The 57,671-nt window shown below is 64.7% G+C and carries 46 protein-coding genes and 1 riboswitch; of the genes, 19 read left to right on the forward strand and 27 right to left on the reverse strand.

Annotated elements, in window-relative coordinates; translation table 11 throughout:
• The first annotated feature begins 332 nt into the window (after window positions 1-332).
• On the forward strand, window positions 333-2,564 hold the full coding sequence (locus tag Pla111_RS07460) for an alpha-amylase/4-alpha-glucanotransferase domain-containing protein (protein ID WP_146572941.1): 2,232 nt from the start codon (window positions 333-335) through the stop codon (window positions 2,562-2,564).
• Window positions 2,565-2,643: 79 nt separating this feature from the next.
• On the opposite strand, the gene bioD is transcribed toward Pla111_RS07460, so the two are convergent.
• Both bioD and Pla111_RS07470 read right to left on the reverse strand, forming a co-directional pair.
• On the reverse strand, window positions 2,644-3,375 hold the full coding sequence (gene bioD / locus Pla111_RS07465; RefSeq protein WP_146572943.1) for a dethiobiotin synthase: 732 nt from the start codon (window positions 3,373-3,375) through the stop codon (window positions 2,644-2,646).
• A 52-nt stretch (window positions 3,376-3,427) separates the two neighbouring features.
• Window positions 3,428-4,315 carry a shikimate dehydrogenase family protein gene (locus tag Pla111_RS07470; RefSeq protein ID WP_146572945.1) on the reverse strand — a complete coding sequence of 296 codons (888 nt, stop codon included), beginning with the start codon at window positions 4,313-4,315 and terminating at the stop codon, window positions 3,428-3,430.
• A 138-nt stretch (window positions 4,316-4,453) separates the two neighbouring features.
• Here Pla111_RS07470 and Pla111_RS07475 point away from each other — a divergent pair, with 138 nt between their 5' ends.
• Window positions 4,454-5,293, forward strand: a complete 840-nt coding sequence (locus Pla111_RS07475) for a hypothetical protein (RefSeq protein WP_146572947.1) — start codon at window positions 4,454-4,456, stop codon at window positions 5,291-5,293.
• 22 nt (window positions 5,294-5,315) lie between these two features.
• Here Pla111_RS07475 and Pla111_RS07480 read toward each other — a convergent pair whose 3' ends face one another.
• The 7 genes from Pla111_RS07480 to Pla111_RS17445 all read right to left on the reverse strand — a co-directional run bounded on the left by Pla111_RS07480 (window position 5,316) and on the right by Pla111_RS17445 (window position 10,795).
• On the reverse strand, window positions 5,316-6,107 hold the full coding sequence (locus Pla111_RS07480) for a class I SAM-dependent methyltransferase (RefSeq protein WP_231930814.1): 792 nt from the start codon (window positions 6,105-6,107) through the stop codon (window positions 5,316-5,318).
• Complete coding sequence (locus tag Pla111_RS07485) at window positions 6,104-6,328, reverse strand: DUF5522 domain-containing protein (protein ID WP_146572949.1); 225 nt, start codon at window positions 6,326-6,328, stop codon at window positions 6,104-6,106. Before Pla111_RS07485 ends, Pla111_RS07480 begins: the two co-directional genes overlap by 4 nt.
• Entirely contained in the window at window positions 6,325-7,149 is an 825-nt protein-coding gene (locus Pla111_RS07490; RefSeq protein WP_146572951.1) for a hypothetical protein, read from the reverse strand. The genes Pla111_RS07485 and Pla111_RS07490 overlap by 4 nt, the downstream gene beginning before the upstream one ends.
• Window positions 7,150-7,160: 11 nt before the next feature.
• The gene (locus Pla111_RS07495) at window positions 7,161-8,036 is read right to left on the reverse strand and encodes a hypothetical protein (protein ID WP_146572953.1); all 876 of its coding nucleotides are present in this window, start codon (window positions 8,034-8,036) and stop codon (window positions 7,161-7,163) included.
• The gene (locus Pla111_RS07500) at window positions 8,033-8,866 is read right to left on the reverse strand and encodes a DUF1559 domain-containing protein (protein ID WP_197524916.1); all 834 of its coding nucleotides are present in this window, start codon (window positions 8,864-8,866) and stop codon (window positions 8,033-8,035) included. The genes Pla111_RS07495 and Pla111_RS07500 overlap by 4 nt, the downstream gene beginning before the upstream one ends.
• A 144-nt stretch (window positions 8,867-9,010) precedes the next feature.
• Window positions 9,011-9,259, reverse strand: a riboswitch (cobalamin riboswitch).
• 27 nt (window positions 9,260-9,286) lie between these two features.
• Window positions 9,287-10,507 (reverse strand): permease, encoded by a 1,221-nt coding sequence (locus tag Pla111_RS07505; protein WP_197524852.1) that lies wholly within the window; start codon window positions 10,505-10,507, stop codon window positions 9,287-9,289.
• An 84-nt stretch (window positions 10,508-10,591) separates the two neighbouring features.
• Window positions 10,592-10,795: a hypothetical protein gene (locus Pla111_RS17445; RefSeq protein ID WP_231930816.1), complete on the reverse strand. Its 204-nt coding sequence runs from the start codon at window positions 10,793-10,795 to the stop codon at window positions 10,592-10,594.
• Window positions 10,796-10,967: 172 nt separating this feature from the next.
• On the opposite strand from Pla111_RS17445, the gene Pla111_RS07515 reads away from it, so the two are divergent.
• The gene (locus Pla111_RS07515) at window positions 10,968-12,131 is read left to right on the forward strand and encodes a hypothetical protein (protein WP_146572961.1); all 1,164 of its coding nucleotides are present in this window, start codon (window positions 10,968-10,970) and stop codon (window positions 12,129-12,131) included.
• On the opposite strand, the gene Pla111_RS07520 is transcribed toward Pla111_RS07515, so the two are convergent.
• From Pla111_RS07520 to Pla111_RS07530, 3 genes are all read right to left on the reverse strand, one after another.
• Window positions 12,115-12,948, reverse strand: coding sequence for a prohibitin family protein (locus tag Pla111_RS07520; protein WP_146572963.1), 834 nt, complete (start codon window positions 12,946-12,948; stop codon window positions 12,115-12,117). The genes Pla111_RS07515 and Pla111_RS07520 overlap by 17 nt on opposite strands.
• A 160-nt stretch (window positions 12,949-13,108) precedes the next feature.
• Window positions 13,109-14,320, reverse strand: coding sequence for a glycosyltransferase (locus Pla111_RS07525; RefSeq protein ID WP_197524854.1), 1,212 nt, complete (start codon window positions 14,318-14,320; stop codon window positions 13,109-13,111).
• Between the two features lie 56 nt (window positions 14,321-14,376).
• A complete protein-coding gene (locus Pla111_RS07530; protein ID WP_146572967.1) occupies window positions 14,377-14,934 on the reverse strand; it encodes a hypothetical protein in 558 nt (185 codons plus the stop codon).
• A gap of 1,864 nt (window positions 14,935-16,798) precedes the next feature.
• Here Pla111_RS07530 and Pla111_RS07535 point away from each other — a divergent pair.
• The 3 genes from Pla111_RS07535 to Pla111_RS07545 all read left to right on the forward strand — a co-directional run bounded on the left by Pla111_RS07535 (window position 16,799) and on the right by Pla111_RS07545 (window position 21,835).
• Window positions 16,799-18,388, forward strand: a complete 1,590-nt coding sequence (locus Pla111_RS07535) for a sigma-70 family RNA polymerase sigma factor (protein WP_146572969.1) — start codon at window positions 16,799-16,801, stop codon at window positions 18,386-18,388.
• Window positions 18,389-18,753: 365 nt separating this feature from the next.
• Window positions 18,754-20,355: a YcjF family protein gene (locus Pla111_RS07540; RefSeq protein ID WP_146572971.1), complete on the forward strand. Its 1,602-nt coding sequence runs from the start codon at window positions 18,754-18,756 to the stop codon at window positions 20,353-20,355.
• A 142-nt stretch (window positions 20,356-20,497) separates the two neighbouring features.
• Window positions 20,498-21,835 carry a YcjF family protein gene (locus Pla111_RS07545; protein ID WP_146572973.1) on the forward strand — a complete coding sequence of 446 codons (1,338 nt, stop codon included), beginning with the start codon at window positions 20,498-20,500 and terminating at the stop codon, window positions 21,833-21,835.
• Between the two features lie 53 nt (window positions 21,836-21,888).
• On the opposite strand, the gene Pla111_RS07550 is transcribed toward Pla111_RS07545, so the two are convergent.
• The gene (locus Pla111_RS07550; protein ID WP_146572975.1) at window positions 21,889-22,380 is read right to left on the reverse strand and encodes a hypothetical protein; all 492 of its coding nucleotides are present in this window, start codon (window positions 22,378-22,380) and stop codon (window positions 21,889-21,891) included.
• Between the two features lie 135 nt (window positions 22,381-22,515).
• Here Pla111_RS07550 and Pla111_RS07555 point away from each other — a divergent pair, with 135 nt between their 5' ends.
• Window positions 22,516-23,328 (forward strand): class I SAM-dependent methyltransferase, encoded by an 813-nt coding sequence (locus tag Pla111_RS07555; protein ID WP_146572977.1) that lies wholly within the window; start codon window positions 22,516-22,518, stop codon window positions 23,326-23,328.
• Window positions 23,329-23,376: 48 nt separating this feature from the next.
• Entirely contained in the window at window positions 23,377-24,690 is a 1,314-nt protein-coding gene (locus Pla111_RS07560) for a hypothetical protein (RefSeq protein WP_146572979.1), read from the forward strand.
• Between the two features lie 21 nt (window positions 24,691-24,711).
• Here Pla111_RS07560 and Pla111_RS07565 read toward each other — a convergent pair whose 3' ends face one another.
• On the reverse strand, window positions 24,712-25,614 hold the full coding sequence (locus Pla111_RS07565; protein WP_146572981.1) for an endonuclease/exonuclease/phosphatase family protein: 903 nt from the start codon (window positions 25,612-25,614) through the stop codon (window positions 24,712-24,714).
• 261 nt (window positions 25,615-25,875) lie between these two features.
• Between Pla111_RS07565 and Pla111_RS07570 the strand changes: the two genes are divergently transcribed.
• Window positions 25,876-27,345, forward strand: coding sequence for an OprO/OprP family phosphate-selective porin (locus Pla111_RS07570; RefSeq protein ID WP_146572983.1), 1,470 nt, complete (start codon window positions 25,876-25,878; stop codon window positions 27,343-27,345).
• Window positions 27,346-27,371: 26 nt separating this feature from the next.
• Here the strand turns inward: Pla111_RS07570 and Pla111_RS07575 are convergent, their stop codons facing one another.
• The 4 genes from Pla111_RS07575 to Pla111_RS07590 form a co-directional block, all read right to left on the reverse strand.
• The gene (locus Pla111_RS07575; protein WP_146572985.1) at window positions 27,372-29,654 is read right to left on the reverse strand and encodes a glutamine amidotransferase; all 2,283 of its coding nucleotides are present in this window, start codon (window positions 29,652-29,654) and stop codon (window positions 27,372-27,374) included.
• A complete protein-coding gene (locus Pla111_RS07580; RefSeq protein ID WP_146572987.1) occupies window positions 29,651-31,846 on the reverse strand; it encodes a BatA domain-containing protein in 2,196 nt (731 codons plus the stop codon). Before Pla111_RS07580 ends, Pla111_RS07575 begins: the two co-directional genes overlap by 4 nt.
• Before the next feature lie 73 nt (window positions 31,847-31,919).
• Complete coding sequence (locus tag Pla111_RS07585) at window positions 31,920-32,831, reverse strand: DUF58 domain-containing protein (RefSeq protein WP_146572989.1); 912 nt, start codon at window positions 32,829-32,831, stop codon at window positions 31,920-31,922.
• A 59-nt stretch (window positions 32,832-32,890) separates the two neighbouring features.
• Complete coding sequence (locus Pla111_RS07590) at window positions 32,891-33,844, reverse strand: AAA family ATPase (protein ID WP_315851484.1); 954 nt, start codon at window positions 33,842-33,844, stop codon at window positions 32,891-32,893.
• A 210-nt stretch (window positions 33,845-34,054) separates the two neighbouring features.
• Between Pla111_RS07590 and Pla111_RS07595 the strand changes: the two genes are divergently transcribed.
• From Pla111_RS07595 to Pla111_RS07605, 3 genes are all read left to right on the forward strand, one after another.
• Window positions 34,055-36,388 carry a DUF4159 domain-containing protein gene (locus Pla111_RS07595; RefSeq protein ID WP_146572991.1) on the forward strand — a complete coding sequence of 778 codons (2,334 nt, stop codon included), beginning with the start codon at window positions 34,055-34,057 and terminating at the stop codon, window positions 36,386-36,388.
• 258 nt (window positions 36,389-36,646) lie between these two features.
• Complete coding sequence (locus Pla111_RS07600; RefSeq protein WP_146572993.1) at window positions 36,647-39,889, forward strand: organic solvent tolerance protein OstA; 3,243 nt, start codon at window positions 36,647-36,649, stop codon at window positions 39,887-39,889.
• Window positions 39,890-39,958: 69 nt separating this feature from the next.
• A complete protein-coding gene (locus tag Pla111_RS07605) occupies window positions 39,959-40,327 on the forward strand; it encodes a diacylglycerol kinase (RefSeq protein WP_146572995.1) in 369 nt (122 codons plus the stop codon).
• Between the two features lie 34 nt (window positions 40,328-40,361).
• Here Pla111_RS07605 and Pla111_RS07610 read toward each other — a convergent pair whose 3' ends face one another.
• The 3 genes from Pla111_RS07610 to Pla111_RS07620 form a co-directional block, all read right to left on the reverse strand.
• Entirely contained in the window at window positions 40,362-41,516 is a 1,155-nt protein-coding gene (locus Pla111_RS07610) for a DNA topoisomerase IV subunit A (RefSeq protein WP_146572997.1), read from the reverse strand.
• 69 nt (window positions 41,517-41,585) lie between these two features.
• The gene (locus Pla111_RS07615; RefSeq protein ID WP_197524855.1) at window positions 41,586-42,422 is read right to left on the reverse strand and encodes a DUF6498-containing protein; all 837 of its coding nucleotides are present in this window, start codon (window positions 42,420-42,422) and stop codon (window positions 41,586-41,588) included.
• Window positions 42,423-42,436: 14 nt separating this feature from the next.
• The gene (locus Pla111_RS07620) at window positions 42,437-44,437 is read right to left on the reverse strand and encodes a DNA topoisomerase VI subunit B (protein ID WP_231930818.1); all 2,001 of its coding nucleotides are present in this window, start codon (window positions 44,435-44,437) and stop codon (window positions 42,437-42,439) included.
• A 429-nt stretch (window positions 44,438-44,866) separates the two neighbouring features.
• Here Pla111_RS07620 and Pla111_RS07625 point away from each other — a divergent pair, with 429 nt between their 5' ends.
• Window positions 44,867-45,322: a hypothetical protein gene (locus Pla111_RS07625; RefSeq protein ID WP_146573003.1), complete on the forward strand. Its 456-nt coding sequence runs from the start codon at window positions 44,867-44,869 to the stop codon at window positions 45,320-45,322.
• A 159-nt stretch (window positions 45,323-45,481) separates the two neighbouring features.
• Window positions 45,482-45,844: a hypothetical protein gene (locus Pla111_RS07630; RefSeq protein ID WP_146573005.1), complete on the forward strand. Its 363-nt coding sequence runs from the start codon at window positions 45,482-45,484 to the stop codon at window positions 45,842-45,844.
• A 55-nt stretch (window positions 45,845-45,899) separates the two neighbouring features.
• Here Pla111_RS07630 and Pla111_RS07635 read toward each other — a convergent pair whose 3' ends face one another.
• The 5 genes from Pla111_RS07635 to Pla111_RS07655 all read right to left on the reverse strand — a co-directional run bounded on the left by Pla111_RS07635 (window position 45,900) and on the right by Pla111_RS07655 (window position 50,139).
• The gene (locus tag Pla111_RS07635; protein WP_146573007.1) at window positions 45,900-47,360 is read right to left on the reverse strand and encodes a hypothetical protein; all 1,461 of its coding nucleotides are present in this window, start codon (window positions 47,358-47,360) and stop codon (window positions 45,900-45,902) included.
• The gene (locus Pla111_RS07640; RefSeq protein ID WP_146573009.1) at window positions 47,357-47,842 is read right to left on the reverse strand and encodes a biopolymer transporter ExbD; all 486 of its coding nucleotides are present in this window, start codon (window positions 47,840-47,842) and stop codon (window positions 47,357-47,359) included. Before Pla111_RS07640 ends, Pla111_RS07635 begins: the two co-directional genes overlap by 4 nt.
• Before the next feature lie 14 nt (window positions 47,843-47,856).
• Window positions 47,857-48,282: an ExbD/TolR family protein gene (locus Pla111_RS07645; RefSeq protein ID WP_146573011.1), complete on the reverse strand. Its 426-nt coding sequence runs from the start codon at window positions 48,280-48,282 to the stop codon at window positions 47,857-47,859.
• A 5-nt stretch (window positions 48,283-48,287) separates the two neighbouring features.
• A complete protein-coding gene (locus Pla111_RS07650) occupies window positions 48,288-49,097 on the reverse strand; it encodes a MotA/TolQ/ExbB proton channel family protein (RefSeq protein WP_146573013.1) in 810 nt (269 codons plus the stop codon).
• Between the two features lie 115 nt (window positions 49,098-49,212).
• Window positions 49,213-50,139, reverse strand: coding sequence for a hypothetical protein (locus Pla111_RS07655; RefSeq protein WP_146573015.1), 927 nt, complete (start codon window positions 50,137-50,139; stop codon window positions 49,213-49,215).
• A 166-nt stretch (window positions 50,140-50,305) separates the two neighbouring features.
• Here Pla111_RS07655 and def point away from each other — a divergent pair, with 166 nt between their 5' ends.
• The 5 genes from def to glnE all read left to right on the forward strand — a co-directional run bounded on the left by def (window position 50,306) and on the right by glnE (window position 57,283).
• Window positions 50,306-50,896 (forward strand): peptide deformylase, encoded by a 591-nt coding sequence (gene def / locus Pla111_RS07660; protein WP_146573862.1) that lies wholly within the window; start codon window positions 50,306-50,308, stop codon window positions 50,894-50,896.
• Between the two features lie 55 nt (window positions 50,897-50,951).
• Window positions 50,952-51,884 carry a methionyl-tRNA formyltransferase gene (fmt, locus tag Pla111_RS07665; RefSeq protein ID WP_146573017.1) on the forward strand — a complete coding sequence of 311 codons (933 nt, stop codon included), beginning with the start codon at window positions 50,952-50,954 and terminating at the stop codon, window positions 51,882-51,884.
• A gap of 344 nt (window positions 51,885-52,228) precedes the next feature.
• Window positions 52,229-52,420, forward strand: coding sequence for a hypothetical protein (locus tag Pla111_RS07670; RefSeq protein WP_146573019.1), 192 nt, complete (start codon window positions 52,229-52,231; stop codon window positions 52,418-52,420).
• 104 nt (window positions 52,421-52,524) lie between these two features.
• The gene (miaB, locus tag Pla111_RS07675) at window positions 52,525-53,955 is read left to right on the forward strand and encodes a tRNA (N6-isopentenyl adenosine(37)-C2)-methylthiotransferase MiaB (protein WP_146573021.1); all 1,431 of its coding nucleotides are present in this window, start codon (window positions 52,525-52,527) and stop codon (window positions 53,953-53,955) included.
• 235 nt (window positions 53,956-54,190) lie between these two features.
• The gene (glnE, locus tag Pla111_RS07680; RefSeq protein WP_146573022.1) at window positions 54,191-57,283 is read left to right on the forward strand and encodes a bifunctional [glutamate--ammonia ligase]-adenylyl-L-tyrosine phosphorylase/[glutamate--ammonia-ligase] adenylyltransferase; all 3,093 of its coding nucleotides are present in this window, start codon (window positions 54,191-54,193) and stop codon (window positions 57,281-57,283) included.
• A 45-nt stretch (window positions 57,284-57,328) separates the two neighbouring features.
• Here glnE and Pla111_RS07685 read toward each other — a convergent pair whose 3' ends face one another.
• A complete protein-coding gene (locus Pla111_RS07685) occupies window positions 57,329-57,652 on the reverse strand; it encodes a P-II family nitrogen regulator (protein WP_146573025.1) in 324 nt (107 codons plus the stop codon).
• Between the last annotated feature and the right edge of the window lie 19 nt (window positions 57,653-57,671).

Below are 57,671 nucleotides of genomic sequence, written 5' to 3' on the forward strand. Positions count from 1 at the left end.
ATATCGGCATCTCCTGAGATGACGTAATCAAAGGCAAAGCCTGCTTTCGCCCCGCGTAGCGCCTCCCAGCGGTAACGGTCAGGTAAGCCAGCGGATTGGCAGGCGAGCCTGCGGGTCGCCCGACGTGGGCGGTTACGATCGCACGGATTCGTTCGCCTTCGTGCTATCACGGACGTGGACGGACCCGACCGAAGTTCAGTAGGATTGCGGTTGTGCCGATCAGGGCAGCCGTTCGATCACCCTCGAAAGGCGTGGCGGCTTGCTGTATGCCCCCCAACCGGCTCTCTACCCTTGCCCCTCTCGATTCTCTCGCCCGACTGCGCTGCAACCCTATGAGTGAACCGCTCCGGCTTGTGCTGGTTTTGCACAACCATCAACCGATCGGCAACTTTGACGGGGTCTGTGAGCAGGCCTACGAGGACAGCTATCTGCCGTTTCTCGATGTCTTCGAGCAGTTTCAAGGGCTGGCCATCGGCCTGCACACCAGCGGATCGCTGATGGAGTGGCTCGCGGAGCGCCATCCCGAGTACCTGCACCGTCTCGCCCGACTGGTGAGCGAAGGCCGGATCGAGGTGCTGGGCGGTCCGTTCTTCGAGCCCATCCTGACCATGATCCCCTCGCGCGATCGCGTCGGGCAGATCCGCCGCTACACGGAATGGCTGACCGAGCGACTCGGGGCCAAGGTCCGCGGCATGTGGATGCCAGAGCGGGTTTGGGAGCAGTCCCTCACGCGCGATCTGGTCGAAGCGGGGATGGAGTACACCATTCTGGACGACTTCCACTTCAAGAACGCCGGCTGGACCTCCGATGAGCTGCACGGTTACTACCTGACCGAAGAGGACACGCGGCTGCTGTCGGTGTTCCCCGGCAGCGAGCGGTTGCGCTACACCATTCCGTTTGCCGAGCCCCACGAGACGATCGATCACCTGCGGCACGTGGCCGCGGTCCAGCCCGGCGCGATCGTCGTGTTTGGCGACGACGGCGAGAAGTTGGGCACGTGGCCCAACACCAAGGACCATGTCTACAAGAACGGCTGGCTGAAGCGCTTCTTCGAGGCGCTGCAGGCCAATCGCGACTGGCTGAAGCTGACAACTCCCAGCGAGGCCCTCGACGCGATGAGCCCGCTCGGCAAGATCTACATTCCGGAAGGGAGCTACCGCGAGATGACCGAGTGGGCGCTGCCCGCTCGGCAGCAGAATCTCTTTCACGATGCGAAGCACCAGCTGGAAGACGAGCACCGCTGGGAAGCGATCGCTCCGTTCGCCCGGGGCGGCTTCTGGCGGAACTTTAAGGTTCGGTATCCCGAGACCGGCGACATGTACGCGCGCATGCAGATGGTCAGCCGACGGCTGGCCGAGGCGCGGGCCGATCAGCCCGAGCCAGGTACGCCGTCGTCCGATCGGCGCTGCGAGCTGCTCGATCATGCGACGACCGCCCTCTACCGCGGCCAATGCAACTGTAGCTACTGGCACGGAGCCTTCGGCGGCGTCTACCTGCCCCACTTGCGCCACGCGGTTTACAACCAACTGATCGCCGCCGAGAACCTTATCGACCAGAGCGAGGGACGCGGCCTGCCAACCGCGACCGGTGAAGCCCCCGCCAATGAATGGGTCGAGCTCGATACGGACGACTACAATCTCGACGCCCGGCAAGAGGTGCGTTTGGCCTCGAATCGGTTAGTGGCGTTGCTCGCTCCCCAAGAGGGTGCCGAGCTGTACGAACTCGACGTTCGCGCGATCTGCTTGAATGTCGGTGCGACACTGGCCCGCCGCGAGGAAGCTTATCATCGCAAGGTGCTCGCCGGCCCCTCAGCAGCAGGGGGCAACGTCGCGAGCATTCACGAGCTGGTCGTCTTCAAGCAAGAGGGTTTGAACGAACACCTGCAGTACGACGAGCGCTGCCGGCGGAGTCTGGTCGATCACTTCTACGACCTCGACACCCCGTTTGAAGGGGTGCGGCGCGGCGAGGCCCGCGAGGCGGGCGATTTTGTCGGGGCTCCCTACGAAACCAAGCTCCGCCGCAAGCCCGAACGCATGCAGGTGCTCTTTACCCGCGACGGCCACGTCGATGGGCATCCGATTCGCCTGACAAAGGGGGTCACGCTCGATGCGGGCAGTGCCACGCTCGAGATCGCGTATCTCTTGGAGGGTCTGCCGAATGAAAGGCCGCTGCACTTTTCCACCGAACTGAACTTCGCCGGCCTGCCGGCTGGTGCTGACGATCGCTTTTTCTACACCACCGACCCCAACGATTCGCTCGGGAACCTGAGCACCACGCTCGACCTGGGCGACCAGACCGAGCTGCACGCGGTCGATAACTGGCTGGGGATCGATATGGGCGTGGTCGCCGATCGGCCGACCTCGTTCTGGACCTACCCGCTCTCGACGGTCAGCCAGAGCGAAGGGGGCTTCGAGCTGGTGAATCAGTCGGTTGTCATCCAGCCGCACTGGATCCTGCAGGGCGACGCGAACGGGCGGTGGAGCGTAGCACTGCGTGTCACGGCCGACACGAGCCTCGCTGAGCAGCGTGCCCTCGAAACGGTCGCCGAGGTCGCCACGGTCTGACCGCTCCGAGAGCGATCGAAGGCCGGCTCGGCCAGCACGCTATCCGACGACCGCCCGGGGCATAACGCGCTCTGCCGGTCTATTCGTGTTCGTGATGACCGTGATCATCTGAGGGGCGTTCCGCCTCGGTCGCAACCGCGACCCAATCGATCGACCGCTCGAAGCCGGCGTTCCACGCGACGCAGCCCAACAGCGGCGGGCCCACCCGCTCGACGATCTCGGCGGCGTTGCTCGCATGGCTGGCGTCGGGCGTCGGACTCACGTCGTTGAGAACCACGCCGGCGATACGCAGCTCACCCCGATTGGTGAGCGAGTCAATCACGCTGGCGGTGATCACCGTGGTCAGCGTGTCGTGGATCACCCCCAATCGATTGGGCGCGACGATCACAAGCGGCAGGCCCAGGTCGATCGCCAGATCGGCGTTGTAGTCGTCCTGTGTCAGCGGCGACATCAATCCGCCGGCACCTTCGACGATCATAAAATCGCAAGCGTCGCGCCACCTTTCAAAACCCGTACGCAACAGGTCGCTGTCGACCTCCTGGCCTTCGGCGCGGGCCGCGAGGTGCGGGGCGATCGGTGCCGCAAAGAGCTGGGGGCAGACCGCGTCGAGCGCGAGCGGGCGGCCGGCGGCTTCCCATAGCGCCACCGCGTCGTCGGCCACCAGCTTCCCCTGCACACGGCGGCACCCGCTCGCGACCGGTTTGTACACGCCAACCCGCAACCCCTGCGCCTTCAGGTGCTGAGCGATCTGCGCGGCGACATAAGTCTTACCGATCTCGGTGCCGCAACCGGTGACGAAGATTCCCTGCATAAGAGGTCCGCGAAAAAGCTCAGTGGAAAAAGGCGGGCAAACTTCCGAGCGTTCACAGACCCAGAAACTCTTCGGCCGCGTCACGCAGCACTTCACGATCAACGGACTCACCCGTCCAGGCTTCGATGGCGAGCGCCGTCTCGGCGACCAAGACGGGCAGACCATCGAGGATGCGTGCGTCGCGCTGCACCGCCTTGAGGAGCAGCGGAGCCCGTTTCGAGCCCACCCCGAGATCCACCACCAGTTGGTTGGCGAGCATCTCGGGAGCGAGCGTCGCGGCAACCCGATCGTTGTCGTTCTTGGGCCAGTCGGCCACCGAGATAAACCAATCAACGGATTCAGGCGTGTCGAACCAGCCGGGCTCCCAGGCGGTGGCACGGACTTCGGTCGGCCGCGCGCCGGCAGCGGCACGCTCCTGGAGCGCCAAGACGAGCGCGGGGCCCGCTTGTTGCGATCGGTCCGCGATCGCGAGCAACTCGACCCCGCGCTCGATGAGCACATCGGCAACACTCCGGGCCACGCCCCCCGCGCCGAGCAAGACGACGCGTTTACCGGCCGGATCGCCCGCCTCGCCCAGAGTGTCGGCAAGGGCCTCGACCAGCGCGGGTCCGGTGGCGTCGTCGGCCTGGAGGACCCCATCGTGCCGGGTGAGGTGCGTGGCGCGGCCCGTGCGGATAGCCCGCTCGGTAAGCTTCCACGAACCGTCCTCGGCCTGTGCCGCGGCGTCCTGCAGGACGCCGCGGAGCCTGACGCCACGAAATCCCAAGGCATCGAGCCCCGCCAACGCGTCACCGATCCGGTCGACAGGGGGCTCGAACGAGAGGAACCGCCATTCGACGCCCATCGTCTCGAGCGCACGCTCGATCATAAAGTGCGACGGATCACCGGCAACGGCGTCACCGACCAAGCAGAGCTTCTCTAGCAGGTTCGAGTCAGGCACAGACGCGGCAGAGATCGGGCGATGAAAGGGGGCCAAGGGCCGGGTTGGAGCGATTCTCCGGCCCGGCAGACCGATTCTCGCTGCTCAGGCGGCGGGCCGCAACGCGCCCCTTGGCCGCGGAGCAGATAGCATGGAGGAATGCTGGCCGCCCGCTACCGCCGACTGTGGAAACGCCGTTTCAGGCGCCGGCCACTCCTGCCGTTCTTGCTAGCGGCGACACTGGCGATCGATCTGGCTTTGACGGCGGCCGACATCCATCAGAATCTGTACGCGGCCGCATTTTTCCTGGCGCAGATGAGCCTGCTGGCCATGTGGGTCGTGAGCGCCACGCGGGGTGTGGTGCTCCGCGGGGCCGTGACGATCACGGCACTCGTGCTGCTCATCGAGCTGTTTTTCCGGATCAGCGATCAGACCGATGCCGTGCTCGGACCCGCGTTGCTCGGGGTGATGGCCAGCAAACTTCTGACGGCGGGGCTGGTGTCGGTTGTGCACCGCGCTACCTGCCCTACCCTCACACCACGCCCACGCTTGCGGTTCTCGATGGGGACGCTGCTCGTCTCGGTCTTCTGCGTCGCGCTCGTTTCGAATGCGGTTCGCAACGGCGATTGGTCCGCTATGTCGGATAAGAGTTTCTTGCAGCTGGTTGGCGGCGAAGCGATTGTCGTGCTGATCATGGCCAGCCTGCACTACTTATTCCGCCGGCGGCGACGCACGTGGTTTCTTGTTGGTCTGCCCGCCGCATGCCTGCTGATGGCGGTTACGGCACCACTGAACCTCTACACACAACAGGTGCTTGTCTACTCGTGTGCGCAAGCGCTCGTGATGGGCATCTGGCTCGCCTCGATCAGGGTCGCCCGCCGTGACGTGGACAGAACGGGCTCGACTTGGCCCCCCGAGGAAGCCCCCCTGCCGTTGGAGCAGCGCACCGACGATGCGGCCCCCGTAACACTGCCGCTGCGGATCGACTTGCGTGTCTAAGGAGATCCGCAAGCCCCCACGGTCAGCGCTTGGTGTCCCGTGCGACACGCCGCGCGAAGAGGCGCACGTAAGGAGCCACATAGCGGCTGCGGATGCCGTGATCGCCCGGCTCGGCGGCGTGTGATGGTTCGAGAAGATCTTCGATCACAAAGCCGGCCCGACAGAGGCCGCCGATGAGCGTCTGCCAGCGGTGCAAGAACTCCAGGGTTCCTGGCTCGCGCGTTCGGCACGGGCCCGCAGCCGGCAGAGGGCCCGAGTGATAGTAAGAAGTCTTTAGCAACACTCCCTGAGGTGTTGCATGAGCTGCTGCCTGCAGGCTGGTGGGCGACTTGTGCTGACTGACGTACAAGCCGTCGTCGCGCAAGACGCGGGCAACCTGGGCGTACACGGGCAGCACGTCGGGCACGTAGCAGGTGCTGACCGGTTGGGCGACGGCGTCGAACGAGCCCGCCGGTAACTCGCCCAGATCGTTCATCGAAGCGCAGAGCAGATGGATCCGCAACCCGCGCGCATGGGCAACTCGCTCATCGCGCCGCAGCATCGCGGGGCTGATATCAACCACGGTCACGTCGGCCCCGGCGGCGGCAAAGAGGGGGCCCTGCCGCCCCCCGCCGGCGGCGAGGCAAAGCACGCGCTTGCCGTGGAGCGTTCCACCCAGCCCACGGCGTAACCAACCCTCAGGATCGACCGCGGTCGCCGGCTCGGCGAAGTCTGACTCCGTGGCCGCGGTCGTCAGCGCAGCGCCCGCTTCGGCCAGCTCGTTCCAAGCTTGACGGTTGCGCTCGATCACCATCCGATCGTGATCCAGAGTCACAACTTGTCCTGCCTAACACGCCCCGCCGAGACGCAACGCAAACCGCGGGAATCGGCATCGGGGGCGATTGCCGCTGGATCGCCGGATCCGTAAGGGCAGTGACGGCAACCGCTGCCGCAACAGTATCCACGCCGGAGGTGGAACGCGGCAGTAAAGACGACGCATCCCGACTCAACGTAGTAGTCGGGCGCTTCGTCCGTTGATCCTGTTGCGCTGCTCATCGGCGCGGGTTTCCTGACACCGAGTGCGTGCGGTACGACGCGATCGTCCCCGCCGCTAACGCAACGAGCCACACCGCCGCCGGCTCGGGAATCGGCCGCAAGACGGCGATCGCATCGATATCGAGGCCCCCGCCCGCCGAGGCCGTGGGAAACGGATCGTTGATCGGGTTGCCTAGCAAATCGAATGTGCCGAACTGCGGGTCGAGCGAACCTACCGCGTCGATGATGCGGACCTGGGTCACGGCGTTGATGTCCAGCAGCGGAGAAACGCCCGCGAGTTCGGCCAGATCGAACGCCGTGCCGACTCCCGCCGGATGTTTGCCAACCAGGTTACGAATATCGCGGGGATCGAGGCCGTCAAACGCACCGAGTTGGGTGGTTGTCGGCGTGAGCGAAACCGAAGCGAAGCGAAAGAAATTCGTGCCATCGCTGCTGACTTCGACGAAGCCGAGTTCTGCGAACAGGATGCCATTGAACGCAAAGCTATTCTCGAACACCGCAAAGTCGGGGCCCGCGCGGTCCGCCAGCGGAGCGTCGAACGCAACGGTGATCGAACCGCCGTCGCCCAGGCTGACAACCTTCGTGAAGTCGGCGTCAGCGTCGGAAACGCCCAGGGCATTGTTTTCAACACCAAAAGAAGCGAGCCCGTTGGCCGGATCCGCGATCGAGCGCGGTCCCCGAACAAACTCCACCACCGAGGTCGCCCAGCGCTCCACGCGCAGATCGGTCGCGGCGACGCCATCGAGGGCCGGATCGTAAGGCCCGGCAACCAGAGGAGTTATGAGGAACAGGCCGCAGAGGGTGCTCAGCAAGTGTTTCATAAGAAGTGGTTTCATAAAGAAGTGACTAATCTAGGTGAATCCGATGACGCAGCGCTCCGCCTGGCAGAGCGATGCCTGTTCCGGTTGGTAGCGACAGCAGCGATGCCGAGTAGGGCGCAGACGATCGTGGCGGGTTCCGGCGTAGAAAGTGCGGTACCGCCGGTGCCGAAGTTGGCGACCCACACGTCGTAGTCTGCCGGCGTTAGCCCGTCTGGCATACCGACGGCGTCTCGCCACACGGTGTAGTCGGCCACGTCGACCAACTGGTCGTGGTTGAAATCACCGGCGAGAGAGGGGGGCTCCGCGGCGAGGAGGTTCATGGCGAATTCGTCATAGTTGTTTGTCAGCGCGAAGGCGAAGCCGTGCCATTGCCCATCGCTTAACACGCGGCTAGAAGCGCCCACTTGCGACGACTGCCAAGCCCCCGCCGCCGAGCGAACGCCGTAGTGCCAGTAGCCGTCTTCCCAACCTTCGCTGTATAGGTCGCCCGGTAGAGAGGTCGCTCCATCCGAAGGTGCTGTCATCGCCAGTCCGTGGGCGTCAAACAGGGTTTGATCGCTGATGGCGAACTGACCATCCGCGTTGAGGTCGTATCCGAGGCCAATCACCGCGGCACCGTTCGCACCGATTCCCGCCAGCTTGGCGTACAGGCGTGGGTCCGCCGAGATAGCGCTGCGGAGCAGGTCTTCCCCCGTAGCAACGCCGTTCCAGCGAAACCCCCAGACGAGGGCCTCATCGGCGATCGAGGCACCGTCCCAATCGATTGCCAGCGCCGCGCGGTACGCGCCTGCGCCGCTCCACAGGCGGATGTCATCGAACGACGAGACCGTCGCCGAGGCAGGCAAGCTCGTGTGGCTCAACACCAGCAAAAGGACTAGACGCTTCATCGGGCGTGGTCCTCTCCGGCGCGTGTCAGCCAGGCGTTGAGCACGGGTTGCGGCGTGGCGTCGGCGAGCCAGCGCACATGCCCCTCGCAGGCCACGGCCAGCGCGCCGCCCGGGTGAGCGCTACCCAAGTCGCCGCCGAGGCTCGAGGGGGCGTTGATCGGCGTGGTTGCCTCTTGGGCGAAAACGTTATGGCCGTTGATCCACACCGTCTCGGGAATCCGGCGGTTAAGCAGTTCGGCAACGGCCAGCGTGTGGCTCAAGCCGTCGGTGATGTCGGCCAGACGAACGGGCTGGTCGTAAACGAGCACGCCGAAACTAGCCGCGTCGATCCCATAGCCGGCTCCTGCCGCGCTGCCTTCGAGTCCATAGATGCCGCCGTAGTCGGTGTAACCACAATTCGACCACTTCGCCGAGGTGTCGGCGTAGCGCTCCGAATCGTCACTAGGGCAAAGAAACTCGGCGATCGTGATCGCGACCGCCCGATTGCCCATCGAGCGTGCCGGCTGGGTGAAGTCGTATGCGTCGAGCAGTGCCTGTTGTTCCAGGTACGGCAACAGGTGCGTGTTCCACGAGGTAAGCCGTCCTGCCGGAAATTGATCGCAACCAACGCACCCAACCGGCAGTTGTCCGGCATCGCTAAAGGCAACTAGCGCCAGGCCAACCTGTTTCAAATGGTTCATGCATTGTGTGCGACGGGCCGCCTCGCGGGCGGCCTGAACGGCGGGTAGCAAGAGCCCCACTAGCGCGCCGATGATCGCCACCACAACCAGCAGCTCGATGAGCGTGAAGGCGCAGCGCGAACGGCAAATCTTGCTGGGTCGGGTCGCCATCGACCACGCCTTTCCGGCTTCTGCAGCCAAAACCGCACTGCCAACCCGCGTCGTCGCAACGCAAAGCGTTGCGGGCATCGACTACGGATTGGGAGCTGTACAGCCTTTGCTACACCACGACGCGACCGCCTTCCCTCGAAGCGGATCGCATGCCAAGCATTGGTAGGTCTTCTGACTCCCGAGCCCGCAGTCGGACCTGCCTTCTCACAGAGGGGTCGCACGCGCTGCGGGCGAGAAACTTCTGCAATGGCCTGCTGCCGCAAGAAACGGCAAAAGTGGTCCGGCGGTGGATGCTCGGTTACAGCGGCGGGGCCGTCCCGGAGTCGCACCGGGTTCCCTGTTACGTCGTCTTGCTGAAGGGGCAAGACGACCACCAACGCACGGCCCGCAGTGGAACGATCAGGGGCCCGTGTGTCAAACCTAAATCTTGCCCTGCACCGTAAACCCCGCGGCCGTGACGATTTGCGTCACACGTTCGGTACTCGCGTCACCGACGACTTCAGCCACCGCGGGCTTCAGTTGCACATGCGCTGTCGCGATCTGGGAGTCGGCGGTCAGCGCCCGCTCGAGTTTTTCCACGCAGCTGCCGCAGCGCAGCCCGCTGAGCGCGTAACGCTGCGGCGCGGAGCCATCCGCCGGCGGCTTTCGGCGAGAGGCAACCACACGCTGCACGTCTCGCCAAGCGAACCGCGCTAACCATAACGCCAGCACGATCGCGAGGGCTTGGTGCCAACCGGGAATCAGGTGGGCCGCATGATCGTGTGTCACGGCAGCGCTACCGGCAAGCGGGAGCCCGAGGGCTTCGTAGAACAATCCGCCCGCCACACTGCCCCCGATAATGGTCGCCAAATAAATGGCCGTGGCCTTCCCGCCGAGCCCTCGCCACAGCGCCGCGATTGTCGCGGCGTTGGTCGCGGGGCCCGCCATCAGAAACACCAGAACGGCCGCGATCGGCAGCCCGGCCGCGGCAAGCGCCGCGGCAATCGGAACCGACGCAGTAGCGCAAACATAGAGCGGTGTCGCGGCGAGGAGCGTCACGCCGATCGCTGCCAGGCTTCCTTGCTGCGCGAGCCCCGTCAGCGACGTCGGCGGGAGCCACGCCCCCAACGCCGCCGCGATCAATACGCCAGCGACCAGCCACCGCCAGATCGAGGCGAGCACCTCATCGGCATGGTCTAAGGCGTCGCGCCAACCCGCTTGGCGGGTGACGACCGTGACGGGTTCGAGAATCGGCAAGCGAGGTTTCTCATGCGCGAAGCGGTTCGCCAGCCAGCCACCAACCATTCCGGTTGCGAGCGCTACCAGCACCTTGAACAGCGCAAAGGGCCAGCCGAGCATCGAGCCGGTCACCATCAGCGAGTCGACCCCCGTCTGCGGCGTGCTGATCAGAAACCCGACCGCGGCACCAACGCCGGCTCCCTGTCGATGGAAGCTCAGACCGACCGGCACGACACCGCAGGAACACAGGGGCAGTGGCACGCCGAGCGCAACCGCCTTAACGACCCCGAGCCGCCCGTTTAGCTGCCGCTCAAGGAACCCGGGGGGCAACAGGGCGTGCAGCAAGCCGGCAATGGCCGCCCCCAAGAGCAGCCAGGGCGCGAGCTCGCACCAGACGATCCACAGTTCGACTAAAAATGCCAACCGATTTGCCTCGCTTTCCAGTGGGATCCCCCCGATCATACGCTCATGTGCCGCCGCGTGTCTGCGGCGGCAGCAACAGGCCCGCTAACGGACGCCGAGCGCCGCTGCCGCAGACCATTGCCCCCCGAACCGTTTGAGCCGCGCGATGCACGACACGCCCACGCGTCTTCCTCGTCCTGCGGCCAGCGGCGGATCGGTGCTGCGGTTCAGCTGCCCGACCTGCGGCAAGGCATGCACCGCCCACGCGGCAGCGGTTGGCAAGCGCGCGCGCTGCAGCTCGTGCAACACGGACCTCGTGATCCCGCCAGCCAGCCCGAAGCCAACCAGCCCGCCACCGGCACCCGCTCGACAACCGTTTACGTCCCGCGCGCGCTACACGCTCTCGTGCGGCCGGTGCGGCACGCGTTACTCGGTTTCAGGTCAACCGGTGGGCGCGAAAGTGTCGTGCCCCGATTGCGGGGTGGCAAACCTCGTAAGCTCTGAGCCTGATAAGCCCTCGAAAGCGCAACGACCACCGGCGCTGGACCAGACGCAGTACGAGCTCTATGAGGGAGAGGATCAGCCCTGGGGCGTTCATCTGGCGGACCAAGCGCCGCGCCACGTATCCGTCGTGTGCCAACTGTGCGGCACGCGAATGGACGTGGCCGAAAAGCACCTCGGCAAGCAGCTCGTATGCCCCGACTGTGGCACCAAGACACGCATCGCGGTGCAGCCCCCCGCCGAAAAGACCAAGGCCCCACGGCTGACCGACGAGGCGGTGGAAGTGGAAGCAGCGCAGGAAAACACGCTCGCCCGCTTCACCGTGGAAGAGTACCTCAGCCGCTCCCGCCTGGGTCAAGAAGTGGCTTCAAGCCGTGGTGCGGCTGCGCCTCCGCGTGAGGCTCCCTCCGGCGCACTCTATCGCCGAGCGTTCACGTGCTGGAAATCGCCCGGGCTGATCGCGGTTTGGCTGACGGTATCCGTGATGGGGATACTGGTCTTTTGCGTGCTTGGCGGGAGTGTCGGGGGCGGAGCGGGGGTCGTCTCGCTGGGCCTCGGTGCGATCGCGGGGGTGCTGCTCCTGGTCGTTCTGCTCGCCATCAGCGTGCTCGTGGCGGGGGTGTTGGCGAAGATCTTGATCGAGCTGCTCAGTGAATCAAGCGTTGGCGGCGACCGCGTACGGGAGTGGCCCACCACCGACGCCAGCGAGTGGCTCGGGCCGTTAGTGACGCTCGTCGTAGCGGGAGTTGTTGCTGCTGCGCCAGCGCTGTTGCTGCTGGGCGGTATCTTGCCCGGCGGCGCACCGCGACTGGTGTGGCTGAGTCTTTGGCTCGGCTTTCCGCTGGTGCTGCTCTCGCAGCTCGAGAGCGGCTCGGTGTGGGGCGTTCTTTCGCCGCCGATCGTACGAACGCTCAGCAGGTTTCCCCTGCGGTGGATCGCCTTCTACGCGCTGAGCTATCCGCTGGTCTGTGGCCCGTGGGAGCTGGTCGCCGAAGTCGCCGCGAACCGCAGCATGAAATGGATGTACGCGCTCATCCCGCTGAGCCTATTCGCGACGATCACCTATGCCAGGGTCTTGGGCTTGCACGCCTGGGTGCTCGAAAGCCTCGATCGTTCGTCCGCTGACGCTAGCGACTCGGACTAGCCGCTGGCAGCGGCATCATGGGCATCGGCATGGTTCCCTCGCCGCCCGAATAAACCGGCAAGCGGCCATCCCAGCGTTCGATGAACCGCAATTGCAGCACCTCGGGGGTCAGCGTCGCACGGAGCATCTGCTGCGCTTCGGCTTCCGCCCGCGCGCGGGCTAGCTCGGCTTGGGCTTTGCCCTCGGCCTCGGCTTGCGCCTGCTCGGCTTCGATCCGCACCTTGTCTAGGTCATTGCGGGCGCGGAGGGCCGCTTGCTGCGCCACCTGCTTCTGCTCGATCGCCTGATTGAACTCGGCGGAGAACTCAAAGTCGATGATCGAGAGGTCCGTCGGGATCAGGTCCTTCGACAGCAGCCGGGCGATTAGATCGTCTTCCATTTCTTGGGCAACCTCCGCACGTCGCGTGATCAGCTCCTCGGCCGTGTACTTGGAAGTGGTGGCCTTGATCGATTCTTGCAGGGCCGGCTCGACGATGGTCTCGGGATACTGCGGTCCAAGCTTCTCAAAGATCAGGTTCGCTTTTGTCGCGTCGATGCGGTAGTTGAGCGCGATCTTCGAGGTAACGATCTGGAGGTCTTTGCTGCTGGCGGTCGCCTCGGCGACGACTTTCTTAACGCGGGTGTCCATGGCCACGATGTCGGTCATGACCGGCACCTTGAATTGCAACCCGGGTTGCACAAGCAGGTCTTGGACCGCGCCAAAGTGACGGACCACGCCCACCGTGCCCGACTCGACGATCGCAACGCCTTGCGTGGCTACCAAGCCGACAGCAACCAAGAGGGCAAGAAAAATTACGGCGGCAGGATTGGCTTGCATGGGAGTTCACCTAAGGTGAGTCGGCTAAAAACGAGGTTGCCCGTGGCGCAACGAGGCACTTGAAAGCGGCAGAACGCGGTAGCGCACAGCAGCGAGGTCCGTAGTGATTCGCCAAGTGTCTCAGGATATTGTCACCGACTCGGCGGTGTAGCAACACCCGCTATGAGGCTTCGGCGACCACTTGCGCGTAAAGCGCAAGGTATTCGTCCGCCAGACGGTCCGGATCGAGCCAGCCGAGCAACCGCTCCCGCCCGTTCGCGGCGGCGCTGCGGGCGGCCGGCAGGTCGGCCAACATCTCGCCAAGCGTCTGCGTGATTGGCGCGGACGAATCCTCGGTGATGCGGGCTCCGCACCGCTCAATCTCGCGCCAGATATCGACCTGACGGGTCGTGAGCGTTGGCAGGCCGCAGCCCATTGCCTCCACCAACACGATGCCGAAGTTCTCTTGGTGAGTCGGCAAAACAAACACGTCGCACGCCTGATAGAGCGACCACTTCAGCTCGCCGCGCACCATGCCAAGAAAGTGGATCCGCCCCGCTACGCCAAGCGACTCGGCCAGCCGCTGGAGCGTTGCGACGTAGGCCGGATCACCGGGACCGGCGATCAGAGCGTGCGTTGGCTGACCCGAGGCGGCGAGCGTGGCGACGGCCCGGATCAACAGGTCGATCCCCTTCTTGGGATCCACCCGGCTGAGGAACAGCAGCCGCGGCTCGCCGGCCACCTCAGCCTCAGCGATCGCGGGGAACGCCTCGCGGGCGGCTTGCGGTCCCGGCAGCGAACCGTACGGCGAGGTGTCCATCAAGAGCGGCAAGACAACCGGCCGGGCACCCGGGATCCATTTCATCGCCTGATCGCGCTCGGCCTCGGCGGTGAAATGGACGCGGGCGGCTCCCTCGAGCATACGGCAACCCGCTGCGGCAAGAAACAAGCGTTTCTTGAACGCTTTGCCCGCCATGCACCAATCATCGAGCATGCCATGAACGCTCACAATGTACGGCCGGCCAGCAGCCCGTGCGGCGGCGGCGATCGCCAAGTTAAAGGGGTCCCATGGCGTGTGCAGATGGAGGACCTCGGCCCCGGCAATCAGCCGCGCCAAATCGTTGGCCGATCCGCGCGGGCGCAGCAGGGGCGACATCCGTCGGTCGTGGGTTACGACACGCGGAAACCGTCGATCGGACTGAGCCCACTCGGGCGGGACATCGGCGGGATCGCTTGTGGCGAGCGTGACCTCGCTGCCTGCCCGAGCAAGCCCTTCGACCAGATCCAACACCGCGCGCACCACTCCGCCGGCTTCCAGACGCAGAGGGCCCACGTCGTGTAAGCACCGGATCGGCCGTGGAAGGTTGGCCTTAATGCCCTCGGTATCAAGCACTTGCGTTCTCTCCGAAACCGCGCTTCGGGCACCAATCGGGGGGGGGAACTGACCGCTCACGCGTGGTTGACTTGTTTCACAACCCCGGACCGACGCAACATCAACCCCGCGACGATACCTCCCGCCAAGGCTAAGCCGGCGGCGATCAGCGCAACGTTGCGATACGTCCTATGAAGCGCGATCGCCTGCTGGGCAAGATCGATCTGCGGTTGCAGATCGTCAACAAAGCCGAGCGAAGCGAGGGGCTGATAGCGCTGGAGCCACAGATCGTAGGATTGCGCCGGCGAGAGCCCTTCGACTCCCACGCTAACGCTTTTCAGATAGCCGGCCGTATCGACTTGGGGCGGTGCCGGGGGCTCGTTGGCGTTGAGCCAGCCGGCCGCCGCGAGCAGAAGGGCGGCCAAGATGGCACCGATCGCTAGGACCCCCTGAGCGGCCCCCCACGCCGACGGGCGCTCTTCGATCGACTCTACTTCGGGCAAGTTGCGGAGTTCCCGCAGCCGAGGAACCACAACCGAGGCTCCGCAGTCACAGGTGACGACCCCCCCCGCCTGCGAAACATTAATGCGGAGGGACTGACCGCAGGGGCAAGGGAGCAAATAGGCGACAGACACGACAGTATCAGGGGGGCGAGAGCGTTGGCGGGGAAAAAGTCAGGAATCGGAGCCGGAATCGTGATCGTGGGCGGGATGACGGGGAGCGGGTCAACAAACCTCAAGCGAGGGCACGCCCCGCAGCCGACCGACTCCGTAGCCCGACTCCGCCGCCGACTCGGCAACCGACCATGAGCCCTTCGGACGTCTGGTCAGAAACCACCACGATCACGATCCAAAGTCTAGACCAGCGCGTAGCGGCGAGTATAATTATGCCGACTGACAGGGTCAGAGCGAGGGGTTACGGAGTGTTGAGGTGAACTGAACGCGAGGCGGACCGCCGACAGCGTAAGCGAGTTTCTCCGCGGTCCGGTTTCCCCGCCAACCTGTTGCCACCCCAAGCTTACCTCCCACGCCCCAAGCGGATAGCGACCCAAGCTGTTAGCGACCCAAGCTGTTAGCGACCAAATCGATTAGCGAGCCAATCAATTAGCAAGCCATGCCGTTAGCGGTAGCGCAGCGTTCAGAGCGTTACGACCTGGGATTGGGTGCGACCTGCACTCCGCAGACTCACCCGCAGACTCACCGACGGACTCAAGCGTACAGCGTCCTGACCCGTTCCGGTCTCACTTCCAGGCGTTATCAGGGCGATCGCGAGTAAACCTGCCTTCCGAGGGAATGATAGCAACAGCTGGGCTGCGAGACGGCATCCGATTCAAGGAGCACGCAAACCAAACTAACCCCGGGGCTGCGAGCCTCCGTTTACCGCAAAGATTCTGGGGAGCGAGGCTCGATAGACACCGACTGACTTTAGCTAATCGTCCCATTTTCATTTGGTTCCGATTGCTGCGACCAATCGCTGGGCGAAGACCTCACGAGCCGGTGGCTGTTAAACGAACTGGCCTTTCCCCCACACCGTACAGAGCAAGAACGAACGAGGGGCACCACACCGAAGCCCCGCTCGAAAACCCTCAGCATGTCGATTCAATGCTCTTTGACTGCACAAGTTTCTGACAAGACCACACCCTTACCCTCAACGTAATCCTTTACCAAATCGAGCCGACTGGCAGCAGGTTGGCACCGCGGTGGTAAGTTTGTCTGCCCCTCGTGTCCCTTCACGAACAACCGCTTTCACAACAAGTGAACGACACCACCAGACACGCTCACCTTTGCCCGGCCCCTTTTGCCAGCCAACCCTCCCTAACGACCCGCGACTGACCGAGTCTCGAACCGCTACGTCCGCCTGAAGACCCACCCCGCCCTTTAACCAACCACAACGAACTAGCAAGAAACCGGCGATCCCCCCGGGTAGATCCTGAGCCGATTGATTCTTTCTTCGGCTTATTCACTCACCCCCAAGGCAGCGCTGGCAGCGAACCTAACGAGAAGCACCGACTGACGACACGCGGCTCTCTCCCCCCACATCATGGGCGCGGCGTCTCGGCTCGAAAAAAGGTTTCGCGACGAAGGACCGAACTAGTTTGATCGATGACAAGCACAAGCCCTGCGGAAAGGGGCTTTTTAAATCAGAGCCTCATGGGATGAGGCGCGAAGGGAGACCCACCTCGCCGCCAGATCGTTGCCCAGGGCTTGTGCCCGCGGCCCTGTTCTGACGTTTGAGAAGGGTGCCGAAGCCTGCCGGCAGCAGGGCGAGGCGTTACCTAAAGCGAATGGCGCAACAAGCCTTTCGAACGTGACGCCGCCGCTGACGGTTTGTTGAGACATTTTCCAAACAACAGCTGCGCTCGACACACGTCGGGCACCAACCGAGACAGCCTTTTTACAACCGGCAATTTTCAGCGAATCGCGGGTCTTCGCCCTCCCAGGCAAACCCTCTTCCGCCGACCGCCGGATCCCCTGAAGCGCGCGTGAGGAGCACACCGACTTGTACGATGCACTGCTTGATCATGACCTAGCCGACGCTGAGGTCGATTCGTCCGACGTGCAAAATCTTGCCGGCGGGAGGCGAACGGATGACGAAGATGACGAGGCGGGCCTCCGCAGCGTTGCCGACGCCGCCCGTCGTAGCCAAGCCGCACGCGAGCGAAACAGCGCTACGGACGATGACGACAGCGAAAGCCTGCTCGACGGCATGGAGACCGAGTCATGGTCCGATGACCCGGTGCGGATGTATCTCACTCAGATGGGCGAGATCCCGCTGCTGACCCGCAAAGAAGAGATCTGTCTGGCGCGCCGCATCGAGGTCACACGCACCGCGTTTCGTCGCAAGCTGCTGGCGTGCGACTACGTGATGCAGCAGGCCGTCAAGGTGCTCGACCGCGTTCACCGGGGCGAGCTACCGTTCGACCGCACGGTACAGGTCTCGGTGACCGATCGGCTGGAGAAGGATCAGATCCTTGGTCGGTTGCCGCACAATCTGCGGACCCTTTCGATCCTGCTCGATCGCAACAAAGAGGACTACAAGGTCGCGACCAGCAAGTCGGCCAAGCCGCAGGCTCGCAAAGAAGCTTGGGAGCGCTTGGGCCGGCGCCGGTGCCGCGCCGTGCTGCTGATCGAAGAACTTGGTCTGCGGACCCAACGCATTGAGCCGATGATCGATGAACTGAAGAAGTTCAATCGTCGGGTCGAGCAGCTGCGTGACCAGATGGCGCAGATGAAGAAGAATCGCCGGCCGATGTCCGAGCGCAAGCCGGTGATCCTCGAGTACCGCGCGATCCTCAAGGCGCTGCAGGAGTCGCCCACGAGCCTGCGGAACCGCGTCCGCCAGCTCCGCCGCGTTCACGCCGAGTATCAGCGTGCCAAGCGGGGCCTCTCGGAAGGCAACCTGCGGCTGGTGGTCTCGATCGCCAAGAAGTATCGCAACCGCGGCCTGTCGTTCTTGGACCTCATTCAGGAAGGCAACGCCGGCCTGATGCGGGCGGTCGACAAGTTCGAATACCGCCGCGGGTTCAAGTTCTGCACCTACGCTACATGGTGGATCCGACAGGCCATCACCCGCGCCGTTGCGGACCAAAGCCGAACGATCCGCATCCCGGTCCACATGGTGGAAACCATGAGCCGCGTGCGCAATGTGTCGCGCGCCTTGCTCCAAAAGCTGGGCCGCGAGCCAACCCTCGAGGAGACCGCCAAGGCGGCTGACTGCACGATCGACGAAGCCCGGCGCGTGCTCGCCATGAGCCGCTACCCGATCAGCCTCGACCGCCCGGTGGGTAACAGCGAAGACAGCCAGTTCGGCGATCTGCTGCCCGACTCCGGTGCCGAAAGCCCCTCGGTCGGCGCGGCTCAGGAAATGCTCCGCGGCCGGATCCAGGACGTTCTGAAAACCCTTTCCTACCGCGAGCGCGAGATCATCAAGCTCCGTTACGGCTTGGGAGACGGCTACAGCTACACGCTCGAAGAAGTGGGGCACATCTTCAAAGTGACCCGCGAGCGGATCCGCCAGATCGAGGCCAAAGCGGTCCGCAAGCTGCAACAGCCCAGCCGCTCGGCGGAGCTGGTTGGCTTCCTCGACTAGTCCCCAACGCGAACCCTCGTCAGCCAAGAGCCCCGCGGTCCTCACCGGCCGCGGGGCTTTTCTCGTTGAACCCCTAACTTCCCCGGCTACCAACGGAGAAGAGATTGGCTCGCCGAGTAGGGCAATATTTTGCCTGAACGGCGTAGTTGGCTTAGCACGGGCAAGCAACGATCAAAAAGCTCGCTGCCCCGGTTTGCGTCTGGCAAGGATGACGGCCGGGTGTCGAATTGACTACGGTAGTTAGCGAGCCCGCCGCCAAGCGGCCCCCCGCTTCGTGCGGGGCGGACGTAAGGACTTCGAGGGCATGAGACAAGCTGGCGACCGGTCAGCTGCTCTTGAGGTCTTTCCCCCAACGTGATCTTCGCGTGATCCCCCGCCGTCCCTCAAAAGCCCTGCTAATCCTCGCCGCGGTCGCGGCGTTGGGATATGTGCTGGTGACCGTGCCGCCGCGGGTGGTGGCGCAGTACAACGCCGCCCATGAGATCAGTCCGTGGGTGGCTTGGGCCTATCTGGGGGTGGTGGGAGTGGGTGCCGTGCTGCTCATCGGCCTGGCCGTGTGGGGCGGCTGGCGGCTGTGGTGGAACACGATTGGCAAGCGCCGGCAGCTGGAACGCCGCGGCAAGAATCCCAGTCAGATGTCGCGCACGGCACGCGCCGAAGAGCTCCGCGACAATCTTGCCGCGAGCCGCGAGTACGCGTTGGGGATCGATGTGCGGCCACAGCTGCGTGCCGAGATCGAGCGGGCCATCGCCGACCTGGAGTCGCGGCGCGAGGTGCGTGAGCTGTGCATCGTTGCTTTTGGCACAATTTCCAGCGGCAAGAGCTCGCTCCTGAACGCCCTCGCCGGTCGTGAGGCGTTTCGCTCCGACGTGATCGGCGGCACCACGGTCACGCAGCAACGGGTGCCGTGGCCGGACTCGGATAGCGTGGTGCTGATCGATACGCCCGGGCTGGCGGAAGTGGAGGGCGAAGGCCGTGCGGCTAACGCCGCCGATGCCGCCGAAGACGCCGACCTTGTACTGTTCGTCGTGGATGGACCGCTCAAGGCCTACGAGCACGCGCTGCTCGAGCGGCTCGCCGCCATGGAGAAGCGACTCGTTCTGTGCCTGAACAAGGCGGACTGGTTCAGCCCCACCGAGCAGCAGGCGCTGCTCGGACAACTTGTCGAACAAACGACCGGATTGGTGCAGCGGGGCGATGTGGTACCCGTACGATCGCGCCCCACGAAGCGACCGATCGTGCGTGTCGCGGCAGACGGCGCGCAGGAGCACGACGAGCTGGCGGTGCCGGCCGACATCGGCCCGCTGGCGGACCGGCTGCTGACAATCGTCCGCAGCGAGGGAGGAGACCTGCTCGTGGCGAACCTGCTGATGCAGTCACGCGGTCTGGTTGACGAGGCGAAGCAGCGTGTGCTCGCGACGCTCGACGAAGAAGCCGATCGGATCATCGATCGCTACATGTGGGCCTCGGGCGGAGCAGCGGCGGTCAACCCGATCCCGCTGCTTGATCTGGCGGTGAGCACGGGCATCGTGGTGAAGATGGTTCTCGACCTGGCGGAGGTCTACAAGCAAAAGATCGACGTCGATACGGTAGTCGAGATGCTCGCGCAGCTAGGCAAGAACCTGATCGCGATGCTCGGCGTCTCGGCAGCGGCACCCGCGTTGGGAGCCGCCCTGGGCTCGCTCCTGAAGACGGTTCCGGGGGTCGGATGGATCGCGGGCGGATTGCTACAAGGGACCGTTCAAGCGCTAGTGACCCGCTGGATCGGCCGGATCTTCCGCGCGTACTACCGCGCCGACATGCAGACCCCGCCCGGCGGCTTGGCGGAAATCGCTCGTCGCGAATGGGCGCACGTTACTCAGCCCGACGAGCTGCGCAAGCTGGTCCGTCGGGGCCGAAGCAAGATCGACGCCCCCCCCGCCGACAAAGCCAACAGCAACGCCGAAGACCCGACACCGGGTCGATGAGCTAGACTCGTGTATCCCTACCCCGTGACTCGACCGCGAGCGAATCCCGCCTAGCTACCCAGCCCGTAGCCCCGCGGGTGGCGATATTTCGCGGATTGCTGATCGCCGACTCGGTTTTGCCTCGCTACCGATCTCCTGCCGCATGACCGCTTCGCCCCTTAACGACACCGACCTGCAAGCCGCGCTCGACGGCGTGGAGCAAGCCATCCGGCAGGTTGAAGGCTGCGACGAAGCCGAGCGGCGTGCGCTGACTGAAGAACTGCGTGAGCTGCGCGATCTGGCGGAGAAGCTCCGCAACGAGCGGATCGAGATCGTCTTCTTCGGTGAGATCAGCACCGGCAAGAGCGCACTGATCAATGCCCTAGCGGGGGCAACGCTCAGTGCGGTTGATGCTCGCGGCGGTTGGACGAAGGAGGTCTGGCGACACGGCTGGGAGTCGCAGTCGGTTGCGATAGCCGGCCTGGAGGGATCGAGCCTCGTGCTGGTCGATACGCCCGGTTTGAACGAGGTCCGCGGCGATCAGCGCGCCGATCTGGCGCGCCAAGCCGCCGAGCGCGCCGATGTGGTGGTCTTCGTCACCGATTCGGACCTCAACGAGTCGGAACACAACGCGCTGGCCGAGATCGCCGGTTATCACAAACCGTTGCTGCTGGTGGTCAACAAAGCAGACCTTTACTCGCCCGAAGAAGTCGAGGCATTGCGCCGTTCGCTCAGCACCCAGCGGGTTGCCCGACTGCTGGGCGGCGCCGAGAACCTCGTGTTCGCTTCGGCCGAGCCCCGCGAAGTGGAGCACTTTGTCACCACAACGGAGGGCTCGACACGCCAGGAATGGCGTCGCCCCCCCGCGGCGATCAACGGCGTTCGCGAGCGCTTGATCGAACTGTTAGCCGACGAGGGGAAGGCCCTGGTTGCGCTCAACGCCGCGATGTACGCCGCGGATCGCAGCGACCGCGTCGCCGCGCTGCGCGTGAGGATGCGAACCAAGAAAGCCGATCGGGTCGTGTGGGGCTACGCCGTCACCAAGTCGTTAGCCGTAGCGATGAACCCGTGGGCGGTCGCCGATGTGGCGGGCGGACTGGCGGTCGATGCGGCAATGGTTGCCACCTTAGGCCGCGTCTACGGATTCCCTATCACGATGACCGGTGCCCGTGAGTTGGTGATCGCCATTCTCAAGGCCGCGGGCTGGCTGATGCTTGGCGAGGCGGTTGTGAGTTTTGGCTCATCGTTCTTTAAGGGGCTCACCTTCGGTGGCAGCACCGTGCTAACGGCATTGCCGCAGGGTGCCGCGGCGGGGTACGGCAGCTATCTGGTGGGACAGGCAGCGCGCTACTATTTCGAGCACGGAGCCAGCTGGGGCGAAGCCGGTCCGAAACGCGTGGTAACGCAGATCCTCGATAACACGGACAAGGGCGCGATCGTCGAACGCCTAAAGGGCGAGATCCGCCAGAAGATGTCCCGCAACCGCCACGCCGGGCGGTGAGCAGCGCTGGCTCAGCCGTGCTGGCTCAAACGTGCGAGTTCAACAGCACGGGCTCAGCGGAGCGCAGCGATCTCGGCCAGCCGCCGTGCTTCGCCCCGCGCCCAGGCCGCTACTCTGCCGATTGTCGGAAACTTCAACGCGCTGGCCAGCACCAGCAGCAAGCCCATCGCCAGCGTCAGCGGCGCGCGGGTGATCATGAAGGCGATCAGGTTAATAAACGCGGCTCCTTCGCACAGTGCGCATGAGACGAGCAAGCCGCTAACGTAGGAGCCGGCGAGTTTGGCGGGCTCATCGATGGCCACGGCACCGAGCGAGCGCACGCTGGCATTGCGAACCAGATCGCCAAGAATCTGTTGGAAGATCATCCCGACTAGGCCGACGACCAGCGCGATCGTCACCAGCATTGACTGCGCATCGGCCCCTAGCGGGTTGAGCTTCAGGAAGAGCGTGATGAAGGCAAACAAGGTCGGGCTCGCGGCGAGCCCGAGCACAATCACCTGCATGGTCCGCACCTGCGGAGTGATCTCAGCTTCGAGGGTAGCCACGTATTCAGATTCTCCAGGAGGGGTGACGCAACCGCTATGGTAGGTGAGGATATCTATTCTGGGCAGCGGGTCCCGAGAGCCGATCCCGCGTAGGTCTCCATTATCACCGCCGCAGTCAAAAGAATTCACCTAACGATGCCCACGACCAAGAGCGGCTCGCTGTACGACTACCCCAAGTACTACGACTTGGTGTTTGGCTCGGACTGGAAGGCCGAATATGACTTTCTTTTGAGCTGTTTCGAGCGTCACGCCCGCTTGCCGCGCGGTGCGCGTGTCACGCGGCTGTTCGAGCCCGCTTGTGGCACGGGGCGGCTGATGTTTCGCTTCGGCAAGGCCGGCTATCCGACTCACGGCAACGACCTGAACGCCAAGGCGGTCGCCTTCTGCAATCAGCGACTGCGTCGGCACGGGCTGCCTGAGACGGCCTATGTGGGTGATATGGCCGACTTTCGGCTAGCCGATGTCGGCTCCAAGAAGCCGTTCGATGCGGCTTTCAATACGATCAACAGCTTTCGCCACCTCCCCAGCGAAGCCGCCGCGGAGGGGCATCTGCGAAGTGTGGCAGCCGCGGTCAGAAAGGGCGGGCTCTATGTGCTGGGGCTGCACCTGACCCCCGCCCGGGGCGAGCCCCACTCCGACGAAGAGAGCTGGTCTGCCCGACGTGGTCAGCTGGCTGTCATCTCGCGGCTGTGGAGTGAAGGGGTCAATCGCCGCAAGCGGGTCGAAACCGTCGGCATGAGTTTCGACGTCTACACGCCCACCGATTCGTTCCGTCTGGTCGATCAAACCGGTTTTAGGACTTATACGGCCACGCAAATGGCGGATTTGATCGGACGAGTTACCGATTGGGAGGTCACCGCCGTGTACGATTTCGCTTACGACCTCAGCGCGCCGATCAAGATCAACGGGACCACCGAAGACGTGGTCTACGTCCTTCGTCGGCGCTAGCCACCGCCGTCCGCTTGCCCGCGGCCGTAAGCCGCACGCTAATCGATCGTGACCCCTGTCGAAACCGCCGCAGACCCTGCGCAGCAGCGCGTGGTCACCGAGCCCTGGACCGCGTTTGCGGCCTGGGCAGGCGATACGCTCGGGCTGAAGGTGGCGTTTGATGGCGTCCGCTACCGCCTGCAAGCGGATCGCTTCGACGAGCCCCCCGCCGAAGCCAGCCGCGCGAGCACCCGCTCAGGACGGAGTTGGTTGCGGCGTCAGTCCGCCCCGCACCCGACACCTTCCGACAACACCGCAGAAGAGGTCGTGGCGGACCAGCCGGCTGACCTTCTCAAGCTTTTGCTCCAGCGGCTGCGTGATCTTCCCGAACCCGTCGCCGCGCGTCCGCGTGACCAGCCCGAGGCGGTCCACGAGATCACCAAACATCTGTTCTCTGCTTACAAGCTCGAAGGGGGCTCGGTCCACGTCGCCGGCTGCCGGCTTGAGGATCGCCCGTTCGTGCGTTTGAGTTGGCCCACGGAAGGAGACGAAGGCTCTCCACGCGTGGCCCATGCTTTCTATGATCTCGAAGCCCGCGCGATCGCGGCTCCGCAAGTCGCCTCGCTGGGGCTCGCCAAGATCGCCCCGCTACCAACCACGGCATCACGATCGGAGCACCGCACGCCCGAGGCCGCAATCGTTGCCGCCCAAGCAGCCGCCACGCGCGACGGCGCACCGCTCGACGCCGTGACCACCCTGGTGTGGGTGAAGCACGCCGAGGGGGTGCTCCGCTTTGAGTTTGGCGACGAAGCGCTCGACACCCCGTTCGTTGGTTGGGCGCGCACGCTGCAAGCCCTCCCCGTGGTGTGTCCGGTGACGGGCAGTCCGACTTTCCACCTCGCGACGGTCGAAGGGGGCACGATCGTCGCCGCCGAACAGATCGGCACTTGCTGCGTGTCGGGCAAGCGTCATCCCCTGCCAGACCTCGTGCGGTGTAGCGTAACCGGTCGGCTCGCCGAGCCCGAGTGGATGGGCGTCTGTAGCGTGTCGGGCAATGCGGTACTGGACACCGAGTTGATCGAGTGCCCACGCTGTGGAGAACGGGTTGCTCCCCAGGCCCGAACCGCCGGCGGCTGCTTAGGCTGCGACTCTCCGCAGCGGGTCACGGCGCAAGATCCGCGGCTCGAGGCCGTGCTGGAAAAACACCCCCAGCTGCGCTGCAAGCGCTGGCTGCTGGCCGAGACCGCAAGCGTGCTGGTGCTCGAAGCGCCCGGCTGGCTGCGTACCAGGCTTGTCACGGTTGACCGCGAAACACTCGCGATCAAGCGTATCGTCGAGAGTGCGCGTTTCTCGGGCGTGTGGCGTCCAATTTCCAACGGCTGAGAACGGCTGAGTCGGCCGCGATCACTCGCGCCAGCTCAAGACCGCACGCACGGGGAAATGGTCCGAGGGTGCCAGCGCTTCTGTTGGGGTAGCAATAATCTGTGCGTCGCGCGTCACGAGCGCTGCGGAATGCAGCACATAGTCAATCCGCCACGGATCGCCTTGCGGAGCGAACCCGTGGAAACTGCGCTCCGTGCCATCCGATTCCGGGTGCGCGGCAAGATAGCTATCGATCAGCGGTGTCGGACCCGTAGCATCTAGCAACGTCTGCAAAGAGTCATCTGTTGCAACGGCGTTGAGGTCTCCCATCACAATCGCGGGCCTGTCCTTGGCCAGTGTGGGGAGCTTGTTACGGATCAACTCGGCCGCCTCTTGCCGGGCGGCGGCGGAGATGTGGTCCCAGTGGGTGTTGAGCACAAACAGCTCGCGGTCGGCAAGCCGATCGACGAGGATCATCCAAGAGGCAATCCGTCGGCAACCCGCTTCGGGGTGTTGACTCACACGGTCGGGTGTCGCGCTCAGCCAGAAGGTGCCTTGGTCGAGCGCCGTGAAACGCTCCTTCCGATAGAAGATCGAACAGTGCTCGCCCGCCGAGCGATCGGCCGTGGGCGGGCCGTCTCGGCCGACTCCGTAGTCCGCGTAGGCGGGCAGCGCGGCACGCAGGTCAACGAGCTGATTGGCATAGGCCTCTTGCACACCCAACAGGTCGGGCGCGAGTTGCTGGACGAGCCCCACCGTGCGATCCCGTCGATGCCCGCCATCGGTCGCCAACCAGGCGTGGGGCTGGTCGGTAACGCGGCCCTCGACAAAGTCGCCGCGCAGATTGAACGTGACCGCCGACAGCGTCTGTGCCGGAGCGGGTCCCGACGGCAGAAGCGCCGCAAAGCACAGCAAAAGCCCGCGTAAAGGGATTGTTAAGTGCATGCTCTTTTTCGCTCGCTAGTCAAATGATCTTCCTCGGACCGTGCTCGCTGGCGGAGGAGCTAGCACCGCCCTAGCTTAACTACCTTCGCGTTATGGTAACGCAGGTAAAGCGGTTGCTGGCATCACGTGATAATTTAACGATCAGGCTGAGTCGGAGGGCTGGAAAGGGACGAATCCAACTTAGTAGCGGCTGACCTGGCTGCAACGCGCTAGCGGTGCCGGCAAGAGCGCTCCCCCACGATCACCAACCTGCGAGATGCTTTGAAGCTGCTTCGCCATCCTTGTGTCGTCGCATCGCTGGCTGTCGCTTTTGCGTGCGGTCTGGGGGCTGTCGCGCCGGCAGGGGCTGAGGAAGTACCATCGCTCCTGAGCGGCGACAACCTTCCACGCGAGACCAAGGAAGCCTCTCTCGAGGCGCTGATCGATCGCATCGAGCAGCTCGAAGCGACTCAGGACGAGTTACTGGCCGATCGGAAATCACTCGAAGAACAGCTAGCGCACCGTGTCGCCACGGGGCACGACGGCGCGACTATGGAGCTGAGCGGGCGTATCCATGCCGACCTCTGGACCTTTCCCGGCGATTCACCGGGGGTGAATGGCTTCGAGTCGGGCGATCCTACCGTTTCGCCGCAGGACGAGATCGGCATCCGCCGCGCGCGACTCACCTTTCAGGGGGACGTTGCAGACAACATGCTCTACAAGCTCGACCTTGAGATCGTCGGGTCAAACCATCCCGAATTTCGCGATGCCTATCTGGGCTGGCGTGATCTACCGCTGCTGCAAACGCTGCACGTGGGCAATCAGAAACGCCCCTACGGCTTGGATCACATCAATAGCAGCCGCTACAACGTTTTCATGGAAAGGCCGATGGTCGTCGAGGCGTTCAATCCCGGCAACCGGCGCCTCGGCATTCAGTCTTATGGCGTGTCCGACGATCAGGTCTGGAACTGGCGCTACGGGGCTTTCAATCAAGGCCTGATTCAAGACGAGTACGCGTACGTTAGCGATAACTGGCAACCGCAGCTTGCCGGTCGGTTGGCAAAGACCGCGTGGTGGCACGAACCAACCAACGGCCGTGGCTACGCGCACCTCGCACTCGCGGGCTCGTGGGCCGACACGGACCAAAACGCGCCGGTCGATAACTACGCCGGTTCGGGACGTAACGAGGCTCGGTTCGCAACACGTCCCGAGGCGCGGTCCTCCGCTTCGTGGATCGACACCGGTGTGATCGCCGACGCCGAACACTACACCTTGCTGGCGAGTGAGGGTGTATTGAACTTCGGGGCCCTCCAGCTCGTCGCCGAGCAACAGAACCTGTTCATCGAGCGGGCCCGAGGGGAGTCGCTCTACCTGCATGGTGCCTACGCGTACCTCTCCTACTTCCTTACCGGAGAGTACATCCCCTGGGATCGTGAAACCGGTCAGATCGGCCGCGCGATTCCGAATGAGAGCTTCTTCGCCGTCGAACGTCGGTGCGATGTCGAGCGCGGCTGGGGCGCTTGGCAGGTTGCTTGCCGCTGGTCGTACGCCGATCTAGCCGACCAAGACATCCAAGGTGGCGACGCCGAGGCCATCACGCTCTCGCTCAATTGGTATTGGAATGCCTACGCCAAGCTGCAAACCGAATACACCTGGGGCCAGATCGAAGCGAATGATCTGAATGCCGCGCCGGCCGGGCCCAACGCCGGCGACTATCAGATCCTGGGGACGCGGTTCGTGATCGACTTCTGATCGCGTTCTCGGCAGCGAACGCTGCATTAAGGCAAACCCCAACGACGCCGCAGGCCCCAGTCGGCCCCCATCAAGCCGATTACCAACAGAAAGAACGGCCAGTCGTCCCACGGCGTGTAACGCGAGGTGATCTGGCGGCGCTGCTCAGGCTTCTGCCGGGCAAGCTCAGCGAGCAAGTCGGGGAGCTCCTCGGGAGCAATCGTCTTGCCACCCACGTCGCTGGTCGCGGCGGCCATCCGCTCGAGGCGGTCGGGCTCCGCGGCGGGGCGATCGAGTTCGAGGTCTCGACGCGGCACGAGGAAACGCGCGGTCGCCTCACCGAGCGGCTTATCGGCCATGGAAGCGCTCACCCGCACGCGATAGTCACCAGGCTCTGCGGTCGCAAAGAAGCCGGCTGTTGAGCGGACACGGCCGTCGGTCAACGCAAGCTGTTGCGTTGCGCCCGAGGGGAGCGTGACGGTTGCCGAGTATCGAACGCGCGAGGGGTCTTCTTGCTGATCGGCGGGCAACCGAACCTCGGCCGTCACGTCGAGCCGCTCCCCCGGGTTGACGCGCCGAGCCGAGAGCCGCACGCGCACCGCCTCGCCATCGATCTCATCCTTCTTCACCAGCCACAGCGCGGCCTGGCGCCAAAATCGGCGGTGCTCTTCCCCATACCCTGCCAGCACCCATCGCCAGGTTGAATCGCCGGCCATGGCCAACACGCGACCAACCCCGGGCTGCCCGGCAACCAACAGGGGAGTTCGCTCAGCCCCGGCGGCAACCGCCAGCACTCGGGCGTTAAGCCGGAGCCGGGTGCGGTCGAGGCGATTCGCTCCGTCGAGCGGGGGCAGCTTCTTCCAGGCCGCCGCGTTGTCTTCTGCGATCCGCAGCAGGGGGTGGATCCCCTCAGCGTCGGCAACCGGTTCGATCCGCAACGGACCACGCACATGCATGTCTTCACGGACCGGTTGCCCAAAGGCCTGCCGCTCGGCCCGACCGAGTGTCAGCGGCAGCACCTCGGCCAATGGCGTATCGCGATAACCGCCGGGTCCAAAGCTATGCCTCCCGCCGATCATCAGCAGACCAACCCCTTGGGTAACCGCATCGGCGAGCGCACGCCAACTCGACTGACTCAGCGCGATGCTGTCCAGATCATCAAGCACCACAAGGTCGACCACGCCCAACCGAAAGCGCTCCGTCAGGTCGCGTCCCGGCTGGCGATAGTTAAAGACGATGCGTTCCACCGACACATCTGGTGAGGCACCGAGCGAGGCACGGACAAAGCGTTGCTCGATGCTTGGCGCGCCGCCGATACGCGCTGCGCCCGTCAGGTAGAGCACCCGCACGCCCCCTTCGCGAACCGTAACGAAAGCCCCTTGCTCGTTGTTAGCCGTGACGGTCTCGCCCTCGGCACCAGGAACGCGGAGCGTGAGCTTCCATTCTCCCGGAGTGGTCGGCACGTGTTGCAGCGCGAGCGGGTAGGTTGCTTGTCCGGGCCGAAGCACAAGCGGCTGCGTCTGAACCAAATCGGCACCGCCCTGGGCGTTCTCCCACAAGAGCTGCACCGCTACCCGGCGATTCGGCAGGCCCGCAGCGCGCAGAACGGCACGCACGCTGAGCGGCGCGCCGGCGAAGGCGTTCGGGCTTACGGCAAGATCTTCGATCGCCAGATCCACGCCCAACCCGGTGTTCCGATCACCGATCGGCACGGCGTAGAGCGGCGTTCCAAGCGTCGCGAGCCGACGGGCGGCGGCCAACGGGGGCGTGTCGCTGGATGAGTTGGCGCGCTGGGCACCGTCACTGAGCAGGATCACCGCGGTTAGCTGCCCCGCTGCCGTATCGGCGATCACCTCATCGATCGCCGCGCCGATCGCCGAACCGGTCTCGGTTGGTTCGCCCTCGATGCGGGCGGGATCGCCGCTCAAGGGCTGCACGCCCTCCCCAAAACGATAGAGCCGCAACCCTTCTCGCTCAGCGAGTTGTACGAGTGCCGGCTCGGCAGCGGCAAGGCTCTGCTTGGCAACCTGCCAACGCGTCCGCCCGCCGGCCGCATCAGCGACGCCCATGCTGCGGGAAGCGTCGAGGAGCACGCCAATCGCCGAGGCAATCGGCTCCGAAGCAACCGTCAGCAGAGTCGGCCTGAGCCAAGCAGCAAGCACCGCCAGCCAGAGCATCAACCTGAGCCCGGTGAGCCAACCGCGGCGACGGGGCGTCAGCGCAACCCCGACCGGCTTCACGAGCAGGCACAACGCCAGCAGACCTCCGGCCAACAGGGTTGTTAGGATCGGACCGCCGACGGGATCGATGGTTGCTTCCCAGCTGCTCAAGAGGCTGCCTCCCGAGCGGATCGATAAAAGCGATTCGAGACGAACTGTTCCCCCACGAGCGCCAGCACGGCCATTGCCAGCACTACGCCGTAAAGCTCGCGACCAACACGGCCCCGATCGATGCTCCGCGCCAGGGCTTCGCGATCGCGAACGATCTCGATCCGGTCGGAACCGATCCGCTCAATAAGCTCGGCTTGATCGATCCGTTCTAGCCGACCCGACCCGGGGGCCAGATTCACGACAAAGCGCTGTTCAACGGGGGTGCCTCCGGCGCTGGTAGCGACGCGATACACGCCGGCCTCGTCGGTCATCCGCACGGCCAGCGAGCCGGCCCCCGGCAACGGCGTTTGACGGACCGACTCGCCACGAGGCAACCGCACCAAGAAGCCTCCGGCTTCGGCACCGGGGGGCAACGCCACACTAGCCGTCGCGCCCGCGGTGTAGGTCAAGGGGGGCGCGGGCTCGGCGGCCAAGTAATCAACCAACGACTGCGCCAACAGCAAGAAAGGCCAAGGGTCGTCTCCCGTTGGCAGGAGATTCCAGGGCACGGCGTCTCCGCTGGCGGGATCGGAGACCGGCGTGGTCATCATCAAGACACGCCCTCTGCCAACCTGGCGTCCCACAATCGCGGCGGAGCCATCCGCATAGGTCGCAACGGTCTCGGCATCGCTCGCCGGGGTTTCGATTTCCCATCGCTCGAAGATCGGAAACGCCGACCACGGCAGCGAGGCGGCGTACGGCGCGAGCGGTGCGAGCGCCGGATGCTGGTAATCGATTGGCCGTAGATAAGTGCGTTCGCGCGAGCGCCAGCGGAGCTTGGCGGGCAACACGGTCTGCGCATCGGCACCGTTCAATTCCGTAAGATTCGCTGCCCCTCCGAGGAACACGCCCACCCCGCCGCCGGCGGTCGCGTAGTCCGCCAACCGTCGCCAAACGCTCCCCGAAAAGGGTGCCGGATCCAGCAATAAGACCGCCCCCGGGCCCGCACGTAAGAGGTCGGCCAGTTGGCGATCCGTCGCGAAGTCGGAAGAGAGCATGTTGCGACACGTTACGCCGGCAGCCGACTCGGTGACGGTGATCGCTTCCTCGACAAAGACAGCGCGTGACGGATCGTTGGCAACGAGCCACACCGTGGACGGGCGGATGACCCGCACCGCAAAGTAACGCGTGTCATCAGCGGGCAAGCCGTCGGCAGTAACCAGCTGCACGTAACCGGTATGCGTTCCTTCGGGCAAACCGTTGAGGGTAAATGTGATGGGGCCGTTGTCCGCGGCGGTCTCGGGCAGCGGTCGCTCGTCGCGCTTTAGCGGTCCCTCGGGCGCGTCGAGCCACAGCCGCAGAACCGCTTTATCGGGAGGATCGCCCACAATCTCCAGCGTGGTCTCGAGCTGGAGCGACTGTCCCGCAAGGAGCGTCGCCGAAGGAGTTTCCACCGCTGCGACACCAGCGTTGCGGGGCTCTGGTGCCCCAACATCGACAATCCGCAGAGTGATCTCGGGGTGCTGCTGCAAAAGCGCTGCAAGGCTTTCTTGCGAGGCGGTATCCAGCGACGCGAACGAGAGATCGGTAAACACAAAAACCTCGCGTCGGCCGGCGGGAGTCGCTGCCATCGCGACCAGCGCCGAGCCGATCGTGTCGGTCAGTGATCGGACCGCGGCGGCAATATGCAACCGGTCCACGCGTGTGGCCGCCACGCCGACATCCGACACGGCCGGCCGCGCACCTTGGGTCCGATCCACAACCAGGGTGGGGGTTTCGGGCGGCGTACGACTGAGCATCCACTCGGCAACTTCGCTCGCTGCGGCGAGTCGGGTCACGCCGCCGAGGCGATAGCCCATGTTCGGCCCGTTGTCGAAGACAAGCGCCATCGCGAGCCCCGTGCCGGCGGCGGTGGCGGGGGCGGGGGCGGGGGCGGTTGGCGCTTCGGTCTCGTTGGCCTCGGCGGGAAGCTTGGGAGTCAAGAGCGGCCGCGCCAACGCCAACGCGAGCAGCGCGATCGCAGCGCAACGCAACGCCAACAGCAACAGCCGCCGCAGGCGCAGGTGGGTCTCTTGCTTGCGGCGGGTCTTCTCCAGCAGCCGCAGCGCCGGAAACGCCAACCGCCGAGGTTCGCGCCGTCGCGCCAGATGCAGCAGGATCGGCACACCAATAAACAGCGTGCCGGCTAGCAGAGCTGGTGTGAGAAACGTCATGGCAAAGGGCGTGAGCGGGGCGGCGTCGCGAGGGCATGGCGCGACCCTGTCGCACCGGGCCGCACACGCAGCGTCACGCGCGGCGTCTCCTCTGCAGCAGGTACTCGGTCAAGGCCCGATCGAACGGCATGCTGGTGTCGAGCGGCACATAGTCCACGCCGCTCTTGAAGCACTCTTCGCGATAGCGCTCACGGAAAGCGGCGACGGCTTCGTGGTAATCCGCCCGGTACCCGTCCGCATCGAGCTCGACGCGCTGACCGGTCTCGGGTTCTTCTAGCTCCACCAGTCCGTGGAAGGGAAACTCGACCTCGGCTTTGTCCAGAAGATGGAACAAGATCACGTCGTGCCCACCGTGCCGCAAGCGCTGAAGCGAGCGGAGGACGGGCTCTTCGTCGGTCAGCAGATCGCTGAAGACCATCACCAGACTCGCATGGCGGAGCATGGCTGCCAGTTGGGTAAGACTGGCCGCCACGTCGGTCTCGCCCTGGGGTTTGAGGCCCGCCAGTAGCGACAGCAGCGTGCCAACTTGCGAGCGGCGACTCTTAGGGGGCAGCGACTGCTCAATCTTTTGGCCAAACGCCACCAGCCCCACCGGATCTTGCTGATGGACCATCAGGTACGCGAGCGCTGCGGCCAGGCAGATGGCGTAGTCAAACTTGGTGATCGAGTCGCTGCCCGAGGCACCCTCCCCCGCGTACGCCATGCTGCCCGAGAGGTCCATCGCCAGGTAGCCGGTGATGTTGGTCTCGGCCTCGAACTTCTTGACGTAGTAGCGATCGGTTTTGGCGTACGCGAGCCAGTCGATGTCTTTGGGGTCGTCCCCCTGGGTGTACTTGCGGTGCTCGCTGAACTCGACGCTGAACCCATGAAACGGGCTGGCGTGCAGCCCCTGCAAGAAGCCTTTCACGATGAACTCCGCGCGCAAGTCGAGCCGCGCGATTTGGCGGATAACGTCGGGCTTGAGATAAGACTCGGCGGCGGGCATGAGGGAGTTGCCCGGCAGGGCAGTCTGTTATTTGCGACCGAATAGGTTGGGACTCGTGCCTAGCTGAACTTCGGAATCGCGGGCGTCGGCACGCTCTCCAGCAGCCGGAGGATGATGTCTTCGGTCGTCATGCCTTCGGCCTGCGCCTGAAAATTGGCACCCACGCGGTGGCGCAACACCGGCAGGGCGATCTTCTGCACGTCTTCGATTGCGACGCTAAAGCGGCCGTCCATCGCGGCAATCGCTTTGCCCCCCTGGATGAGGAACTGCCCGGCACGCGGTCCGGCCCCCCAGTCCACCAGTTGCCGCACGAAGTCGGGCGCCGATTCGTCACGCGGCCGGGTGGCCCGCACCAACGCCGCGGCGTACTTGATGACGTACTCACTCACCGCGACCGAGCCGACGAGCTTTTGCACGTTGAGGATCGCCTTAGCGGAGAGGATCTTGCCGACTTCCGGACTCTCGCCGCGAGTGGTGGCCGCGAGGATCTGTTCCTCTTCGTCGCGCGAAGGGTAATCGATCTTGATGTTGAACATGAACCGGTCGAGCTGCGCCTCGGGCAACGGATAGGTGCCCTCCTGCTCGATCGGGTTTTGGGTGGCGATCGTGAAGAACGGATTCGGCAGATCGTAGGTCGTTTGACCGACGGTTACCTGACGCTCTTGCATCGCCTGCAACAGCGCCGCCTGGGTCTTGGGCGGAGTGCGGTTGATCTCGTCGGCCAGCAGGATGTTGGCGAACACCGGCCCCTCGACAAAGCGAAAGTTTCGTCTGCCGGCCTCGTCTTCTTCCAGCACATTCGTGCCGGTGATATCCGAAGGCATCAGGTCGGGCGTAAACTGAATGCGCTGAAAATCGAGGTCGAGTATCCGTGCGAGGGTGCTCACCATGAGCGTTTTCGCTAGCCCGGGAACGCCCTCCAACAAGCAGTGGCCACGCGTAAAGATGGCGGCGAACAGCTGCTCGATCACCAGGTCTTGCCCGACGATGATTTTCTGCAGCTCTTGCTGCATGACGACGCGGTGCTGCCGGAAATCTTGCAGCACTTCGCCCAGATTGCGCGGCTTGCCCGTTGTCGCAGCCGGTTTCGGATCGGCGGTGCTCACTTGCAGGGAGTCGTCGTTCAAGGAGTCGGGAAGGTGGAAACGCCCGGCGGGCGTTGCGGGAGTCAATACAAGGTAAGCTTACGCATCGACTCTCCCTAGTGACGACGGAAAGCCCCGATGCTCGACAGACGAACCGTAACGATCATAGCGGTTTTGTTAGCAACGCTGATGGCAGGGCCCGCCCGCTGCCAGCAAGGCGAACCGATCGACCCCACCAGCGTGCTGACCGCAATCGATCGGGGGGTGGGTTATCTGAAGCGTCAGCAGAACGCGCGGGGGGCGTGGAGCGAGATGACCACGTTCCCCGGCGGTGTCACAGCGCTGTGCACGCTGGCTCTGCTCAACGCGGGGCTCACGCCAGATGACCCCACGATCAGCGCCGCGCTGGAGTACCTGCGGCGTCTGGAGCCGAACAAGACCTATACCGTCGCGATGCAGACGATGGCCTTTGCTGCGGGCGAGCCGCTACGCGACCTGGCGGTCATCCAGCGCAATGTCGCGTGGCTCGAGGCGGCACAGCACATCGACGGAGAACACGCTGGCGGCTGGGGCTACGGCGCGGACCGCAGCGGAGCAGACCCCAGCAACGCGCAGTTCGCTGTGCTCGCGTTGTACGAAGCCCAACAGGTGGGCGCTCGCGTAGCGCCCGACACCTGGCGCCGGGCCGCCGGTTACTGGCGGAAGCAGCAAAATCGCGACGGCTCGTGGGGCTACCCGAGCCGCACCCGAGCCTCGGGAAGCATGACGTGCGCGGGGGTTGGTTCGCTGCTCATCACCGAGCTGGCCAGCTCTGATGGCGACGCCTTGGTCCAGGGCGACCGGGTCACGTGCTGCCAGCCGCACGAGACCGATCCGGCGCTCGCCAAGGGACTCGACTGGCTGGGGCGCAAGTTCTCGGTGACACGCAACCCCGGAGATCGCGCTTGGGAGTATTACTATCTTTATGCACTCGAGCGTGTCGGGCGGCTTTCAGCGCAGCGCTTCATGGGCGCGCACGACTGGTACCGAGAGGGAACCGAGCAGCTCGTGCGCTCGCAGGATTCGCTCACCCGTTCGTGGCGCGGGGGGCGACTCGACGGCGAGTACGAACCGCTCATCGACACGTCGTTCGCGCTGCTGTTCCTCTCCAAAGGCCGGCGTCCGATCTTGCTGGGCAAGGCGCGCTACGGCACGGACGATGCTTGGAACCGCCACCGCCGCGACGCCGCCCACCTGACCGATGCCGCCAGCCGAGCCTGGAATCTGCCGATGACCTGGCAGACCATCGACACAGCACAAGCCACCACCGACGATTTACAAACCGCCCCGGTGCTGTATGTCAGCGGGACCGAGGTCAAGGCGCTCCAGCCACAAGCCGGCAAGCTCCGCGAGTACCTCGATCGCGGCGGCTTTCTGCTGATCGAAGCGAGCTGCTCGGAGAAGCCCGCTTCGCGCGCGGGGGTTGAGTCGCTCGTCGAGACGATCTTCCCCGAACCTGAGCATCGCCTCAGGCGGCTCGAACCGTCTCACCCGCTGTGGAGAATGGAGCGCCTCGTGCGGCCCGAATCACCTTACGCCGGAGCCTTGTGGGGGGTCGACTACGGTTGTCGCACGTGCGTGGTGTTCTGCGAACGCGACCTGTCTTGCTACTGGGAGCTCGATAGCCCTCACCGACTGCTCGAGTACGCCGACACGGTGCAGCAGCGCATCGATGATGCCCGTACGGTCGGCCTGAACCTCGTCGCGTACGCGACGGGCCGCAGCCCCAAGGGAAAAGAGCAGCAGTTTGTCGAGCCGATCGAAGAGGTCACGATCGACGCCCTGGGTGAGCGTGGTTTGGTGACCGTCGCCAAGGTGCGGCACGCAGGGGGCTGCGACGATGCGCCGGCGGCGCTCGCCAACTTGCTCCGGGCCGCGGGGCAAGGCGACGCCCGGCTGAGCATGTCGGCCAAGCCGATCCCCGTGGGGGCCGATAGCCCCGAACTGCTGCGGCACCACTTCGCGTTCATGCACGGGCGCAACGACTTCCGCTTTTCGGTGTCCGAGCGCCGCGCGCTGGGCGCCTACCTCGAGTCCGGGGGCATGCTGCTGGGCGATGCTATCTGTGCCAGCAAGCCGTTCGCGCGGGCGTTCCGCCGAGAGCTTTCGGCAGCCCTGAACGGCCGACCGTTCGAGTCTGTGCCGGGTGACGATCCGCTCTTCACCGATGCGTACGGCGGCTACGATCTGCGCCGGGTTCGGGTGCGTGATCCGCAACCCACGGCAGCCAACGAGCCGCTAGCGGTGCGCGTACGCGAAACGCCTCCGCAGCTAGAAGGAGTCCGCATCGACGGACGCTGGGTGGTGCTGTTTTCTCCGCTGGACTTGAGCTGCGCTCTGGAAAGCCACGAAGCGATCCAGTGCCGCGGGTACACCCGCGAAGACGCCGCCCGGATCGGGCTGAACGTGCTGCTGTATTCGGTGAATCAGTAAGCCGAACCGGCGAAAAAGTCGCCGCGGGTGCTGCTGGCAGGTGCCGGGGCAGACCGCGGAGGGCGGCGTTCGCAAAGTCTGATAGTGATGCGATTTACAGCATCTGCTAGCGGGGGCAAAGCGTCTTGACGTCCGGCAAAGGGCCCTCCTAGACTCCGCCGCCATTTTATCCGGAGGCGGTGCGCGCACGGTGTATCGCTCTCGGGGAGTCGCCACGGCAAGGAAGCCGTTATCAATTTCACGTCTGCTTCTGCTGACATGCCGCTTCGCAGGCACCCTGCCTCCAGGGGTGCTTGGCGTCGCTGCGTGCTGGGCACGTTGCTCGTCCTGGGCACACTGCTGGTCCTGGGAGCAGCTGTCGCGCGCGGAGAAGTAACCTTCCCTGCGCCCTCGTCGACTGCGCCGATCGAGCTACAAGCCTCACGTGCGGCGTGGTGGTCAGAAGAAAAACAACGTGTGTGGGCGCTCAGCGGCGAGGTTGTCATCACCCAAGGCGAACGGCGTTGGCGTGGTGAGAACGCCATCGTGTGGGTGCAGCCGGCAGCGCATCCTGAGGGACCAACCTTGCTCAAGGTTTATCTCGAGGGAACGGCCACGACCCCCACGCGGATCGAGCTGCTGCCGCGCAACGCGCAAGCGGAATCCAACGCGCTGGCCCGCCAGCAAGCGCCCAATTGGCTGGGCGAACTGAGGAGCACCGGCGGGGTTGAGTGGCGCACGCCCCCGCCCGAAGAACTTGAAACCAAGCCCGGGGTTTATGCTCGCGCGCTGGCGCGCTGCGCGCTGGAACCGACCCCCCTGCGGCTGCCGGCGGTGACGCCGTCGAAAGCCAATCTTGCGCTGTTCGAGGAAGACGGGCCCCTCGGCGTTGACTCGCTTCTCGCCCCCCCCTCCGACCCGCTCGTCGAGCCGGCTCAATTCTTCGCCTCGCCGTTTGAAACAACCGCGGCACCGCCCGAGGCAGCCGGTCTGCCCCAGGGGTTCCGCACGCTGCAGATCTCCCCGCGGCAGGGGGCGGGGCTTCAGGTTGAGACCGAATCGCTGCCCAACGGCGAAACGGCTGCGGTTCTTTCCGGTGGCGTGCTGCTGGTGGTGACCGGCCTGGAGGCCCCGGGCCTGGCACCCGGTATCGCCGGAGCCACGCCAGGAGTCGTCAACCGCATCGAGCTCGAAACCGACCGCGCTGTCGTCTGGACTCGGGGCGGTGGCATCGGGCTAGCGGGCGGACGCGTCGATCAATCGGCCGAAACCCCGCTCGAGGTCTACCTGGAAGGCAACATCGTTGTCCGGCAGGGCGAACGCACAATTTTTGCCGAGCGCATGTACTACGACCTGCGTCGGCAAACGGGCGTGGTGCTCGACGCAGAGCTGCTCACTCCGCTGCCCGAGATCGAGGGTTACCAGTATCGCGGCCTGGTGCGGCTCAAGGCAGACGTGATTCGGCAAGTGGATGACTCGCGCTTCGTGGCGGACAATGCCTTGTTCACCACTAGTCGGCTGGAAGAGCCCTCCTACAGCCTGCGTAGCCAAACGATCTCGTTCGAAGACTACCAGCGCCCGATCACTGATCCGCTCACGGGGCAGATGTCACGTGACCCCTTCACGGGTGCCGAACGCTATGAGCGGCGTCAGCTCGCCGAGAGCAAGGGCAACCGGATCCAGATCGGCGACGTTCCGGTGCTCTACTGGCCAACGATCGCCACCGACCTGCAAGAACCGGTCTTCTACATCGATGACTTCCGGATCCGCAACGATTCGATCTTCGGATTCCAGGTGCTCACAGACCTGGACGTCTACGAGCTGCTCGGATCGCCCAAGCCGGAAGGTGTCGATTGGTCCGTGTCGGTCGACTATCTCAGCCAACGCGGCCTGGGGTACGGAACCATCTATGACTACGACCTGCCGAGCTTTGCCGGAGCGACGGGGCCGGCGTTCGGCCGGACCGACTTGTGGTTCATCGACGAGAACGGCTCCGACAACCTGGGCTTCGGGCGCCGCGACATCCTGCCCGAAAAGAGCTTCCGGGGCCGCGCTTACTGGGATCATCGCCAGACCATTACCGACGGCCTTCTGGCCGGGTGGACGAGTCAAGCCGAGGTCGGCTGGATCAGTGATCGCACGTTCTTGGAACAGTACTACGAGCGCGACTGGGACGAGCGACGCGATCAGGCGACGGGGGTCCGTCTCCGCCGGCGGATCGACAATCAATCCGTGTCGATCGAGGGCAACGCCAAGGTCAACGACTTCTTCACCGAAACGCAGTGGATGCCGCGGCTCGATCACTGGATGGTCGGCCAGGACTTGGGTGCCGAGCTGTTCACCTGGAACGCCCACTCGCAGGTCGGGTACGCGAACCTGAAGCCGGCCAGCACGCCCAGCAACCCGCAGCTCTCCGCACAGTTTGACTTCTTCCCATGGGAGGCGTCGGTCGAGGGCGAGCGAGTGGCCACGCGGCATGAAATCTCGCTGCCGATCGATCTGGATCCCTACGGAGCCCCCGTGAAGGTGGTTCCCTACGCGCTGGGCGAGCTTGCCCACTGGGGTGAAGACATCACCGGCAACGACCTGCAGCGCGCCTATATGCAGATCGGCGTGCGGGCGAGCGCCCCCTTCTGGGCGGTCAACCCCAACGTCAAGGACCCCGTCTTCAACCTCGATGGTCTCGCGCACAAGGTCGTGTTCGACGCCGAAGCGTCCTACGCCGACTCGAACCGCGACTTCACCGAATTGCCGCTCTACGACGAGATCGAAGACAACGCGCTGGAAGAGATCCGCCGCCGGCTGTTCTTTCCTTCGCTGCCGCTGCTCGCCGATCAATCGGACCCGCGCCGCTACCTGCTGCGATCGGGCATTCAGGGTTACGTCAACTCACCCACGGTTGAACTCGCCGACGACCTGACCGTGGGCCGTGTCGGCATGCGGCACCGATTGCAAACCAAGCGCGGTGCCGCCGGCAACCAGCGCGTCGTCGACTGGATCACGCTCGACACCAACGCCAGCTACTTTCCGGAGAGCGAACGTGACAATCTGGGCGAAGACTTCGGGCTGATCGACTACGATCTGTCGTGGCACCTGGGGGATCGGTTTACCGTGCTCTCGGACGGCTTTGTCGATCTGTTCACCGACGGCTTGCACACCTACTCGGCGGGGTTGGCGATCAATCGCCCAACACGCGGCAACGGCTACTTGGGCTACCGCTCGATCCGCGGACCTTTCAACTCAGACCTGGTGATCGGGAACGTTAACTATCGGCTTGGACCGAAGTGGGTCGCTTCGGCGACCGCGGTGGTCGACCTCGGCGAGGTGGGCAACATCGGCCAGTCGTTCTCGCTGAGCCGCATCGGTGAGTCGCTAATCCTCACCGTTGGGGCCAACGTCGACGAGTCGAAGGACAACCTGGGCGTGAGCTTCTTGATCGAGCCCCGCTTCTTGCCTTCGACCAATCTGACCCGTCGCACGGGGATCGACGTCCCGCCAGCCGGAGCGTTTGGACTGGAATAGTTGTCGGCCGGCATCGCTGACGTGACAATTTGTCCAAGCCAATCGGGCGCGGCGCGTTAGAATGGGCGTATGAGCGATCAACCCGCACCGCTGTCGCTCGCAAAGCGTTGGCGCAACAAGTTCGCGTGCGCTTTGCGGGGCATCGTGATAGGCTGCTTTGAAGAAGACAGCTTCGCGATTCACCTGCCAGCGGCGGTGATCGTGCTGGTGTACGGATCCAGCCAGGGGGTTGGCCTGATCCCTTGGCTGTTGTTGGTGCTGTGCGTGACGATCGTGCTCGCGGCCGAGCTGTTCAACTCGGCGATCGAACGGCTAGCCGCGGCGATCACGCACGAAGTAAACCCTCTGGTGCGCGACGCGTTGGACATCGCCAGCGGAGCGGTGCTGGTAGCTGCGCTCGGTGCCGCGGCAGTGGGCGCGCTGATCTTGTTCTCTTGATTGCCTTCGGAGCACCGCCGCGATCGCGTGACGGTCAATCGAGCCAGTCTTTCGCTTCGAGCCGCTCGGGGACGTAGGTCTCGGTGACGTAGCTGATATCCTTGCTGATGAGCGATTCGACTTCCAGCTTGAAGTCGTTTTTGAGCATCCGCTGGATCTCTGCCTGCCAGGGGCGTTTCTTCTCGAACCAGGGATACTTGGCAACCTGCTTCGCGCGTTTGCGGTCGGTGTCGGTCAGCGCGATCTTCACTCCCTCGGAGAGGTCGCAACGATCGTAGTCGATGCTGCGCAGACCCAGGTACTTAGCCTCGGGGATCGCCATCCGCTGCGACTCGAAGGCCAAATTGATCGACCCCTGTTTGATGACGCTATAGATGTAATAACCCCAGGGATCGTTATCCAGCACGCAGTAAAGGGGGAGCTTCAGCTCGTTGTGCAAGCGGTGCAGCATGCGGCGCACCCCTCGCGGCGGCTGGCCGCTGCCATGGGTGAGGATGCAGTTGTGCTTCTCCCAAAAGCGGTCCTCATTAAACCGCTGCCAAACCGTGCCTTTTTCGACGTGCAGAATAAACTGGGCGTCGCACCGCTTGCGATCCAGTACGATTACATCGGGCTCGACGATCGAAGGAATGGCATACCCACCCGAGCCCATCCGGCTGCAGTCGATCGTATCGCCCTTGTCGGTGAACGTGATGGCACCGACCATCGCGCCACGATTCTCTGCGTATAGGTGCAGTTCTTCGCGGATGCTGGTTAGCAGCACCTCGGCGTCTTCGATGATGGTGTCGCACTCGTTCTGATCGTCGAACGTGTTTTCTTTCGAGCCCTCGATCGTGTGCTTGAGCATGTAGAAGAGACCTCGCAAGCTGGTCGTTTTCCCCTCGTCGAGGAGGCGCTTGCAGCCGCTGGCCACCAACATGGTGCGCATGTAGGCCTTGGCCTGCGAAAGATCGAACAGCTGACGGCGATTCTTGCCGTTGCCCATCTCCAAGATCCCCTTCCGCGGCGAATACTTCACGTTGGACAGCGTACGGCTGGGGATATCCACATACGGATCACGCCGCTTGGTGGCGGCATCGACGACACCATCGGCAAGGCTTACAAGCGCCTGCATCGTCTTCTCATCGCGAGGCGAGAGCTTGACGCGCGTCTTCTTGGCAGGGGTAGCAGCGGGTTTCTTCTTGGCCATACGAGGGGGGATCGTGTTGCGGAAGCGTGGAGGGGGGGAAGCGGTGTGAGGGAATCCGGCGATCGAGGGTCAGGCCGTTGTAAGCACGGGGCGCTCGAGCGTCTGATGCTCGTAAACGTGCAGGGCCGCGTCCATGAGCACTTTCCCCGCGACCAGCAATACGAGCATCCAGATCGGCGAGCCGAGCGCCTGGGCGGCGATCCCTCCGAACAGGATCGCCACGTGCAACAACACGATCCGGCCATACGGCCGGAACATGATTGTCATCAGCATGACACGACGATACTCGCCGCCCCAAAGGTAATTTTTGATGAATGACCACAAGTGACTCGCGGCCAGGACGCCAACGGTCAGCAGCAAAGGCCCGTGCAACACGCTACGCGAGCTGCCGAACACCTGGTCCAGGTTGGTTGGCTCACCCCGCTCGGGCCCGCCTAACAGGCTGAAGATGAAGGCCCCGTGGCCCATGCAGAACATGCCGTAGTGGAAGCAAAAAAAAGGGATGAGGAACAGCTTTTCCAGCCAGCCGACGAGGGGCCCGCGCTGCGCGAGCCGTCGGCGCAGGTTGCGGATCTTGTCCGGTGAGGGAGGGCCATTGGATTCCGCGGTGTCGGCGACCGCGACCTCTGAGTCACTAAGCTGCTCAACGTCCGGGTTGCACGTGAGCATCCGCAAGACGTTGATCACGCCGATCGCGACATTCTCGCACCAGTACGTGAAGACAACGTCAAAGGTCTTCCAACCAAAGTATAAGACGCCCACCAGCGGAAGCACGTTCACGGCCACGAGCACCCACAGGGTCGGGCGCACCTGAAAGATTCTGGCGACATGGTGAAGGCTAGTGAGATTCACGCGGCGTGGGGAAACAGGCCTGGTTAGCAACAGCGTCATCAAAACAAGCGGCATAGCGACACCGCGGCTCAAGCCTCAGCGTCTTCTTCGGCCTCTTCCGGAGCCGTCACCACGCGGTTGATCGCCGCCTCGTGGTGCGCGGGATTCACGATCAGCACGTTGTCGCCCAGGTTGAGCTGACTCGGGTCTTCTTCGACTTTCCGGCCCCGGTCGTCCAGCTTGGTGTCGGCCTCGGCGGTCCGCTTGCGGGCGACGTTCAGAAGCTGCTCGTACAGCTCTTTTTCCTCGGCCGCGTTGATAACGCTCACGGCCGAGGCGACCTCTTTCAGGTAGCGCTGGAAGACCTCGCGGCGGTCACTCTGTTGACGAACCTTTAGCCGGCGCCGCAGGTACATGCCCAGCTTGCGTCCGACCGCTTGCAGACCCAAGCGGATCTCTTTCTGGATCTCCGGATAGCTGGCGATTGCCTCTTTGGATTCGCTGGTGAACGGCACCCACACGCTCGCGATGTGCACCATCAGCGAGACGGGACCCTTGGGCATCGAGCCGCGTGACTGGGTCAGGCCGTAGCCCCGCCAATTGGTGCCGATAACCGTCTGGGTCACCGCGCACGCGCTCTGCTGGAACTGCAGCGGCACGCGATTGGCGTAGCGGAGAATGTTCATCTGCTGCCCTTCCGAGACGTTCACGTTCTTCATCGCGGCGAGCAGCTTGTCGCGTTCCTTGGGCTTCAGCCCGCTGGGGGCCTGCCGGGTTTTTAGGCCCGACTCTTTGACGATCTTGTCGGCGGAGTCCCCTCCCAGCCCGTTAAACGTGTGGATGAGAAACTGCCGCACGGTGCGGGTATCGGTCTCGTCCAGCAGGTCGTTCAGCAGATCGCGCGTCACGTTCTGCGTGGGAGCGGTCCCGCCATAGGCCAGCCCTACCTCCACCACAAACGGGTTGCCCCGGTACACCGCTGGCGGGCGTGTGGCGGCGGCATAAAACTCACCCGGCACGACGTGGTGTAGCCCTTTGAGGATCAAATCCTCGCCAATCGGGCAGATGCAGTCGGTCGCCGGCGGCGAAATCTTGGTGGACTGGATCGCCTCGAACAGCTTCTCGACCTGCGGCCGATCCACCTTGTGAACGCTCCCCCGCACGCTGACCTTGGCCGACTCACAAAGCTTCCGGGCGATCGCGGGCGTCACGCGGCTGAACTTGGTGCGGAAGAACTCGGAGACGCTCATCGCCTCGGACTCTTCCATCATCGCCGCCAGCCGTCCAAGCTCGGTGCCGTAGGGGTGCGGCTTGATCTCTTTGGGCTCGGGCGGCAGCGCTTCGGCGCTGCGCGTGTAGTCGTACTGATAGCTCTCGGGGTCCAGGTAGTGCAGCGTGACGTGCGGGTTGGCGATCGCGGTCTGCTCGAGGTACTCGTCCACCGAGCCACGGCCGCGGACGAACTTGGCTTCGAGCTCGATCGTGACACGTGTGCCGTGATCTTGAGGAACCCACTCGATGCCATGCTTCTCGATATAGGCGAGGCCTTTCTCGCCGGCGGGAATGTCTTCTCCGTCTCCCTTGCCGTTGAGAATCTTCGGCTCGTTGCGCTTGGTGTCGATCTGGATCTCGTAGTAGTGGGCCGGCTTCCCCTTAGAGACCTTACTAACGATCTTCACCGGCTTGCCGGTGGTCTGTACGCCGTACATACCCGCGGCCGAGATGCCGATGCCCTGCTGGCCGCGGCTCTGCCGCAAGCGGTGAAACTTCGAGCCGTACAGCAGCTTGCCGAAGATCAGCGGGATCTGTTTCTTGAGGATGCCGGGGCCGTTGTCCTGGATGCCGACCTTGTACTTGCCGGCGGCGGTCGGCTCGATGTGGACCCAGATCTCGGGCAAGATGCCCGCCTCTTCGCACGCATCGAGCGAGTTATCGACCGCCTCTTTAACGGTGGTCAGCAACGCCTTGCGAGGGTTGTCGAACCCCAGCAGGTGGCGGTTCTTGGCGAAGAACTCGCTGACGGAGATCTCTTTCTGGGCGGCCGCCATCTTCGTGGCGTCGCTGCGGCGGGCTGACTTCGTGGCGGGCAACTTCAGAACTCACTTACTCAGACGAACGTGATAGAGCGATGACGACAACAAATCGGTGACGGTTCAGACCGGCCGAGGCCCCTTCCCTAAAATCAAACGATGAATCCCGCGGCAGGCAATCGGGCCGATAACAGGGGTCTCACTCCTTATCACCCGCTGCCTGCTCCCCGCTTCCTTCGGCTTGCCAGGGGTGGGATCAGGCAAGCTGGGGATTCTAGTCGGCCCGGGCCCGCGGTCCCAGGCGACGGCCCTGCCGGCCGGGGCCTGTCGGAGCGGTTGTGCGGGCTGTGCGGGCTGGCACGAAAACCATCGCGACGCGGGTCGCCCGGTCCCGATCTTCCGCCTTAGACCGGTCGGCCGGCCCGCCCCCAAGCGGAGCCACGCCGGACAAGGCTCGCCCGTTTCCTGGAGCAAGGAGGCTCCCCCGCGATGACCAAGACCGCCCGCCGGATCGCTCTCACGATCGTCCCCGTAACGCTCGCCGCGTTCGCTCTGCCCGCCCTGGCTGATGACCACGGCTGGGACGGACGCCGCGTGGTAAGCGAGCAGCGTCCGAACGATCTGTTCTACAACTACTACGTCGGCCCGCAGCCCAGCGGAACGGCTGCCCAGATGTACGTCTCGCCGCTGCCCGTGCCGGCCAATGTCGGTCACACCTACACGACCTATCAGCCGGTGATGCCGCACGAGTACCTGTATCAGCACCACCGCTCGTGGAACACACACCACCCCGGCGCGGGCTGGACCCGTACCAAGGCCCGCTATCACAGCCGCGCTAACGGCCTCCAAGCCGGCATGTGGGGGCTCTACGACAACTCGTTCACGGGATGGCTCCACAACGGCTACTTCAACACCCGTGTGGTGAAGCCCTGGCAACTGTACTGAGCCCGGCTTAGCCCCCACTCCACGCGGAGCTTACGCCTCAACCTCCGCGTCTCGATTCACGCCGGTTTGCTCGCTCCCCCCAGCGAGCTGCGGACCCCCGCTCCGCGCCGGCACTTACAAAGTTGCTCCCCCCCTCACTCGACCTCCGATCGGTAGCGTATGTCCCCCGTACAACGCCTGACGGCTATTGGTGTCGCGCTCGTGGGGCTCTCCCTCGCGACGTCGGCTGAAGCCTGGCACCCCTACACGTGGCCGTCCCAGCGGGCACAGAACTACAACTGGAACGCCAACTACGCGCACGTGCAGTACGGCCAACCGGTGGCGCTGGTAGTTCCGCCGACCGCTACGCTCCAGACCCAATGGGGCTGGGGGGTGGGCAGCAGCCGCATTTCTCGGCTCGATCATCAATTCGGCCGCAACTACCCGGGCCCCGGGCCGCACGGCGGTCCGTTCCAGAACACGCCGGCTTGGCCTCAAGACACGGTGCAGTTCGGGGCCTACCACGTCCGCGGCCCCTGGTGAACGGCACGCACCAGTGCGTACCAAGCCACATGAATCCGCACGGCCGTTGGTGATCTCACCGACGGCCGTCGGCTTGCGCGGCCGTGGAAACGGTCTCGTGCTCCAGCGCGGTCAAAACGGCACGCCAGTCGGCGTCCCCCTCGGCGGCCAAGAGTTGGGTTAATCGCAACAGCTTGCGGGCCTGATCGACCTCTTTCAGATCGATCAGCAAGCGCAGGCGTGCGCGGCGGGCTTCGCGCCACAGGTCGCTCGACCGGGTGCTGCGGCGTTCGAGCGCGGTCCAGGCCTCGAGCGCATCGCGCCGCGAATCCGCATCGGCAGCTTCCACAAGTGCGCGTCGCGCCACCGCGAGCGGTGAGCCCTTTTCCTCGGCCGCTGCCGGAGCGGCACGCGACCGCGCGGAAGCCCGCCACCCGAGCCGTTCGGCCAACGCTTCGACCGCCGCAGCGCGATGGTCCGGTGCGGCCGCGGCAAGCCGCTCCGCAAGCCCACTCAGCGCTCGATCGGCTTCCGCCGGCTCCACGCCGCTTTCGACCAGCAGCGCGTGGGCTTCGCCCGCGCGCCCGACCGCAAGGGTCGCGGTCGCTAAGAGTGGCAGCGCTTCGCGCAACCACGCCTGTTGCGGCGGTGGATCGCTCCGCACCGCAACCGATAGCACCCGGCGGGCGTAGTCCGGCCCGTCGCCATCGCGTGCTAAGTGGCCCCGCCCCAAGACGATCGCAATCTGTCGCTGCAGCGGAGTCCAAGCGTCGGGCCAGCGGCGGCTCGTGCCGAGCACCAGCGGCTGCAACTCTTCCGTCGCTGCGGCAAGCCGTGCGGTGTGCTCTGCCGGAGTGGCCGCCGAAGCTAGAACTTGACCGTGCGCTTGGACTCGCAACGCAACAAGCCAGGGTTCGGCCTGCGCTTGTTCGGCGGATGTCTGATTCAGCAGACGCGCTGCGTCGCGTCGCGCCGCGAGCAGTTCGATCGCCCTCCGCCGCATGCCGGTGGCGCTCGGTGCGGTCGGCCACAGTGTTTGGTGTTCGTCAAGAACCGCCTGATACGCATCGAGCTGAGCAGAGGTCGGTGAGCCGCTCGCGGCGAACGCCGCACCGGTGGCAACGCACGCCGCTTCGTGCGCGGCGGCCGACCGCGGATCGCGCACCGCCGATAGCGCAGCGCGACGAAACCGCTCGGCGGCACCGGCTTGGTCTTTGACCGATCGGGTGATCTCCGCAGCGGCGATCGCGTACTCGAACGCCGCCCCGCTGGCCCCCACGCGAAAGGCCTCGGCCGCTGCCTGATCGAACCCCTCAATGGCTCTGACCTTGTCTCCAGCGCGATAGGCGTTGGCCGCCTGCGTTGCCAGCTGCTGAAACGGACTTGCTGCGTCAGCCGACGTTGTTGCCACGGGGGTGTCGGGGCTGGTCGCAGCGCGGAGCAGATCCTGCTGCAACGACTGTCCGACCGCGGAACCGACCAACAGATGCGGCAGCACGATCATTCTCCAGCCGCCTCGCCGCGCCTGTTTGCTCACCGTGATACGTCTCCCGCCGGGACATCGAGCGCCGCGGCGTCGGCCGCGATCTGCACCGTGCTAAAACCGGCCTTTCGCGCCGCATCGTAGACCGCCACCAAATCGGCTAGCGGCACCGTGGGGCCGGCCTCAATGGTCACTGGCAGATCAGCGCTAATCGCGGCGACTTCGACCAGCAGCCGATCGAGCTGCGCCACGTCGGCCGTGCTGGGACCGTCATTGACCGTCCACACGGTTGCACCGCCAACCACCACCCCCGAGACACTCACGTCATCGAGCACCGGGCTTGGTTCCGCCGACTCGGCGGCTCCCTCGCCCGAGACGGCAGCAACAACGAGCCGCGCGGCAAGTTCGGTTTCGGGTCGCTGAAAGCTGGCCGTGCACAGAAAGAAAACGAGCAGCAGGAAAACCACATCGATCATCGGCGTCATCGCCACGCTCAGCGGGGCGGCATCTCGGCAGCGGCTAGCGGGGGCACGCATGCGGCAAAGTCTCTCTAGGGCTGCGGGGCTGTGGGGAAAACTCCGAAACTAAGGTCCATCACGCCCCCTTCAGCGCAAGCCGCCAGCAGCGGTTCCAGACGCTCGAAACGCAGCGTCCCCTCGCCCCGCAGCCGCACGGGGGGGGCCACTCCCCCTTCGGCCCGAACCGTACGCAGGCGTGCGAGCAGCTCTTCCGCATCGATCGGCGCGCCCGCGAGCAACGCGGGCCCCGCTTCGGGCAGGTTGATGGTCCAGCGTCCGGCGGGCGCGGCGGTGCGCTGGCCTGTGAGGGCCGAGGGCAAGCGCAACTCGAGCAGAGCCTCGCGCCGCGCGAGATGGCTACTCACCAAAAAGAAAATGATGAGCAGAAAGACCACATCGATCAGCGGCGTCAGGTTGGGTGCCACGGGCTCGTGGCGTTTGCGGATCACGCTGCGCATGCGAGCTACGCCTCGCGGGCAGGGGTGGCGGGGGGCTCGGCAAAAACGCTCGGGGCCGACACCGGTCGGACCGTTGCGCGCACCGGTGCTGCTGGCGGGCCCAGCAACGCCTGTTTCAGCGGAGCTGTCGCGCGGGTCGCCTCGGCGACGGTCTCCTCGGCAAGCCGATCCACCCGGTTGCGGAGCACCGCGTACGCCGCCAGCGCAGGGATCGCGACGATCAGTCCGCCGACGGTTGTCACCAGCGCCTGGTAGATGCCCGACGCCAACTCGCCCGCCGAAGCGGCCCCCTCCGTAACGGCCACCTGACGGAATGCCACGATCATGCCGACAACCGTCCCCAACAGGCCCAACATCGGTGCCAGGTTGCCGATCACCGCCAAGTAATCGACCCGGCGATGAAGGCGGGCGGTTTCCGCCTCGGCGGTGTCCTCCATGGCTTTCTCAGCGTCGGTCCATGCGGCGCGGCTCTGGTCCGGCGTGAGCGAACGCCCAGCCAGCTCGGCGATGCCGGCCGAGACCACCGACGAGAGAAAGCTGGGCGTGGCGTGACAGTGCCCCAGGGCGGCCGACAGATCGCCCGTCGCCAGCGTTTTGCGGAGGCGGCCCGCCAATCCCTCGGGGGCGAGCCGCGATGCGCGGAGCGTCATAAGCTGTTCGGCCACCAACGCCACCGTCGCGATCGAGACCAGCAAGAGCAAGCCCACGATCGCCAAGCCGATCGGCCCGGTTGCCGAGACGACCTCCCAGACCGAATCAAGTTCGACGGCTTGTGCGAGCGGCGGGGGAATCAGCGGGGCGATAAAGCGGTCCATCCCCCGATTGTTTGCCGGCAACCCCCTCGCAAGCAATGCCGCCCTCGCCCACGGTCGGGAATCGTCCGGGGCTCAACGAGGTCGTGCCAGCACCGTCTGCAGCCTGCATAAAGGCTTAACGACCTAGTTTCTGCGTATCAACGTACACGTAACCGCCACCGGTCGCTTCGGCGAGCCGCATGAGAAAGTTGGATCGGGCGGTTGGCTTGCCGACGCCAAACTCGATCGTGTTGATGGTCGCCGAGCCCGCCATCTCCTCGATAATCATGAGCTGCCGAGCCGTCATCGGATCGTCCGCATCGGTGAGGAAGAAGACGGCATCGGGCCGTAGTTTCAGCGCTTGTTCGAGCGCCGGCAGACGCAGCGTGTTGCCGTCGGCCGTGATGCCCGAGACAAAGTCCGCGGCACGCTGCTTGTTGGCCTCCGTGCCAAACGCAACACGATTGCGACCGCCGCTCAGGTCAAACGCCGAAACGCTGTGGTTGAAGAATAGAATCTGAAACTTGTGGATGTCGGACAGCGCTTCAAGGCTCGCGACGAGCTGTTGCTTGGCCGCTTTGAGCGGCGTGCCACGCATGCTCATCGAACGGTCGAAAGCGTAGACAAAACGACCGCCGGTCGCCTCCAGTCCGAAGACGCTTACCCGCGTTTGGCCATAAGGCAGCTCCGGTCGCGCTGCGCCGGCGCTCCCGCTGGCGGCCCCGGCTTGCGGCGGTGGGGCCGGAGCCGCGGTCAGTTCGGCCAGCAGATCGGTAATCAGCGGCGAAGCTTCCGCGGGGGGCGTGAGCGCCGCCAGGTCGAGCGGGGGGGCCTCCCTCGGCTCGGCGAGCGTCGGTTCCAGCACCTGGTCGAGCCGCTCCGGTTCGGCTTCGGAACGGCGCAGGACGACGCCGATCTCACGCTCCTGCACTCCGGGCAGCATGCCCTGCTGTCCGCCGCCCCACCACGCCGCGGGCCCCAACAAGGCTGCATGCACCAGCACCGATAACGCCCAAGCCGGGCCCCAGCGGTCGGTCGGTCGGAAAGCAGCGGAGCGGGGCATAACGGAGCGTTAACGCGGTGATGAGCCGAAACAGCCTTCCGGGGAGGGTACCGACCGGGCACCCCGTGAGACAACGCCGCTCGGTTGCGCTATAGTCTTCGTAGCATCTGTGCCTGTCAGACTGGCTATTTCCCCACCGCTCGGCCCCTTGGAAAGCTCCGCTGTCGTGTCGCCGCTCCAGATCATTCAGTACCCGCACCCCACGCTGCGGCACGTTTCTCAGCCGCTCAAGAAGGTAGATCGGCAGGTCCGCGACTGGGCGGCCGAGATGATAGAGCTCATGTACGAACACGAGGGGATCGGTCTGGCGGCCAACCAGGTTGATCTGCCGTACCGGATGTTCGTTATCAACGTCGAGGGGGATCCTGACAAACCCGAGCTGGAGCGGGTCTTTATCAATCCGGTCATCTCGCGCGGCAAAGGGCTCAGCGAGATGAGTGAAGGCTGCCTCAGCCTGCCCGATGTCCGTGGCCCGGTGACCCGCAATACCACGATCCGCGTGCAAGCCTACGACCTCGCGGGGAACGAAATCGACGAGGTCGTCGACGGCATGCTGGCACGGGTCATCCTGCACGAGACCGACCACCTGGACGGCATCCTGTTCACCGACAAAGTCCCGGCCACAACGCGCTCGGAACTGGACCATCTGCTGCACGAGTTTGAGCTGGCCTTTAACAGCCGACTCGAGTCGGGCGAGCTGCCACACCTGGACGCGATGGCGGCCCGGCTAGCCGAGCTTCAAGAGGCGCGCTGCTAGCGTGGTTACATCTGGTGGGGCGGCGTTCCTCCGTCAATCCAACTTCAGAGGCACCATGCGATTGATCGCGATGGGAACCGGGCCCTTTGCCGTGCCGAGCCTGCGCGCCCTGGTCGATAGCCCGCACGAGATGCTAGCGGTCGTGGCGCGGCCACCGCGGGGGCGCAGCCGCGAACCCGCTCCGCCGATGGTCGCCGCCGCCCAGGAACTGGGGCTCGAACTCTGGCGTCCCGAGAGCGCGAACCTGCCCGAGTCGGTCGAGCGGCTCAGGGCCTACGAGGCCGATCTGCTGGTCGTCTGCGACTACGGCGAAATCCTGAAACCCGCCGCCCTTGGCACAACACGGCTTGGGGGAATCAACTTGCACGGATCGCTGCTGCCAAAGTATCGCGGGGCCGCTCCCGTGCAGTGGGCCGTCTTGAACGGTGACGCGCACACCGGCGTGAGCGTCATCCAGATGACCCCGGGGCTCGACGCGGGACCGATTCTCGGCGTCGAGCGCACCCCGATCGATCCGGAGGAAACTTCGGGGCAACTTGAAGAACGCCTCAGCCAGATCGGGGCGGGCCTCACGCTGCGGGTTGTCGATCAACTGGCCGCGGGCACGGCCGTCGGGACCGGACAGGACACGTCGCTGGCAACCAAAGCGCCGCGGCTGCAGAAAACCGATGGCCTCATCGATTGGCACCGGACCGCGGCAGAGCTGCAAAACCACGTGCGGGGCATGAGCCCCTGGCCACGGGCGTTCACCTTCGTGCCGCAAGAAAAAGGGGCTCCGCTGCGGCTGGTGGTCGATCGGGTCGCCCTGGCGGAGGGCACCGGCACGCCGGGCGAAGTGCTCCAGGCGGCCGAGCGGCTTGTTGTCGCCACCGGCACGGGCGCACTGGAACTGCTCATACTGCAGCCCGCCGGCAAACGCGCGATGCGGGCCACCGAATGGCTGCGGGGGAGTCAGCTTGAGCCGGGCGTGCGGCTCGGCGGCGAGTGAGCTGAGTAAGTCGAGCTATCCAAGCCATGGGCCCTCGCTTAGGCCGAATCGCGTCGCACTGTGTCGTGAACGACCTCGGTAGCTAGCAGCCACTGTACAGCCGGGGAAACGGCCGTTGCCGTACCCAATCGCACGCCTGGAGCCGATAGGCCGATCCCCCGGCCCCCTTCCCCCCCCCTCGCTACGCTCTCCGATTCCCCCTGCAGGCGTGGGGCCGCAGCGCCCCCAGGCGTTTCGCTTTGGGGGGCGCTCTCGCCCCGTAGGGTGGCGGCTTGTTACGCTAGGGGGCTTGGATTGGCGGAGGAATCGCCCCCCACCGACGGATCGCCGCGCGGGTAGTCGCTATGGAAACCTGGGAAATCGTTCTGCTCACGCTCGCTTCGCTGGTGGCGATTCGCTCGCTCGCGACGCTCATGCGCAAGCGGCGCGATCAAATCCTGGAATCGGTCCAGAAGCAAGTCAACGAGTATCGCGAAAAGCAGAAGGCGGCCGAGCGGCGAGCTCGTCAGAAGAAGCAGCAAGAAGACGCCGCGTAACCGCGCCACGCGCGACAACGCAATCCGCTTGGCCCCTGTTAGCGCAGGTCGCCCCCGCCATGTGCGAACGAACCCCGCCACGTGCTAACGAACAAAGATGAGACATGAAGAAGCTGTACATCGAAACCGTCGGCTGCCAGATGAACCTGCTCGACTCAGAGCTGGTCGTCGCGAGCCTGCGTAAAGAAGGTTACGAGCTAACCAACTCGACCGCCGACGCCGATACGGTGCTGTTCAACACGTGCAGTGTCCGCCAACACGCCGAGGACAAGATCTACTCGGCCCTGGGCCGATTGAAGGATGCCAAGAAGCAGATGCCGAACAAAGTGATCGGCGTCATGGGCTGCATGGCCCAGAAGGATCAGCGGCTCATCTTTCAACGAGCGCCGTACGTTGACATCGTCGTCGGGCCTGGGCAGCTGCATCAGATTCCACGGCTGGTGCGCGAGGCACGTGAGAATCCGAATCAGCAGCAACTCGAGGTCTCGCTCGGCCGCAAAGACGGTGCCGTCGAGACCATCAAACGGAGCCACGAGTCGTTCGACCCGCTGCGCGACCCGACGATGCGCCCGACGCCGTTCCAGGCCTATGTGCGGATCCAGATCGGTTGCGACAAGTTCTGTACCTACTGCATCGTGCCGAGCGTACGGGGCCCCGAGCAGAGCCGCCCGGGCAGCCAGATCGTCGCCGAAGTCCAGCAACTCGCCGACGAGGGCTGCAAAGAGGTGACCCTGCTGGGCCAAACGGTCAACAGCTGGCGCCACACCGAGGGTGACCGCACGTGGCGGTTTAGCGATCTGTTGCACGCCGTACACGAAGTCGCGGGGATCGAACGGATCAAGTTCGTAACGAGCTACCCCAAGGACATGACGGACGACGTCCTCGCCGCAGTGCGCGACCTGCCCAAGTGCGTCAAGTACCTGCACGTGCCTGCCCAGCACGGTAGCGACACCCAGCTTGCACGCATGAAGCGCGGCTACACGATCGCCGACTATCGTGAGATGCACGACCGCGCGAAAAAGTGGATGCCCAACGTAGCGATCACCAGCGACTTTATCGTCGGCTTCTCGGGCGAGTCCGAGGAAGATTTCCAACAGACCATGGATCTGGTGCGTGAGTGCCGTTTCAAGAACAGCTTTATCTTCAAGTACAGCGAGCGCCCCGGCACCAAGTCGGCCGATCACTTGCCGGACGATATCCCCGACGAGGTTAAGCGGCGCCGTAACAACGAGCTACTCGCCCTGCAGAACCAGATTAGCGAAGAAGACAACCAGCGTTTCCTGGGACAGCGTGTGCAGGTGCTGATCGAAGGCCCCAGCAAAAAGGCTGACCCCAATGCCGCGGGGCCGCTCCAGCTCACAGGCCGCACCCTGTGCGACCGGATCGTGGTGTTCGAGGGCAATCGCCGGCAGGTCGGCCAGACGCTGCCCGTCGCCATCTACGACGCCAACGCCCACACTTTGTTTGGGGCCGTGGTGACCGATCACGTGGGCCCCGAGGTGTTTTCCCTCGCCGGGGTGTCGAGCGCGGAATAAGTTCTCCCTCGCCGAAGTGTCAGCGAGACAGCGATCCACCGCGCAAGTGACGACTCAAGAACGCCATTAAAAAGCCGGCTTGCTTACGCGGAAGCGGGCCTTGGCGCTCGCCGATAGGTTTCGGGCGGTGTAAGATTAAGGACACTGTGGGTGGCGACTAGGCGGCGTGCCCCGGTGATTAATCATTGTCAAGCTTGCTTCTCGACTCTTCGGCTCGCTGCTCGCCGCCTGAACTATGGCCGCTTCGCCAACCGCTTCTTTGGCCTCCGACACGTGGTCGCGCATCGCCGCGGCAGGCGTTCCGGACGACCTGATCAGCGTCATGCGGGCCCAGTTCGATGCTTCAGCCCCACGGCTGTCCGACGCGCCGATGGCGCTCCGCAATCTGGAGCGGTTTCTCACCGCGGCGCGGAACCCGCTTTCTACCTCAGCGCTCTTTGAACGCGATGCCGAGGCGCTGCCGAGCCTGTTGCAGCTGCTCTCGACCAGCCAGTATCTGGCCGACCTGCTGGTGCGTGACCAAGAGTGTTACGACCTGATCCGCATGACCGAGGGGAGCCCGGTCGCGCGTGACACGCTGGTCGATGAGCTGGTGAGCGAGGTTGAGCGTCTAGAAACCGAAACGGCGGTCTCGGCCGCGTTGCGTCGCGCAAAGCAGCGCGAGACGATCCGGATCGCCTACGGCGACATCGTCCGCAACCAGCCGGTCGCGGTGGTGGCGCGCCAGGTGTCGCTCCTTGCCGACGCGATCCTCGAAGCGGGCGTCGCGTTTCTGCAACGCCATCTCGAGCCGCGCTTTGGTGTGCCCCGGCGGCGTGATGGCGAGCGGGCCCGGTTCTGCGTGCTCGCGCTAGGAAAACTCGGCGGCGTCGAGCTCAACTACTCGAGCGATATCGATCTCATCTTTTTGTACGAAGAAGACGGACACACCGACCACGCCCGCAATCCCACCAACCGCGAGTACTTTGATCGCCTGTCGCGCGACCTGGTGAAGCTCGTTGGCGAGAAGACCGATCGCGGTTCGTGCTATCGGATCGATTTGCGTCTGAGGCCCGAGGGCGCACGGGGGCCGATCTGCTCGGCGCGCGACAGCATGCTGGCCTACTACGACACAAAGGGCCGGACCTGGGAACGTCAAGCTTTCATCAAGGCTCGGCCCGCAGCCGGCGACCGCGCGCTCGGTAGTGAATTGCTCGCCAGCCTCGAGCCCTGGATCTACCGGCGCTATCTGAGCCTGGCCGACATCGCGGGCATCAAGTCGCTCAAGCGGCGGATCGAGCAGCGAACGCACGCGGCCGGAGCGAGCCAACGCGACGTCAAGAGCGGCAACGGCGGTCTCCGCGATATCGAGTTCGTTCTACAGTTCCTGCAGCTGCTCAACGGCGGAGCCCTGCCCGAGGTCCGTACCGGCACCACGCTCGACGCGATCGAGCGTCTCGAGCGCGCGGGCTGCATCACGCCCCAAGAGCGCGCGCTGCTGGCAGAAAACTATGAGTTCCTCCGTCGGTTGGAGCACCGCCTCCAGATCTTGTTTGACCTGCAGACCCATACCCTGCCAGAAGCGGACGACGAGCAGCGCAAGGTGGCCGTGCGGATGGGCTTTCTCGATACGGCCGGATCGAGTGCTCTGAAAGCTTTTCAAACCGACCTGACCAGACGGACCGAACTCAACCGGCGTGTGCTGGATCACCTTTTGCACGAAGCGTTTCCCGACGCGGCCGACGCTGAGCCTGAGGTCGACCTGGTCAACGACCCCGAACCGCGCCCCGAGCAGATTGCGGCCGTGCTCGGTCGGTATCCGTTCCGGGATCAGGCGGGGGCGTACGTTAATTTGATGTCGCTTGCGACTGAGCGGATCCGCTTCCTCTCGACGCGACGTTGTCGGCATTTTTTGGCTTCCATCGCGCCCCGGCTGCTAACCGCGATCGCCCAGACGCCCGAGCCCGACGCAACGCTGATCTCGCTCAGCCGCGTTAGCGACTCCCTGGGCGGCAAGGCGGCGTTGTGGGAGCTGTTCAGCGCGAACCACGCGTCGCTCAATCTTTATGTGACGCTCTGCGCGGCGTGCCCCTATTTGTCCGAATTGCTGGTCAGTAATCCGGGTATGATCGACGAGCTGATGGACAGCTTGCTGGTGGGCCGCATGCCGACGCTCGAGACTCTCGAAGCATCGCTCGACGAACTAACCCGCGGCGCGGAAGACCTCGACCCCATCCTGCACAGCTTCAAGCACGCGCAGCACTTGCGGGTAGGCGTTCGCGACATCCTCGGCAAAGACGACATCCGCGACACCCACGCCGCCTTGGCCGACACGGCTGAGACCTGTTTGCGGGCGATCGCGGAGCACGAGTACGAAGAGCTGGTCGATAAACACGGCGAGCCGACCCTCGACGAGCCGCCCGAAGACGCCGACGAAGACGCCCACCAAGCGCTGTCCGGCCGTGGCGGCCAGCCCTGCAGTTTGGTGGTGCTGGCGCTCGGCAAGCTCGGCGGGCGCGAGCCGAACTACCACAGCGACCTCGACCTGATTTTTCTGTACGAAGGAGAAGGGACCACCAAGCCCCGCCGCCGCACACGCCGCAGCTACACCACCACGGGGGGCCACTTTTTTGGAGAGCTGGGGCAACGCATTATCACGGTCGCGAATCGCCTCGGGCCGTTCGGTCGGCTGTATGAGGTGGATGCACGGCTGCGCCCGACCGGCAAGAGTGGCACCCTCGCGGTGACGATCGACGCGTTTCGGGCGTACTTCGCCAGCGGTGCCGGTCAGCTCTGGGAGCGCCAAGCGCTCTGCAAAGCTCGCGCGATCTACGGCGATCCCGCGGCCTGCGAGCGTGCTATGGCGATCGTCGAGCGAGCGACCTTCGAGCCAGAGTGGAACCCCGCCAACGCGGACACGATCCGCGAGATGCGTGGCCGCCTGGAAGATTCTGCCAGCCCGCTGAACCTCAAACGGGGTGCCGGCGGAACCGTCGATACCGAGTTCTTGGTGCAGATGCTGCAACTGCGTCACGGAAGAGAGGATCTCAGCGTGCGCGTTCCCGGCACACTGGACGCGCTAGAAGCACTCGAGCGCGGGGGCTACCTCTCGGCCGCCGATGGCACGTTCTTCCGCGAAGCCTACCGCTTGCTGCGCAACGTTGAAGCCCGCATCCGGCTGATGAATTCAGCAGGCCGACACGAGTTTCCGACCGACGAGGCCGACCTCGCCAAGCTGGCGTTCTTGATGGGCTGCCCGACTTTCGCAGAGCTGCGTGACCGTGTTCTGGCGACGCTTGCCGAGTCGCGGCAGCGATTCGATCGGCTGTTTGCCGCGGCGGCTCGCTAGTGCGTGTCGCACGTATGCCGAGCATTGGCGGCGATCAATAGCGTGCTAGTCTTCCGAGGCCAGCGCCGCATCGACGGCGGTCGCCGGCAGGACCAAGATCTTGCCGTCTCCCATCCGTCCCGTCCGCGCGACTTCGATAATTCGCTCGACTACCTCATCGACGCGGGGGTCATCGACCATCAGGTTCAGCTCGACTTTGGGCAGGAAGCCCTCCGAGTACTCGCTGTCGGTGTACTGGTCGAGATAGCTCTTCTGCTTGCCGACCCCTTTGACCTCGGTGACCCACATGGCTTCCAGCGGCGCACGCCGCAGCGCTTCGAGCACCCGCTCGACCAGAAAAGGCTTCACGACGGCAACAATCTGCTTCATGATGGCGAACGGGCACGGG

It is taken from the genome of Botrimarina hoheduenensis, from assembly GCF_007859815.1.
Lineage (GTDB): Bacteria > Planctomycetota > Planctomycetia > Pirellulales > Lacipirellulaceae > Botrimarina > Botrimarina hoheduenensis.

What these genes read in the sequence shown, in the direction of transcription:
- Pla111_RS07610 (WP_146572997.1), bottom strand. Translation starts at nt 41,516, where the DNA reads ATGGCCAAGAAGAAACCCGCTGCTACCCCTGCCAAGAAGACGCGCGTC.
- Pla111_RS07580 (WP_146572987.1), bottom strand. Translation starts at nt 31,846, where the DNA reads ATGACGTTTCTCACACCAGCTCTGCTAGCCGGCACGCTGTTTATTGGT.
- Pla111_RS07595 (WP_146572991.1), top strand. Translation starts at nt 34,055, where the DNA reads ATGCTCGACAGACGAACCGTAACGATCATAGCGGTTTTGTTAGCAACG.
- Pla111_RS07500 (WP_197524916.1), bottom strand. Translation starts at nt 8,866, where the DNA reads ATGGCGACCCGACCCAGCAAGATTTGCCGTTCGCGCTGCGCCTTCACG.
- Pla111_RS07645 (WP_146573011.1), bottom strand. Translation starts at nt 48,282, where the DNA reads ATGCGCAGCGTGATCCGCAAACGCCACGAGCCCGTGGCACCCAACCTG.
- Pla111_RS07685 (WP_146573025.1), bottom strand. Translation starts at nt 57,652, where the DNA reads ATGAAGCAGATTGTTGCCGTCGTGAAGCCTTTTCTGGTCGAGCGGGTG.
- Pla111_RS07630 (WP_146573005.1), top strand. Translation starts at nt 45,482, where the DNA reads ATGTCCCCCGTACAACGCCTGACGGCTATTGGTGTCGCGCTCGTGGGG.
- Pla111_RS07490 (WP_146572951.1), bottom strand. Translation starts at nt 7,149, where the DNA reads ATGAAACACTTGCTGAGCACCCTCTGCGGCCTGTTCCTCATAACTCCT.
- Pla111_RS07650 (WP_146573013.1), bottom strand. Translation starts at nt 49,097, where the DNA reads ATGGACCGCTTTATCGCCCCGCTGATTCCCCCGCCGCTCGCACAAGCC.
- Pla111_RS07655 (WP_146573015.1), bottom strand. Translation starts at nt 50,139, where the DNA reads ATGCCCCGCTCCGCTGCTTTCCGACCGACCGACCGCTGGGGCCCGGCT.
- Pla111_RS07565 (WP_146572981.1), bottom strand. Translation starts at nt 25,614, where the DNA reads ATGCACTTAACAATCCCTTTACGCGGGCTTTTGCTGTGCTTTGCGGCG.
- Pla111_RS07640 (WP_146573009.1), bottom strand. Translation starts at nt 47,842, where the DNA reads ATGCGTGCCCCCGCTAGCCGCTGCCGAGATGCCGCCCCGCTGAGCGTG.
- Pla111_RS07670 (WP_146573019.1), top strand. Translation starts at nt 52,229, where the DNA reads ATGGAAACCTGGGAAATCGTTCTGCTCACGCTCGCTTCGCTGGTGGCG.
- miaB (WP_146573021.1), top strand. Translation starts at nt 52,525, where the DNA reads ATGAAGAAGCTGTACATCGAAACCGTCGGCTGCCAGATGAACCTGCTC.
- Pla111_RS07625 (WP_146573003.1), top strand. Translation starts at nt 44,867, where the DNA reads ATGACCAAGACCGCCCGCCGGATCGCTCTCACGATCGTCCCCGTAACG.
- Pla111_RS07590 (WP_315851484.1), bottom strand. Translation starts at nt 33,844, where the DNA reads ATGCAGCAAGAGCTGCAGAAAATCATCGTCGGGCAAGACCTGGTGATC.
- bioD (WP_146572943.1), bottom strand. Translation starts at nt 3,375, where the DNA reads ATGCAGGGAATCTTCGTCACCGGTTGCGGCACCGAGATCGGTAAGACT.
- Pla111_RS07615 (WP_197524855.1), bottom strand. Translation starts at nt 42,422, where the DNA reads ATGCCGCTTGTTTTGATGACGCTGTTGCTAACCAGGCCTGTTTCCCCA.
- Pla111_RS07555 (WP_146572977.1), top strand. Translation starts at nt 22,516, where the DNA reads ATGCCCACGACCAAGAGCGGCTCGCTGTACGACTACCCCAAGTACTAC.
- Pla111_RS07475 (WP_146572947.1), top strand. Translation starts at nt 4,454, where the DNA reads ATGCTGGCCGCCCGCTACCGCCGACTGTGGAAACGCCGTTTCAGGCGC.
- Pla111_RS07520 (WP_146572963.1), bottom strand. Translation starts at nt 12,948, where the DNA reads ATGCAAGCCAATCCTGCCGCCGTAATTTTTCTTGCCCTCTTGGTTGCT.
- Pla111_RS07585 (WP_146572989.1), bottom strand. Translation starts at nt 32,831, where the DNA reads ATGCCCGCCGCCGAGTCTTATCTCAAGCCCGACGTTATCCGCCAAATC.
- Pla111_RS07605 (WP_146572995.1), top strand. Translation starts at nt 39,959, where the DNA reads ATGAGCGATCAACCCGCACCGCTGTCGCTCGCAAAGCGTTGGCGCAAC.
- Pla111_RS07485 (WP_146572949.1), bottom strand. Translation starts at nt 6,328, where the DNA reads ATGAGCAGCGCAACAGGATCAACGGACGAAGCGCCCGACTACTACGTT.
- Pla111_RS07600 (WP_146572993.1), top strand. Translation starts at nt 36,647, where the DNA reads ATGCCGCTTCGCAGGCACCCTGCCTCCAGGGGTGCTTGGCGTCGCTGC.
- Pla111_RS07545 (WP_146572973.1), top strand. Translation starts at nt 20,498, where the DNA reads ATGACCGCTTCGCCCCTTAACGACACCGACCTGCAAGCCGCGCTCGAC.
- Pla111_RS07495 (WP_146572953.1), bottom strand. Translation starts at nt 8,036, where the DNA reads ATGAAGCGTCTAGTCCTTTTGCTGGTGTTGAGCCACACGAGCTTGCCT.
- glnE (WP_146573022.1), top strand. Translation starts at nt 54,191, where the DNA reads ATGGCCGCTTCGCCAACCGCTTCTTTGGCCTCCGACACGTGGTCGCGC.
- fmt (WP_146573017.1), top strand. Translation starts at nt 50,952, where the DNA reads ATGCGATTGATCGCGATGGGAACCGGGCCCTTTGCCGTGCCGAGCCTG.
- Pla111_RS07460 (WP_146572941.1), top strand. Translation starts at nt 333, where the DNA reads ATGAGTGAACCGCTCCGGCTTGTGCTGGTTTTGCACAACCATCAACCG.